The 53822-nt window shown below is 62.2% G+C and carries 54 protein-coding genes, 1 tRNA gene and 3 pseudogenes (1 of these 58 running past the window's edge); 29 read left to right on the forward strand and 29 right to left on the reverse strand.

Going from position 1 to position 53822, the window contains the following annotated elements; genetic code table 11:
- Positions 1 to 164: 164 nt before the first annotated feature.
- The 3 genes and pseudogenes from OIU19_RS24040 (at position 165) to OIU19_RS24050 (ending at position 3620) form a co-directional block, all read left to right on the forward strand.
- Positions 165 to 1562 (forward strand): PLP-dependent aminotransferase family protein, encoded by a 1398-nt coding sequence (locus tag OIU19_RS24040; protein WP_264237102.1) that lies wholly within the window; start codon positions 165 to 167, stop codon positions 1560 to 1562.
- A gap of 972 nt (positions 1563 to 2534) precedes the next feature.
- Positions 2535 to 2759 (forward strand): annotated as a pseudogene (locus tag OIU19_RS24045) (HAMP domain-containing protein); the annotation flags it as partial.
- An 18-nt stretch (positions 2760 to 2777) separates the two neighbouring features.
- A complete protein-coding gene (locus tag OIU19_RS24050) occupies positions 2778 to 3620 on the forward strand; it encodes a methyl-accepting chemotaxis protein (protein ID WP_372353346.1) in 843 nt (280 codons plus the stop codon).
- 95 nt (positions 3621 to 3715) lie between these two features.
- Here OIU19_RS24050 and OIU19_RS24055 read toward each other — a convergent pair whose 3' ends face one another.
- Positions 3716 to 4906 carry a benzoate/H(+) symporter BenE family transporter gene (locus tag OIU19_RS24055; RefSeq protein ID WP_264237104.1) on the reverse strand — a complete coding sequence of 397 codons (1191 nt, stop codon included), beginning with the start codon at positions 4904 to 4906 and terminating at the stop codon, positions 3716 to 3718.
- A 141-nt stretch (positions 4907 to 5047) separates the two neighbouring features.
- Between OIU19_RS24055 and OIU19_RS24060 the strand changes: the two genes are divergently transcribed.
- Positions 5048 to 5650, forward strand: a complete 603-nt coding sequence (locus OIU19_RS24060; protein WP_264237105.1) for a glutathione S-transferase family protein — start codon at positions 5048 to 5050, stop codon at positions 5648 to 5650.
- A gap of 119 nt (positions 5651 to 5769) precedes the next feature.
- Here OIU19_RS24060 and OIU19_RS24065 read toward each other — a convergent pair whose 3' ends face one another.
- The 5 genes from OIU19_RS24065 to OIU19_RS24085 form a co-directional block, all read right to left on the reverse strand.
- Positions 5770 to 6141 carry a glutaredoxin gene (locus tag OIU19_RS24065; RefSeq protein ID WP_264237106.1) on the reverse strand — a complete coding sequence of 124 codons (372 nt, stop codon included), beginning with the start codon at positions 6139 to 6141 and terminating at the stop codon, positions 5770 to 5772.
- Positions 6142 to 6201: 60 nt separating this feature from the next.
- A complete protein-coding gene (folE, locus tag OIU19_RS24070; protein WP_186554792.1) occupies positions 6202 to 6747 on the reverse strand; it encodes a GTP cyclohydrolase I FolE in 546 nt (181 codons plus the stop codon).
- Between the two features lie 70 nt (positions 6748 to 6817).
- On the reverse strand, positions 6818 to 7378 hold the full coding sequence (locus OIU19_RS24075) for a Smr/MutS family protein (protein WP_186554793.1): 561 nt from the start codon (positions 7376 to 7378) through the stop codon (positions 6818 to 6820).
- A gap of 242 nt (positions 7379 to 7620) precedes the next feature.
- Positions 7621 to 7941: a hypothetical protein gene (locus OIU19_RS24080; protein ID WP_264237107.1), complete on the reverse strand. Its 321-nt coding sequence runs from the start codon at positions 7939 to 7941 to the stop codon at positions 7621 to 7623.
- A gap of 80 nt (positions 7942 to 8021) precedes the next feature.
- Positions 8022 to 8612, reverse strand: a complete 591-nt coding sequence (locus OIU19_RS24085; RefSeq protein ID WP_264237109.1) for a cysteine hydrolase family protein — start codon at positions 8610 to 8612, stop codon at positions 8022 to 8024.
- Between the two features lie 178 nt (positions 8613 to 8790).
- On the opposite strand from OIU19_RS24085, the gene prmB reads away from it, so the two are divergent.
- A complete protein-coding gene (gene prmB / locus OIU19_RS24090; RefSeq protein WP_264237111.1) occupies positions 8791 to 9699 on the forward strand; it encodes a 50S ribosomal protein L3 N(5)-glutamine methyltransferase in 909 nt (302 codons plus the stop codon).
- A 139-nt stretch (positions 9700 to 9838) separates the two neighbouring features.
- Here prmB and OIU19_RS24095 read toward each other — a convergent pair whose 3' ends face one another.
- Together OIU19_RS24095 and OIU19_RS24100 are read right to left on the reverse strand one after the other, a co-directional pair.
- Complete coding sequence (locus tag OIU19_RS24095) at positions 9839 to 10624, reverse strand: hypothetical protein (protein WP_264237113.1); 786 nt, start codon at positions 10622 to 10624, stop codon at positions 9839 to 9841.
- A gap of 108 nt (positions 10625 to 10732) precedes the next feature.
- Positions 10733 to 11695, reverse strand: a complete 963-nt coding sequence (locus tag OIU19_RS24100; protein WP_186554798.1) for an alpha/beta fold hydrolase — start codon at positions 11693 to 11695, stop codon at positions 10733 to 10735.
- 235 nt (positions 11696 to 11930) lie between these two features.
- On the opposite strand from OIU19_RS24100, the gene aroC reads away from it, so the two are divergent.
- From aroC to OIU19_RS24115, 3 genes are all read left to right on the forward strand, one after another.
- Entirely contained in the window at positions 11931 to 13022 is a 1092-nt protein-coding gene (gene aroC, locus OIU19_RS24105) for a chorismate synthase (protein WP_264237114.1), read from the forward strand.
- Between the two features lie 127 nt (positions 13023 to 13149).
- Positions 13150 to 14304 carry an MFS transporter gene (locus tag OIU19_RS24110; RefSeq protein ID WP_264237115.1) on the forward strand — a complete coding sequence of 385 codons (1155 nt, stop codon included), beginning with the start codon at positions 13150 to 13152 and terminating at the stop codon, positions 14302 to 14304.
- The gene (locus OIU19_RS24115) at positions 14304 to 14840 is read left to right on the forward strand and encodes an oxidase (RefSeq protein ID WP_264237116.1); all 537 of its coding nucleotides are present in this window, start codon (positions 14304 to 14306) and stop codon (positions 14838 to 14840) included. The genes OIU19_RS24110 and OIU19_RS24115 overlap by 1 nt, the downstream gene beginning before the upstream one ends.
- A 169-nt stretch (positions 14841 to 15009) precedes the next feature.
- Here the strand turns inward: OIU19_RS24115 and OIU19_RS24120 are convergent, their stop codons facing one another.
- The gene (locus OIU19_RS24120; protein WP_186554802.1) at positions 15010 to 15282 is read right to left on the reverse strand and encodes a DUF3509 domain-containing protein; all 273 of its coding nucleotides are present in this window, start codon (positions 15280 to 15282) and stop codon (positions 15010 to 15012) included.
- A 268-nt stretch (positions 15283 to 15550) separates the two neighbouring features.
- Here OIU19_RS24120 and OIU19_RS24125 point away from each other — a divergent pair, with 268 nt between their 5' ends.
- Positions 15551 to 16072 carry an ankyrin repeat domain-containing protein gene (locus tag OIU19_RS24125; protein ID WP_264237117.1) on the forward strand — a complete coding sequence of 174 codons (522 nt, stop codon included), beginning with the start codon at positions 15551 to 15553 and terminating at the stop codon, positions 16070 to 16072.
- Positions 16073 to 16131: 59 nt separating this feature from the next.
- Entirely contained in the window at positions 16132 to 16662 is a 531-nt protein-coding gene (locus tag OIU19_RS24130; protein WP_186554804.1) for a hypothetical protein, read from the forward strand.
- A 70-nt stretch (positions 16663 to 16732) separates the two neighbouring features.
- On the opposite strand, the gene OIU19_RS24135 is transcribed toward OIU19_RS24130, so the two are convergent.
- Entirely contained in the window at positions 16733 to 17671 is a 939-nt protein-coding gene (locus tag OIU19_RS24135) for a ZIP family metal transporter (protein WP_264237119.1), read from the reverse strand.
- Positions 17672 to 17797: 126 nt separating this feature from the next.
- Here OIU19_RS24135 and OIU19_RS24140 point away from each other — a divergent pair, with 126 nt between their 5' ends.
- From OIU19_RS24140 to OIU19_RS24155, 4 genes are all read left to right on the forward strand, one after another.
- Positions 17798 to 17989, forward strand: coding sequence for a PLDc N-terminal domain-containing protein (locus tag OIU19_RS24140; RefSeq protein WP_264237154.1), 192 nt, complete (start codon positions 17798 to 17800; stop codon positions 17987 to 17989).
- A gap of 221 nt (positions 17990 to 18210) precedes the next feature.
- Positions 18211 to 20286: an LTA synthase family protein gene (locus tag OIU19_RS24145; RefSeq protein ID WP_264237120.1), complete on the forward strand. Its 2076-nt coding sequence runs from the start codon at positions 18211 to 18213 to the stop codon at positions 20284 to 20286.
- Between the two features lie 144 nt (positions 20287 to 20430).
- The gene (locus tag OIU19_RS24150) at positions 20431 to 20667 is read left to right on the forward strand and encodes a hypothetical protein (RefSeq protein WP_264237121.1); all 237 of its coding nucleotides are present in this window, start codon (positions 20431 to 20433) and stop codon (positions 20665 to 20667) included.
- A gap of 187 nt (positions 20668 to 20854) precedes the next feature.
- Complete coding sequence (locus OIU19_RS24155) at positions 20855 to 21187, forward strand: ribonuclease E inhibitor RraB (protein ID WP_264237122.1); 333 nt, start codon at positions 20855 to 20857, stop codon at positions 21185 to 21187.
- A 239-nt stretch (positions 21188 to 21426) separates the two neighbouring features.
- Here OIU19_RS24155 and OIU19_RS24160 read toward each other — a convergent pair whose 3' ends face one another.
- Positions 21427 to 22227 (reverse strand): cytochrome c, encoded by an 801-nt coding sequence (locus OIU19_RS24160; RefSeq protein ID WP_264237123.1) that lies wholly within the window; start codon positions 22225 to 22227, stop codon positions 21427 to 21429.
- 527 nt (positions 22228 to 22754) lie between these two features.
- On the opposite strand from OIU19_RS24160, the gene OIU19_RS24165 reads away from it, so the two are divergent.
- A complete protein-coding gene (locus tag OIU19_RS24165; RefSeq protein ID WP_264237124.1) occupies positions 22755 to 23489 on the forward strand; it encodes an amidotransferase in 735 nt (244 codons plus the stop codon).
- Between the two features lie 257 nt (positions 23490 to 23746).
- Here OIU19_RS24165 and OIU19_RS24170 read toward each other — a convergent pair whose 3' ends face one another.
- From OIU19_RS24170 to OIU19_RS24180, 3 genes are all read right to left on the reverse strand, one after another.
- Positions 23747 to 24718 (reverse strand): magnesium and cobalt transport protein CorA, encoded by a 972-nt coding sequence (locus tag OIU19_RS24170; RefSeq protein ID WP_264237125.1) that lies wholly within the window; start codon positions 24716 to 24718, stop codon positions 23747 to 23749.
- A gap of 66 nt (positions 24719 to 24784) precedes the next feature.
- Positions 24785 to 25504, reverse strand: coding sequence for a 1-acyl-sn-glycerol-3-phosphate acyltransferase (locus OIU19_RS24175; protein WP_264237126.1), 720 nt, complete (start codon positions 25502 to 25504; stop codon positions 24785 to 24787).
- Between the two features lie 149 nt (positions 25505 to 25653).
- Complete coding sequence (locus OIU19_RS24180; RefSeq protein ID WP_264237127.1) at positions 25654 to 26343, reverse strand: crotonase/enoyl-CoA hydratase family protein; 690 nt, start codon at positions 26341 to 26343, stop codon at positions 25654 to 25656.
- A 288-nt stretch (positions 26344 to 26631) separates the two neighbouring features.
- Between OIU19_RS24180 and OIU19_RS24185 the strand changes: the two genes are divergently transcribed.
- Positions 26632 to 26721: transfer RNA gene (locus tag OIU19_RS24185), tRNA-Ser, on the forward strand.
- A 228-nt stretch (positions 26722 to 26949) separates the two neighbouring features.
- Here OIU19_RS24185 and OIU19_RS24190 read toward each other — a convergent pair.
- The 3 genes from OIU19_RS24190 to OIU19_RS24200 form a co-directional block, all read right to left on the reverse strand.
- Entirely contained in the window at positions 26950 to 29085 is a 2136-nt protein-coding gene (locus tag OIU19_RS24190) for a TonB-dependent siderophore receptor (RefSeq protein ID WP_264237128.1), read from the reverse strand.
- Positions 29086 to 29242: 157 nt separating this feature from the next.
- Entirely contained in the window at positions 29243 to 29620 is a 378-nt protein-coding gene (locus OIU19_RS24195) for a hypothetical protein (RefSeq protein WP_264237129.1), read from the reverse strand.
- A gap of 123 nt (positions 29621 to 29743) precedes the next feature.
- Positions 29744 to 30931 carry an MFS transporter gene (locus tag OIU19_RS24200; RefSeq protein WP_264237131.1) on the reverse strand — a complete coding sequence of 396 codons (1188 nt, stop codon included), beginning with the start codon at positions 30929 to 30931 and terminating at the stop codon, positions 29744 to 29746.
- 108 nt (positions 30932 to 31039) lie between these two features.
- Here OIU19_RS24200 and OIU19_RS24205 point away from each other — a divergent pair, with 108 nt between their 5' ends.
- Positions 31040 to 31912: a LysR family transcriptional regulator gene (locus OIU19_RS24205; protein ID WP_264237132.1), complete on the forward strand. Its 873-nt coding sequence runs from the start codon at positions 31040 to 31042 to the stop codon at positions 31910 to 31912.
- A gap of 68 nt (positions 31913 to 31980) precedes the next feature.
- Here the strand turns inward: OIU19_RS24205 and OIU19_RS24210 are convergent, their stop codons facing one another.
- Entirely contained in the window at positions 31981 to 32730 is a 750-nt protein-coding gene (locus OIU19_RS24210) for a 3-oxoacyl-ACP reductase family protein (RefSeq protein WP_372353345.1), read from the reverse strand.
- Between the two features lie 117 nt (positions 32731 to 32847).
- On the opposite strand from OIU19_RS24210, the gene OIU19_RS24215 reads away from it, so the two are divergent.
- Positions 32848 to 33786, forward strand: coding sequence for a LysR family transcriptional regulator (locus tag OIU19_RS24215; RefSeq protein WP_264237133.1), 939 nt, complete (start codon positions 32848 to 32850; stop codon positions 33784 to 33786).
- A gap of 51 nt (positions 33787 to 33837) precedes the next feature.
- On the opposite strand, the gene OIU19_RS24220 is transcribed toward OIU19_RS24215, so the two are convergent.
- Together OIU19_RS24220 and OIU19_RS24225 are read right to left on the reverse strand one after the other, a co-directional pair.
- The gene (locus tag OIU19_RS24220; RefSeq protein ID WP_264237134.1) at positions 33838 to 34320 is read right to left on the reverse strand and encodes a GreA/GreB family elongation factor; all 483 of its coding nucleotides are present in this window, start codon (positions 34318 to 34320) and stop codon (positions 33838 to 33840) included.
- Positions 34321 to 34322: 2 nt separating this feature from the next.
- On the reverse strand, positions 34323 to 34715 hold the full coding sequence (locus OIU19_RS24225; protein WP_264237135.1) for a hypothetical protein: 393 nt from the start codon (positions 34713 to 34715) through the stop codon (positions 34323 to 34325).
- A 133-nt stretch (positions 34716 to 34848) separates the two neighbouring features.
- Between OIU19_RS24225 and earP the strand changes: the two genes are divergently transcribed.
- On the forward strand, positions 34849 to 35982 hold the full coding sequence (earP, locus tag OIU19_RS24230; RefSeq protein WP_264237136.1) for an elongation factor P maturation arginine rhamnosyltransferase EarP: 1134 nt from the start codon (positions 34849 to 34851) through the stop codon (positions 35980 to 35982).
- Between the two features lie 48 nt (positions 35983 to 36030).
- Positions 36031 to 36603 (forward strand): elongation factor P, encoded by a 573-nt coding sequence (gene efp / locus OIU19_RS24235; RefSeq protein ID WP_264237137.1) that lies wholly within the window; start codon positions 36031 to 36033, stop codon positions 36601 to 36603.
- Positions 36604 to 36676: 73 nt separating this feature from the next.
- On the opposite strand, the gene OIU19_RS24240 is transcribed toward efp, so the two are convergent.
- From OIU19_RS24240 to OIU19_RS24250, 3 genes are all read right to left on the reverse strand, one after another.
- Positions 36677 to 37105 carry an organic hydroperoxide resistance protein gene (locus tag OIU19_RS24240; protein ID WP_264237138.1) on the reverse strand — a complete coding sequence of 143 codons (429 nt, stop codon included), beginning with the start codon at positions 37103 to 37105 and terminating at the stop codon, positions 36677 to 36679.
- 129 nt (positions 37106 to 37234) lie between these two features.
- Entirely contained in the window at positions 37235 to 37690 is a 456-nt protein-coding gene (locus OIU19_RS24245; protein ID WP_264237139.1) for a MarR family winged helix-turn-helix transcriptional regulator, read from the reverse strand.
- Positions 37691 to 37744: 54 nt separating this feature from the next.
- Complete coding sequence (locus OIU19_RS24250) at positions 37745 to 38701, reverse strand: LysR family transcriptional regulator (RefSeq protein ID WP_264237140.1); 957 nt, start codon at positions 38699 to 38701, stop codon at positions 37745 to 37747.
- A 112-nt stretch (positions 38702 to 38813) separates the two neighbouring features.
- On the opposite strand from OIU19_RS24250, the gene OIU19_RS24255 reads away from it, so the two are divergent.
- Complete coding sequence (locus OIU19_RS24255) at positions 38814 to 39563, forward strand: sulfite exporter TauE/SafE family protein (RefSeq protein ID WP_264237141.1); 750 nt, start codon at positions 38814 to 38816, stop codon at positions 39561 to 39563.
- An 87-nt stretch (positions 39564 to 39650) separates the two neighbouring features.
- On the opposite strand, the gene OIU19_RS24260 is transcribed toward OIU19_RS24255, so the two are convergent.
- On the reverse strand, positions 39651 to 40505 hold the full coding sequence (locus OIU19_RS24260) for a LysR substrate-binding domain-containing protein (protein WP_264237142.1): 855 nt from the start codon (positions 40503 to 40505) through the stop codon (positions 39651 to 39653).
- Positions 40506 to 40601: 96 nt separating this feature from the next.
- Between OIU19_RS24260 and OIU19_RS24265 the strand changes: the two genes are divergently transcribed.
- Complete coding sequence (locus OIU19_RS24265; RefSeq protein ID WP_264237143.1) at positions 40602 to 40820, forward strand: DUF1127 domain-containing protein; 219 nt, start codon at positions 40602 to 40604, stop codon at positions 40818 to 40820.
- Between the two features lie 93 nt (positions 40821 to 40913).
- Here OIU19_RS24265 and OIU19_RS24270 read toward each other — a convergent pair whose 3' ends face one another.
- Positions 40914 to 42260: a class II 3-deoxy-7-phosphoheptulonate synthase gene (locus tag OIU19_RS24270; RefSeq protein WP_264237144.1), complete on the reverse strand. Its 1347-nt coding sequence runs from the start codon at positions 42258 to 42260 to the stop codon at positions 40914 to 40916.
- 121 nt (positions 42261 to 42381) lie between these two features.
- Here OIU19_RS24270 and OIU19_RS24275 point away from each other — a divergent pair, with 121 nt between their 5' ends.
- Both OIU19_RS24275 and OIU19_RS24280 read left to right on the forward strand, forming a co-directional pair.
- Positions 42382 to 43137, forward strand: coding sequence for a spermidine synthase (locus OIU19_RS24275; protein ID WP_264237145.1), 756 nt, complete (start codon positions 42382 to 42384; stop codon positions 43135 to 43137).
- A gap of 345 nt (positions 43138 to 43482) precedes the next feature.
- A pseudogene (locus OIU19_RS24280) lies at positions 43483 to 45205 on the forward strand (DEAD/DEAH box helicase).
- 168 nt (positions 45206 to 45373) lie between these two features.
- Here OIU19_RS24280 and OIU19_RS24285 read toward each other — a convergent pair.
- Positions 45374 to 46141, reverse strand: coding sequence for a class III extradiol ring-cleavage dioxygenase (locus tag OIU19_RS24285; protein ID WP_264237146.1), 768 nt, complete (start codon positions 46139 to 46141; stop codon positions 45374 to 45376).
- 101 nt (positions 46142 to 46242) lie between these two features.
- On the opposite strand from OIU19_RS24285, the gene OIU19_RS24290 reads away from it, so the two are divergent.
- Complete coding sequence (locus OIU19_RS24290; protein ID WP_264237147.1) at positions 46243 to 46893, forward strand: thiopurine S-methyltransferase; 651 nt, start codon at positions 46243 to 46245, stop codon at positions 46891 to 46893.
- A 46-nt stretch (positions 46894 to 46939) separates the two neighbouring features.
- On the opposite strand, the gene htpX is transcribed toward OIU19_RS24290, so the two are convergent.
- On the reverse strand, positions 46940 to 47827 hold the full coding sequence (gene htpX / locus OIU19_RS24295; RefSeq protein WP_186557661.1) for a protease HtpX: 888 nt from the start codon (positions 47825 to 47827) through the stop codon (positions 46940 to 46942).
- A gap of 217 nt (positions 47828 to 48044) precedes the next feature.
- The gene (locus tag OIU19_RS24300) at positions 48045 to 49256 is read right to left on the reverse strand and encodes a pyridoxal phosphate-dependent aminotransferase (protein ID WP_186557662.1); all 1212 of its coding nucleotides are present in this window, start codon (positions 49254 to 49256) and stop codon (positions 48045 to 48047) included.
- Positions 49257 to 49423: 167 nt separating this feature from the next.
- Between OIU19_RS24300 and msrB the strand changes: the two genes are divergently transcribed.
- Positions 49424 to 49819, forward strand: a complete 396-nt coding sequence (gene msrB / locus OIU19_RS24305) for a peptide-methionine (R)-S-oxide reductase MsrB (protein ID WP_186557663.1) — start codon at positions 49424 to 49426, stop codon at positions 49817 to 49819.
- A 13-nt stretch (positions 49820 to 49832) separates the two neighbouring features.
- Entirely contained in the window at positions 49833 to 50321 is a 489-nt protein-coding gene (locus OIU19_RS24310; protein WP_264237148.1) for a glutathione peroxidase, read from the forward strand.
- Here the strand turns inward: OIU19_RS24310 and OIU19_RS24315 are convergent.
- Positions 50311 to 52667: pseudogene (locus tag OIU19_RS24315) on the reverse strand (response regulator). The gene OIU19_RS24310 and the pseudogene OIU19_RS24315 sit on opposite strands and share 11 nt — an antisense overlap.
- Positions 52668 to 52870: 203 nt before the next feature.
- Between OIU19_RS24315 and OIU19_RS24320 the strand changes: the two are divergent.
- Positions 52871 to 53758, forward strand: a complete 888-nt coding sequence (locus OIU19_RS24320; RefSeq protein ID WP_264237150.1) for an ATP-binding protein — start codon at positions 52871 to 52873, stop codon at positions 53756 to 53758.
- Positions 53759 to 53822, forward strand: partial view of a GAF domain-containing protein gene (locus OIU19_RS24325; RefSeq protein ID WP_264237151.1) — the 5' portion only. It continues 419 nt past the right edge of the window; 64 of the gene's 483 nt are visible here — the first part of the coding sequence; its start codon is at positions 53759 to 53761; the stop codon falls past the right edge of the window.

Raw genomic sequence — 53822 nt, forward strand, 5'->3', positions numbered from 1 at the left:
CAAGCCCGCTCCCACGGGCGTCGATGACAGCGGCCTCGTGGGAGCGGGCTTGCCCCGCGATAGAGCCGGCACAGGCCACACTGATGCCCAGCCGCTCCACCAACAAGACACACCCCCAGCCCATTTATGCTTAACTGTTCGCATAAAATCCGCGAACACTTGCCATGAACCTGCAGCTTGATCGCCTCAGCCCCACCCCCCTGGTCCAACAACTCACCGACCAGCTCCAGGCCTGGATCGAGCACCAGCGCCTGCGCCCCGGTGCGCGCTTACCCTCGATTCGCGCCTTGGCACGAACCCATCAGGTCAGCCCGTCGTGCGTGATAGAGGCTTACGATCGGCTGGTCGCCAGTGGCTGGTTAGAAGCGCGCCACGGCACCGGCTTCTTCGTTGCCGAGCGCAAGCCGGGCCTGGAAACAGCCGACGCCGAACACTGGGGAGAGGCGCTGGATGGCAGCTGGCGCCAGTTCCGCGAAGGCCACGACGAGTTGCTCAAGCTCGGCTGCGGCTGGTTGCCCAACGCGTGGCGCGCGGCTGAGGAACTGGCCCAGGCCATTCGCCAGGTCAGCCGTGGCAACCCTGCCGACTTGTTCGACTACAGCCCGCCGTTGGGCCTGAGCAGCCTGCGCCAGCAGTTGCACAAGCGTCTGGCGCGGCTGGATATTGCGGCGGGTGCCGAACGCATCCTCACCACCCAAGGCGCCAGCCATGGCCTCGATCTGCTGGTGCGCACGCTGCTGCGCCCAGGCGATACGGTACTGGTGGAAAACCCCGGTTATTACAACCTGTACAACCTGCTGCGCGCCCATCAAGTACGCATGCTGCCGGTTCCGCGTACCGTCCATGGCCCTGACTTGCAGGCACTGGAGCAGCTGTTGGTCGAGCATCGCCCGCGCTGCCTGTTCATCAACAGCCTGTACCACAATCCGACCGGCACCAGTCTGACGCCGAAGGCCGCCTACCGCCTGCTGGAAGTGGCCCGCGAGCGAGACGTGCGGATCATCGAGGACGATATCTACGCCGATTTCCAGGAAGGTCCGGCCACCCGCCTGGCTACCCTCGACAGCGAGCAGCGGGTGATCTACCTGGCCAGTTTCTCCAAAACCCTCAGCAGTTCGCTGCGAGTCGGCTATCTGGTGGCCGACGAGGACCTGATTGCACGTTTGGCCGAGCTGAAAATGGTCAGTGGTATCGGCAACTCGCGCTTCGCCGAGCAGGTGGTGGCGCAGATGCTCGCCAATGGCAGCTATCGCAAGAGCGTGCAGCGTTTGCGCGTGCGTCTGGGGCAGCACATGGCCAAGTTGCTCGGCCAGCTTGAAGGCTATGGCTGGCAGGTGTTCTGTGAGCCGTATGGTGGGATGTTCGTCTGGGCGCGGGTGCCGGGTCGCGACTTCGCGAGCCTTGAGCGGCTGGCACTGGAACATGCAGTACTGCTCACGCCGGGCAGCGCCTTTGATGTTCAGGGGGCTGCCAGTGATTGGTTGCGGATCAATGTCGCCTACGGGCAGGACCAACGTGCCCAAGCCTTCCTTCAGCATGCAGGGCGACCTTCAGCGGCCTGAAAACGACACACTCATAGCTATTTGACACCATTCTGGCGCCAAGGACTTGTGAGCATCCTCTCCCCATTGTCACTCTTGCCCTTCAGAAAAGCCTGACAGGGCGAGGGGGAATCGGCGATGGCAGTGACCAAGCACGGCGTTCTGGCCAATCTCGGCATGGCTCGCAAGCTCGGCTTGGGCTTTGCTTTAGTCCTGTTGCTGACCCTGGCGGTGGCGGCGATTGGCGTGTTCGCGCTGTACAGCGTCGGTCAGCGCTTTGATGGCTTGCGCCAGATGACCCAGTTCAATACCGACCTGCTGCGCTTGCGCCAGCTCGAACAGGGCTTTGCCTTGCGCTCCGACAGTGAGGACGCCGAGGCTTTGCGCACTGGATTGCAAGGGCTGATCGAGCGTGCCCGTGGGGTCGCGCAATTGAGCGCGAGCGAGGCTGACTTGACCGCCTATGGCCAGGCCTTCGACACCTTCGTTGAAGCTGTGCAGGCCAAGGAGCTGGCGCTGGACATGGCCAGTTGGTCGGTCTCAAGCGTGGCCAATAACCTCGATGTACTGCAGGCGGGGCTGGCTGACGATGGCAGCTACACCCTCAAACAGTCTCAGGGCCAGCAAGGCGGTGAGTTTCTCGAACAGGCCGCGCAGGTGGCCCAGGTGTCGCGACTGATGTTGCAGGCGATGGACGAGGCGCGGGTGCGACTGGAGCAGGGGCGCAAGGGCGAGGAGGCGGTCAACCAGGGGCGGATCGCCCAGACCGTCGAGGCGGCCAGCCTGGTCGAGCAGCTCAAGACCTCGGTCAGCGACAGTGGTTACCAGAGTGTCTTGGGCGAGGTCGCCGGGCATATCGCCAGCTTCTCCGAAAAGCTCAACGAATACACCGACCTACTGGCCAAAGAGCAGGGCCTCAAGGCGCAGTTGCAGGCGCGTGCCGACCAGGTCACCGCCAGGGTCGATCAGGCCTACAGCAGTCAGGAACAGGCCATGCAGAGCGAGCTCAAACGCAACGCCCTGGCGATTTCTCTGGCTACTGCGCTGGCGCTGCTGGCCGGGGTGCTGGCGGCGTGGCTGATCACCCGTGCTGTGGTTGGCCCGCTCAAGCGGGTGATCACCCGTGCCCAACGGATTGCCGCCGGTGACTTAGGCATGCAGGCCGAAGCGCCGCGGGGCGATGAAGTCGGCCAGCTGTTGCAGGCCATGCAGCAGATGGCGGCGGGCCTGTCAGGCATGGTCAGTGGTTTGCAGCAGGGTATCGAGCAGTTGGCTGGCAGCGCTCAGTCGCTGTCGAGCGTGACCGAGCAGACCAACCGCGAGGTCGGCAGCCAGAAAGAAGAAACCGAGCAAGTTGCCACCGCCATGCAGCAGATGACCGCCACCGTGCATGACGTGGCGCGCAATGCCGAAGAAGCCGCCCAGGCCGCGCAGGCTGCCGATGACAAGGTCGAATCCGGCCAGCAGGTGGTGCGCCAGAGCATGCAGCGCATCGAACAGCTGGCGGCGGCGGCAGAGACCGCCAGCGCCGGTATCGAGAGCCTGAGTGCAGAGATTCATACCATTGGCGATGTCCTTGAGGTGATCAAGAGCGTGGCCGAGCAGACCAACCTGCTGGCGCTCAATGCGGCGATCGAAGCAGCGCGGGCCGGGGAGCAAGGGCGCGGTTTTGCCGTGGTCGCCGATGAGGTGCGGGCTCTGGCCAGGAGGACCCGGCAATCGACCGAGGAGATCGAGCGTTTGGTCGCAAGCTTGCGTGGCAACGCCCAGCAGTCGGTGGCGCAGATTCGCGGGAGTACCGAACTGGTGCGCTTGGCGGTGGCGGATGCGCTGCATACCGAAAGCGCACTGGGTAGCATTGCCACGGCGGTGTCATTGATCCAGCAGATGAACCAGCAGATTGCCGCCGCGGCCGAGCAGCAGAGTTCGGTCGCCGAGGAGATCAGCCGCAGTGTCACGCAGATTCGCGGCAGTGCCGATCAGGCTGCGCTGGCGATGCGCGACAATGCCCAGTCGACTGTGCAGCTGGCGCAGTTGGGGGATGAGTTGAAGGGGATGGTCGGGCATTTCAGGCTCTGAGCAGAGCCTGAGTAGCGTGCCGGCAGATCGGGCCTCACCGCAGCCCTGCAGGAGCGGGCTTGTCGAGCGATGAAACCCGCTCAGCCATCGACATTTCAAGCCCTACGTGGATTGAGGATCAGCAAGGTAATCACCCCCGCCACGATCCCCCAGAACGCTGAGCCAATCGAAAACAAGGTAAAGCCCGACGCCGTCACCATGAAGGTAATCAAGGCCGCCTCGCGCTCGCGCGCCTCACTCATGGCCACGCTCAAGCCATTCATGATCGAACCGAACAGCGCCAACGCCGCGATCGACAGCACCAGCTCCTTGGGCAGGGCGGCAAACAGTGCGGCCAAGGTCGCGCCGAACACGCCAGCGATGCCGTAGAAGATCCCGCACCACACCGCTGCGGTGTATCGCTTTTTCGGGTCTTCATGGGCGTGCGGCCCGGTGCAGATCGCCGCGCTGATCGCCGCCAGGTTCACCCCGTGCGAGCCAAAGGGTGCCAGCAGCAACGAAGCAAAACCGGTCGCCGAGATCAGCGGCGAGGCCGGCACTTGGTAACCATCGGCGCGCAACACCGCCACCCCCGGCATGTTCTGCGAGGTCATCGCTACCACGAACAACGGGATGCCAATGCTGATGGTCGCTGCCAGCGAGAAGCTCGGCGTGGTCCACACCGGCTTGGCCACTTCTAGGTTGAAGCTGCTGAAATCCAGCAGGCCCAGCGCGCCAGACAGCGCCGTACCCACTACCAACGCGGCCAGTACGCAATAGCGGGGTGACAGGCGCTTGACCAGCAGGTAACTGAAGAACATGCCCAGGACCAGCAGGGTGCGGTGCTGCGCGGCAACGAAAATCTCACTGCCGATCTTGAACAAGATCCCAGCCAGCAGCGCCGAGGCCAGCGATGCTGGAATCCGTTTGACCAGGCGCTCGAAGCTGCCTGTCAGGCCGCAGATCAGCACCAGTACGGCGCAGGTGATATATGCGCCGATCGCTTCGCCGTAGCTGACGCCGCCTAAGCTGGTGATCAGCAGCGCCGCTCCCGGCGTCGACCAGGCCACGGTGATCGGCGTGCGATAGCGCAGCGACAGGCCAATGCTGCAAATCGCCATGCCGATCGACAGCGCCCAGATCCATGAGGAGATCTGCGCTGTGGTCAATCCGGCCGCCTGGCCGGCCTGGAACATCAACACCAGCGAGCTGGTGTAGCCGGTAAGCATGGCGATGAAGCCGGCGACCACCGCCGACGGGGAGCTGTCTGCCAATGGGCGCAGGCGCGCTGAAGTGGCATCGGTCATGGTGCAGTCCTTGTACTTGTAAGCAGTTTTTTCAGACTAACGCGGCAAGCGTTGATCCTTGCCATACAGCGACCATTGCTTTTAGCCGTACAGTCGCCAACTATGGGGCCTATATCGGCAACTGCATTGAGGGGAGGGGTGATGTACAAGGTCTATGGGGACTACCAGTCGGGCAACTGCTACAAGATCAAACTAATGCTGCATTTGCTCGATCGTCCGTATCAATGGCATCCGGTGGACATTCTCAAGGGTCAGACCGAGACGCCGGAGTTTCTCGCCATGAACCCCAATGGCAAGGTGCCGGTGCTGGAGCTCGAAGATGGCAGCTATCTTTGGGAGTCCAACGCGATTCTCAACTTCCTGGCCGACGGTAGCGAGTTTTTGCCCAGCGAGCCGCGTCTGCGTACCCAGGTGTTGCAGTGGCAGTTTTTCGAGCAGTACAGCCATGAGCCGTACATTGCGGTGGCGCGCTTCATCCAGTTTTATCTGGGCTTGCCGCAGGAGCGGCTCGAGGAATACAAGGGGCTGCACAAGGGCGGCTACAAAGCGCTGCGGGTGATGGAAAAGCAGCTGCAGATGACGCCGTATCTGGTCGGGGAGCAGTATTCGATTGCCGATGTGGCGTTGTATGCCTATACCCATGTGGCGCACCAGGGTGGGTTTGATCTGGGCGCATACCCTGCGGTGCAGGCGTGGTTGGCGCGGGTGGCTGCGCATCCGCGCCATGTGCCGATGGGCGAGTAACGCTATCGCGGGGCAAGCACGCTCCCACGTGTGTAGCTGCATTGGCACAAGTCGGGCGAGAGCTGGCTGCGTGGGAGCGGGCTTGCCCCGCGATGAAGCCGGCACCGCCCCCCAAAAAATCAAACGCCGGCGAAACGTTGGTCCAGGTAGGCAATGATCTCCTTGGACTCATACATCCAGGTCACCTGGCCTTGTTCCTCGATGCGCAAGCACGGCACTTTCACCCGACCGCCACCTTCAAGCAGGGCCTGGCGGTGTTGGGGGTCATTCTTGGCATCACGCAGCGCCACCGGCACATTCAGCCGATGCAGGTTGCGTCGGGTCTTGACGCAGAACGGGCAGGCGTGGAACTGGTACAGCGCCAGGCTCTTGGCCTGTTGCTCGACCAGCGCCTGGGCCGCCGGGTCACGCTTTTGCTTGGCCGGGCGGCTGATCCAGTCGCCGAACACGGTAAGCTGGCCGAGGCCGACCCGCAGGGCTTTGACGATCATGGGCAACTCCTGAACAAATAAAAAGCCGACCCTCAGGGCCGGCTTGGGATCACGCGCCGATCACTTGATCAGGCTGAGGAACTCGCTGCGAGTCGCGGCGTTTTCGCGGAACTGGCCGAGCATCACCGAAGTGATCATGGTCGAGTTCTGCTTCTCGACACCGCGCATCATCATGCACATGTGCTTGGCTTCGATGACCACCGCAACGCCGGCAGCGCCAGTGACCTGCTCGATGGCTTCGGCAACCTGGCGGCTCAGGTTTTCCTGGATCTGCAGGCGGCGGGCGAACATGTCGACGATCCGCGCAACCTTGGACAGGCCCAGTACTTTGCCCTGTGGCAGGTAAGCCACGTGGGCCTTGCCGATGAACGGCAGCATGTGGTGCTCGCACATCGAGTAGAGCTCGATGTCCCGGACCAGCACCATCTCGCTGTTGTCGGAGCTGAACAGCGCGCCGTTGGTGACCTCTTCCAGGGTCTGTTCATATCCGCGGCAAAGGTACTTCATGGCCTTTGCGGCCCGCTTGGGCGTGTCCAGCAAGCCCTCACGGGAGACGTCCTCGCCAAGTTGGCTGAGGATCTCGGTGTAGTTCTGTTCCAGGGACATGTATCTACCTGTAGGGAATAAACGCAAAAAAGAAGGGTACGGCGGCAAGGGCGGCGCTGCAAGCGCGGCGTTATTCGTCGCGCCCGTCGAGCATGGTCCGTTTGAGTATCACGTACACCGCGCCGGTGCCGCCGTGGCGCGCCTGGCAGGAGGTGAAGCCCAGTACTTGCGGGTGCTGGCGCAGCCAGGTGTTGACGTGGCTCTTGATCATCGGCCGCTTGCCGTCCAGCCGCGCTGCCTTGCCATGGGTGACCCGCACGCAACGCACTTCCAGCTTGGTCGCCTCGGCGAGAAACGCCCAGAGGATCTCGCGGGCCTTTTCCACGCTCATGCCGTGCAGGTCGATGCTGCCTTCGAAAGGGATCTGACCGAGCTTGAGCTTGCGGATCTGGCCTTCCTGTACGCCGTCGCGACGCCACATCAGCTCGTCTTCGGCGCCCACGTCGATAACGAACTGATCGGACATGCCATCGACCACCAACGGTTGGTCGCTGCGTACCGTAGCCGACTGGCGCAGGCCGGCCAGCTGCTTGCGGTCAGCCTTGGGTTTGCCGACCTCGGCACGGTCGTGCTTGATCGGCTTGACGCCGCGCACTTCGGCATGGAACAGGGAAAAATCGTCGTCTTGCATGCAGGCCTCCACGTGGGCGGCGTAGTTTACGCGAGTGCGCGCCTGCGTACACCTGTGCTGGCCCATCGCGGGACAAGCCCGCTCCCACGAGTTATCCGCAGAGCTATGGCGCCATTAAGTGGGCGTGCCCTCGCGACGAGGCCAGCACCGACAGCCAGCTCAGCCGTGCTCATTCATCAGATGCGGTGACCATTACGTGGGAGCGGGCTTGCCCCGCGATGACGCCAGCACTGACAACCAACTCAGTCGTGCTTCTTCATCAGATGCGGCGACAGGTTCAACTCTCGCCCTCGACGCAGGCGAATCCGACTACGGCGCCAGAAACGCACGCCCATCCACAGCAACAATAACCCCACCGCCAGCAGGATGCCCGACAGCGGCCGATTGGCATTGAGTTCGGCAAGTGCGGCGTAATTGCCCAACAGACCGGCAAAACCGGCCATCGCCAGAAGTATGCCGAGCGTCGCCAGCAGGGCAGACAGCCCGGCAGCCAGGCGCGCGCCCCAGTTACGCGGTTCGCGCGGGCGCAGGCGCTTGGCGTCGAAACTGCCTTTGAGCTTCATTCCGATTTCCTCTATAGGTATCCGGAGTTCGACCTGCCCGTGGCTATCAGGTTCCACCCGTCTGCCGGGCGGTCATGCGCTCAGACCAGGCTGGCGGTAGGGGCGACGCAGGCGAAGTTGTCGGCCATCACGGCCATTTCGCACTGGTGGATCTGCGCGGCAGGAATCACGCCATCCTTGAACGCCAGGTCGCGGGTTGCCGAAGCATCCTCGACCAGCGTGCAACGATAACCATAGTCCTTGGCGCGGCGCACGGTGGTGCTGACGCTGGAGTGGCTCATAAAGCCGCAGACGATCAGGTCCAGGTGGCCTTTGTCCTGCAGGGTTTCGTGCAGCTTGGTGTTCTTGAAGGCGTTGGGCATGCGCTTTTCGATGATGATTTCATCGCCACGCGGCTCCAGGCCTTCGATGAACTCGCCGCGCGGGCCCTGTGGGTCGAACAGGCCGCCAACGGTACCCAGGTGACGGACGTGGATGATCGGGCGACCGGCTTTACGCGCGGCCTCGAGCAACCTGGCGATGTTGGCCACGGCCTCGTCCATGCCCGACAGCGCCAGGGGACCGCTGAGGTACTCCTTCTGCGCATCGATGATGATCAGGCTGGCGTTGCCCAGCTTGGCCGGCGGGTAGTCGCGGCCACTGAGGCGGAACATCGTGGTTGTAACGGACATCAAGGGCTCCTTCAGTAGGGCTTTTGTGCGCCTATTGTCCCTTGCTTGGCCGCTAATGGGAATGGTTGACATCGTAACCTGCGTGTTTACTGGCCTGTGGCTACTTGTTGGAGATGGGGTGGAACATTTCAGCGGGTGGGCCTGTTAGACTTTTGTCCTGTCTGAAAAGGAGTACCCCGTGATCACATCCCGCCTGCGCACCCTGCGCGACTACATCCGCTGGGCAGTCAGCCGCTTCCACGAGCATGACCTGTTCTTCGGCCACGGTGCCGACAACGCCTGGGACGAGGCCCGCCTGCTGGTGCTGGGGGCCGTGCACCTGCCATGGGAGGTGGCTGACAGCTACCTGGATTGCCAGCTCGAGGATGACGAGCGAGTGCGTCTGCAGCATCTGCTCAAGCGCCGCATCGAAGAGCGCGTGCCCACCGCCTACCTGCTCGGCGAGGCCTGGTTCTGCGGGATGTCGTTCCTGGTCGATGAGCGTGTGCTGGTGCCGCGTTCACCGATTGGCGAGCTGATCGAAAAACGTTTCGAGCCGTGGCTGGCGCAAGAGCCGGCCCGCATTCTTGACCTGTGCACGGGCTCCGGCTGCATCGGTATCGTTGCCGCCGAGGTGTTCCCTGAGGCGCAAGTGGTATTGGCCGATTTGTCGTTCGACGCGCTGGAAGTGGCCAACCAGAACATCGAACGCCATGGTCTGGATGAGCGGGTGTTCACCGTGCAGGGCGATGGCTTCGCCGGGTTGCCGGGGCAGCGCTTCGACTTGATCCTGTCCAACCCGCCGTATGTCGATGACGAAGATTTTGCCGACATGCCGGCCGAGTACCAGCACGAGCCGGAGCTGGGTTTGGCGTGCGGTAACGATGGCCTGGACCTGGTACGACGGATGTTGGCCGAGGCGGCTGACCACCTGACCGAGAAAGGCTTGCTGATCGTCGAGGTGGGCAACAGCCAGGTGCATGTCGAGACGCTGTACCCGGAAGTCGATTTTGCCTGGCTCGAATTCGAGCGTGGCGGCCATGGGGTGTTCATGTTGACGGCTGAGCAGTGCCGCCAGCATCAGGAGCTGTTCGCCTCGCGCGTCTGAAGCCAATGTAAGGGCCTGTGGGAGCGGGCGTGTCCCGCGATAGCGTTAGACCAGGCGACATCAATCGCATTGGCCATCGCTATCGCGGGACTAGCCCGCTCCCACCGCTCTAGTGCAACCGCGAAGAGCCGCCAGGCGCCTAGCGCGTAGCAATCCAGATCAACAGCCCCGCCTGGAACACCGCAAACGCCACCAGGCAGGTAATGGTAAAGCGCAGCCCGCTGTCTTCGCGGCGGTACTTGGCCACCCGCTCATCGCGCTCGCGCAGTTGCGCTTCTTTTTCCTGCAACGTCTGCTCGGCCTGTTGCAGCATGCCGGCCGATTCCAGCGTATCGATCCTTTGGACCTTCTCGGCGTTCCAGCCGCCCTTGAGCTGACCGACCGCCACCTCCACGGTGCGCCCCTTGAGCACCTGGCCGTCGTTGTACTCCACCTCTACACCGATACTGCGCAAGACATGGTCGCGGCGCAGGCGGGTGTCTTCGTTGAGCGCATCCTTGTTCGGCAGAGTCCTGCCTTCAACGCGGTAGTGCGACCAGTTGGCCTGCAACCACTGCACCGCCTGGCCCAGCAGGTAGCGGCCCAGACCACGATTGAGCGGTTCTATTTGCAGCCCGGCTTCAGCGCCAATGCTGACCAGGCGCTGGCCGTGATCGACACGGATATCCAGCTGGTTCTGCTCTTTTCGCACTTTCTGCCCGGGCAAGCGGATTTCCATGCGTAGCAGGCTGTGCTCCTTGTTGTGCCGCTCGACATAGCCGAACTGCACGAAGCGCAGCGGACGGGCGCCACTGTTGCGGTCGGTGGGCAATGGCGCCAGGCGCAGCAGCTGGAAATGTTCAGCGGCCACATCCGCCCAGGGCAGCGGGGCGCTCTCCGGGGCTTGCGGCTCTTCGGTCGCCTCAGCGGCGGGGGCATCGGTCATCACGGGCTTCCTCACATGCACGATGGCCGGATATCGCAGGATTTCCCCCGCAATAACCGGCCGATGCCTGCTTATCGGCAGCAGCGGTCAGTACTGTAGGGGCACGCCCTACGCCTGCGGCAATTGGCGAATGAAAGCGACGATCCGTTGGCCCAGTTCGCGCGCCAGCGGCAGCTCAGGATTCTGATAGCTCTCACGCTGGCCGCTCATGGCTCGCGGACTGATACGCAGCATGTGGTTCATGCCATCGATCAGCGCCAGCTGGGCATCGGGCTTGGCCGCCTGCAAGCGCTCGGCGTCGGCCACGTCCACTTGCACATCGTTGCGCCCCTGAATGATCAGGGCAGGCACTTGGAGCTGGCCGAAGGCGCCGGCCGGGTCCTGGCGCAGCAACGAGATCAGGTAGGGCTGCACCGAAGGGCGGAACACTTCGCGCAGTGCTGGCGGCACATCGAGGCTGGTTTGGCCGGCTTGCAGGCGGTCGATCAAGGCGTTGCCGCGCGCCAGTTGCGCCGCTGGCAGGCGCTGCGCCAGTTGCTCGCGAAGCACCTGCGCCACTGGCCGTCCGCTGCCGGCGACAGTGATGACGGCGCTGGCGCCGGCTTGTTCGGCGGCCAGGGTGGCGATCAGCGCACCTTCGCTGTGGCCGAGCAGAATCAGCGGGCCAAAACGCGGGTCGGCCTGGAGCTTGCGGCTCCAGGCCACGGTGTCTGCAACGTAGCGCTCCACGCTCAGTTCGCGCTCGTCCGGGGTGGCCGGCTGGCTGGCGGCAACCCCGCGTTTGTCGAAGCGCACACTGGCGATGTGCTCGCCGGCCAGTAGCAGGGCCAGTCGCTTGAGGTTGTCGATTCGCCCGCCCGCAGGGTTGTTGCCGTCGCGGTCGGTTGGACCGGAACCGGCGATGATCAATACCACTGGCGGCGGGGTGTCCTGCTGGGGCAATAGCAGGCTGCCGTGCAGCACGCCCTGGCCGGTGTCCAAGTCGATCGGACGTTGCAGGACGGTGGGGGCGGCAGCATTGGCGAAGGTGGTGCAGAACAGCAGCAACAAGGCGGCGAAGCGCAGCATCATGGGGTACTTCATGAGGAGATGAGGGTTGGACCTGGAGGCCTGATGAAGGTTCTGCCAGTGCAATTGATTGTGCGTCATCGTGCAAATCTTGCGGTCCACTCCCTCCCTGTGGGGGTGGGCTAGCCTGCGAAGAGGCCGGAACTGACAACCAAGGGCTTGGATTTCCTTCGCAAATCTGCCGCTTTCCGTATACTGGCCGCCTCATCCAAACTTCAGGCTGATTCGCGGAGCGTCCATGTCCGGCAATACCTACGGCAAGCTGTTCACTGTCACCACCGCTGGCGAAAGCCATGGCCCGGCGTTGGTCGCCATTGTCGATGGGTGTCCGCCAGGCCTGGAGATTTCCCTGGCCGATCTGCAGCACGACCTCGACCGGCGTAAGCCCGGCACCAGCCGGCACACCACCCAGCGTCAGGAACCGGACGAAGTCGAGATCCTTTCCGGGGTGTTCGAAGGCCGAACCACGGGCTGCTCGATTGGCCTGCTGATCCGCAATACCGACCAGAAATCCAAGGACTACTCGGCGATCAAGGACCTGTTCCGCCCAGCCCACGCCGACTACACCTACCACCACAAGTATGGCCTGCGCGACTACCGTGGCGGTGGTCGCAGCTCGGCGCGGGAAACCGCCATGCGCGTCGCTGCCGGTGCCATCGCCAAGAAGTACCTGGCCAGCCAAGGCATCCGCGTACGGGGCTACATGAGCCAGCTGGGCCCCATCGAAATCCCGTTCAAAACGTGGGACTCGGTCGAAGACAATGCCTTCTTCAGCCCGGACCCGGCCAAGGTGCCAGAGCTTGAGGCCTACATGGACCAACTGCGCCGTGACCAGGACTCGGTCGGGGCCAAGATCACTGTGGTGGCCGAGGGCGTCATGCCGGGCCTGGGCGAGCCGATCTTCGATCGCCTGGATGCCGAGCTTGCCCACGCGCTGATGAGCATCAACGCGGTCAAGGGCGTGGAAATCGGCGCCGGTTTCGCCAGTGTCGCCCAGCGTGGCACCGAGCACCGTGATGAGCTGACCCCGCAAGGCTTCCTCAGCAACAATGCGGGCGGCATTCTCGGTGGTATTTCCTCCGGCCAGCCAATCGTTGCCCATCTGGCACTCAAGCCCACGTCGAGCATCACCACCCCGGGTCGTTCGATCGATGTCGATGGCAACCCGGTCGAAGTGATTACCAAGGGCCGCCATGATCCCTGCGTAGGCATCCGCGCCACGCCGATTGCCGAGGCGATGATGGCCATCGTGCTGATGGATCACCTGCTGCGCCATCGTGCACAGAATGCCGATGTGCGAGTCAATACTCCTGTTTTGGGCCAGCTCTAATCAGCGTTGATCGGCGCAGGCCCTATCGCGGGGCAAGCCAGCCCCTACACGGTCTTTGTAGGCGCTGGCTTGCCTGCGAGAGGGCCGCAAAGCGGCCCCCAATGATCACCACAAAGCGCACTGCCCCATGACGCCAATTCCCTACTGGCGCCTGTCCAGTTTCTACCTGTTCTACTTCGCCCTGCTCGGCTCCACCGCGCCGTTCCTGGCGTTGTACTTCGATCACCTCGGCTTCTCCCCGGCGCGCATTGGCGAGCTGGTCGCCATCCCCATGCTGATGCGTTGCGTCGCCCCCAACCTGTGGGGCTGGCTGGGTGATCGCAGCGGCCAGCGCCTGCTGATCGTGCGCCTGGGGGCGTTGTCGACCCTGGCGACGTTCTCGCTGATCTTCTTCGGTAAAAGCTACGTCTGGCTGGCGCTGGTGATGGCCCTGCATGCGTTCTTCTGGCATGCGGTACTGCCGCAATTCGAGGTGATTACCCTGGCCCACCTGCACGGCCAGACCTCACGCTACAGCCAGGTGCGGCTGTGGGGCTCGATCGGCTTCATCCTCACCGTGGTGGGCCTGGGCCGGCTGTTCGAATGGCTGAGCCTGGATATCTACCCGGTGGCGCTGGTCACCATCATGGCCGGTATCTTCCTCGCCAGCCTGTGGGTGCCCAATGCCCAGCCGGTGGAACATGCTGAGCGTAGCGGGGCAGGGGGCTTCCTGCGCCAGCTGCTGGCGCCTGGGGTGATCGCGTTCTACCTGTGCGTGGCGCTGATGCAGCTAAGCCACGGGCCGTACTACACCTTCCTTACCCTGCACCTGGAACACTTGGGCTACAGCCGCGGTAGTATCGGCTTGCTGTGGGCGCTAGGCGTGGTTGCGGAGGTCTTGATGTTCATGGCCATGAGCCGGATCTTCGCGCGTTTTTCGGTGCGCCGGGTGCTGCTGCTCAGCTTTGTCCTGGCGGGGCTGCGCTGGCTGCTGTTGGGTAACCTGGCCGAAGTGCCGGCCGCGCTGATCCTCGCCCAGCTGTTGCATGCCGCAACCTTTGGTTGTTTCCACGCCGCCTCGATCGCCTTCGTCCAAGCCAGCTTCGGCGCACGCCAGCAAGGCCAGGGCCAGGCGCTGTACGCGGCGTTGTCAGGTACAGGCGGCGCGTTAGGCGCGTTGTATTCGGGCTACAGTTGGAAATTGCTGGGCCCACACTTCACCTTTGGTATGGCCAGCGTCGCAGCCTTTGCCGCAGCCGTTATCATTGCGACTCGAATGACCGATAGCAGGAACAGCCCCTGATGAGCATCCTCAGCGTTTTTCACCCGTCAAGCCCGGGCCTTCCCAACAAGTTGCTGACCCACCATGACGACATTGTCACGACCCTCGCCGAGCAGGGCGTGCGTTTCATGCATCAACCGCATGAGCTGCGGGTTCGCCCTGGGACGGCTCAGGACGAAGTGCTCGACGCCTGTCGTGAGCCATTGGACCGGCTGATGACCGAGCATGGCTGTGCGGCCTATGCGTTGCTCAACCGTGATGGCGTGGATGCGGCGCAGGTCGATCTGCGTAACGAGCATGTGCATGGCGGCGATGAGGTGTTCGCGATGATCAGCGGACGGGCTCAGGTCACCCTGCGGGTGGGCGAGTATGTGTATGCCGTGCTGTGCGAGAAGGGCGATGTGCTCATTGTGCCGGCCCAGGTTAGGCGTTGGATTGACCTGGGGGATACGCCGTTTTGTCTGGCGCTGCGGTTATTCCGCGATGAGCAGGCGATGGCGCCGCGCTTTACCGGTGATGCGGCTGCGCTGGCGTTTGCGGGTATCGCCGAATTCTGAGGTTTAGCACTCCGGCCCTATCGCGGGGCAAGCCCGCTCCCACGTAATCAGATTCAGCAGCGAACTACGTGGGAGCCCTTCGCGGGACAAGCCCGCTCCCACGTAATTTAGCTTCAGCAGGAAACTACGTGGGAGCGGGCTTGCCCCGCGATAGCAGTGGTACTGACACTCAGCGATAAGTCGGCAGCGCAAACCGCTGCTGGCTCTGCAGCATCGAGATCACCGGCAGCTCACTGGCCTGTTCCGCGAGGTCGCGGCGAATCGCGCTGATCGCCCACGACAGCTGCTCGGCACTGTGCAGTTGGCCGTAAGTCAGTACTCGGCGGGTGACCACGCCATCAGCGGCACGCAGGGTCAGCAGGATACCGCCGTCCGGGCGGGCCTGGGTAGCGACCTGGTAGGCGGAAAACACCGAGGCGAACTTTTGCTGAATGAGGTCCATATCAACTCCTGACTGTTGTGTTGGCAGACGTGAGTTGATCGTTGCAGTGACCGTGCCAGTCTTTTGCTCTGATTAAATCCCTTTAAAATCAGTTAGTTACATGATTTTCACGAGAAGGTCTTCGTGCATAGTGCATGGTCGTGCATTTTGCACAGTGCATTTTGCATGGCCATAGAGCCAGCCTCTGGGCTCAATAGAATCTGAACCTTTGACCGATCAGGGGGGCCTGACAAAGACTTGGGCTCTAAATTTTGCCAGGAGGTTCAGAATGTCCGACCAACAGCCCGCCACCATGAACGACGACGAAGCCGCAGCCTTTGCCGAAGAGGTGTTCGAGCGCGCTCGCCGCGGTGATGCCCAGATGCTCGGGCGTTTGCTTGCCAGCGGCCTGCCGGCCAACCTGCGCAACCACAAGGGCGATACCCTGCTGATGCTTGCCAGCTACCATGGCCATCATGATGCCGTGCAGGTGCTGTTGAGCCATGGCGCCGATCCATTGATCGCCAACGACAACGGCCAATTGCCCATCGCTGGCGCCGCGTTCAAGGGCGATCTGGCGATGATTCGCCTGCTGCTCGAGCACGGCGTACCGGTGGATGCCGCCGCCGCCGACGGGCGCACGGCGTTGATGCTGGCGGCGATGTTCAATCGCAGCGAAATTGTCGACTACCTGCTGGCCCAGGGCGCCGACCCTGCGCGCCAGGATGCCCGGGGCGCCAATGCCCTTGCCGCTGCCCAAACCATGGGCGCGGTCGACACCGCTGCGCGCTTGCAGGCGCTGGCCGGCTAACCCTCAGGGGGCGTTTGCAGCTATCCTTGGTGACTTTTTCACCATTGCAGAGCCCCCTCATGAAAGACCAATTGCGCGAATTCATCAGCCTCGTCGGCGCCGGTTGCATGCCCGATGACGAGATCGAGCGCATTGCCGACGAGGCCGCTCAGGCCTACGCCGACCCCGCCGCGTTTCTGGCCGCCAACCCGGATATCAACTACGACGACACCTTCCCGATCCCGCTGGGTGAGTGGATTGTGCTCGGTAGCCTGCCGGATACCGTGCTGTTCCAGGCCGACAGCTATCAGGAGCTGTTCCAGAACATCACGGATTCGTTCGACAAGAGCGTACCGTTCAACCTCAAGCCCAAGCAGCTGGCGAAAACCGAGCCATTGACCGCACTCAACCGCATCCAGGTGCAGATGGGTGCGCTGAACAAGGAAGCCGGCGGCTATGTGCTGCTCAACTTCAGCCAGTTACTCGATGACGAGTTGCAGATGGTGATGGTCGGTCAGAATGACCTGGCGCGGGTGCTGGAGTTGGGCGCTGAGGTGGGGATCGCCGTGGAGCCAGCGTTGGAGGCCTTGAAGGTCGCTGTGCACAACTGACAGCGGTTGTCGCCAGTGCCGGCCTCATCGCGGGGCGAGCCACAGCGATGAGGCCGGCACTGGCAACCCATCAGCCCAACGCGGTATCCAGAAACATCATCACCCCAAAGCCGCCCATCAACCCCAGCGTCGCCGCCGTCTGATGGCCATTACGGTGGGTTTCGGGGATCACCTCATGCGACACCACAAAGATCATCGCCCCTGCAGCCAGGCCCATGCTGATCGGGTAGGCGAGGGCAAAGCCGGTGGAGATCCCCAGGCCGATCACGGCCCCCAAAGGCTCCATCAGCCCTGAGCCAATTGCCACCAGCGCCGCTTTGAGGTTCGACAGCCCCGTAGCCCGCAGGGCCAGGGCCACTGCCAAGCCCTCAGGAATGTCCTGAATCGCGATGGCGCTGGTCAACGGCAAGCCAATGTTCATGTCGCCATTGGTAAAGCTCACGCCAATGGCCATGCCTTCGGGCAGGTTGTGCAAGGTGATCGCCAGCACGAACAGCCACACCCGGCTGATCCGCTCCGCTTCGGGGCCACAAGGGCCGGTGCTTTCATGTTCGTGTGGGGTAAAACGGTCCAGGCCCAGCATCAACAGCACGCCCAGGCCCATCCCCAGGACCACGGTGAACGCCGCCGCCGGGCCGTTGCCGGTAATCTCACGGGCCGCATCGAGACCGGGCAGAATCAGCGAAAACGAGCTCGCCGCGAGCATCATCCCAGCCGCAAAGCCAAGCATCACGTCCTGGCTGCGCGCGCTGACATCACGTAGTACCACCGCCAGCACTGCGCCCAACGCGGTAGCGCCAAAACCTGCCAGCCCGCCGAGCAGCGCCAGGTGCAGGTTTTGCGAGTGATCGCCGTTGACTGCATTCCACATGCTGGCCAGCAGCAGGATAACAATCGCGAGCAGACTCACACCCAGGCCGGCACTGAGCCAGGGGGCATTCAGGGCTTGTTGCCGCCAGGCGCTCAGCATCGAGGCTGGGGCGGCGCTTTGAGTGTTGGCAGGTGGCATGCGGACCTCATGACAATGAATGAAATCAGTCTAACCAGTGACCTGCGCCGCTGCCCAAGGATTCCCTTCTATCGGCGTAATAGACGCTATGCTCTGCCGCACACGGATTTTTTCAGGAGCGAAGGTATGGGCTCGACATTCAATGGCCTGGTAGGCCTGATCATATTGGCATTGGACATTTGGGCGATTGCGAATGTTCTGAAAAGTGGTGCCGAAGTGGGCATCAAGGTGCTGTGGACTTTGCTGATTCTGTTGCTGCCGGTCATTGGCCTGATCATCTGGGCGATTGCTGGCCCAAGAGGCAACATCCGCCTCTGAGCCCCCCGCTAGCAGGGGCATTGCGGATTGGCGTGGAGGCGGAATAACCCTGCGAGGGGCAATCCCTCGCCGTCTGTCGGCGTTCGTGACAAAATTTTCACACTGGATTAACCAGAATCCGCGCCGCACAATGCTGCGTTAGTCCAACGCCACGATTGATGGCAGGGCTCTGTGGCGATGTCGCCTTCCCGCAAACCCGCAATCCTAGGATCTCCCCATTCATGGCTAACACGGATGCCTTGAAACAACGGGCCGTGCCGGTCCCGTTCGCGCCGACCCTCAAATCGCACTTGGCTTATACCTTGCTGTGCGGCCTGGTGATCATGCTGATGCTCAGCCTGGTGCGCCTGGGGCTGCTGGTCTACAACAGCGACATGATCGGCGACACCCCTTACTCCACCGTGGCCGAGGGCTTCCTCAACGGCTTGCGCTTCGACCTGCGGGTGGTGGTGTACATCAGCATTCCGCTGCTGCTGGCAGTGCTTAGCCCTTGGGCGATGGCCCGGCGCGGCTTCTTCCGCCTGTGGCTGACCCTGGCCGCCAGTACGGTGATGTTCCTCGGCCTGATGGAGATGGACTTCTACCGCGAGTTCCATCAGCGCTTGAACGGCCTGGTGTTCCAGTACATCAAGGAAGACCCCAAGACCGTCATGAGCATGCTCTGGTACGGCTTCCCGGTGGTCCGCTACATACTGGCCTGGCTGGTCGGCACCTGGTTGCTGAGCCTGCTGTTCAAGGGCATCGATCGCCTGACCCGTGGCAGCGGCGCAAACGCAAGCGTCAGCCCACGTGCGCCGGTTGCCTGGTATGGCCGCCTGGCGGTGTTCATGGTCATCCTGCTGGTGGCGGTGATCGCCGCGCGTGGCACCCTGCGCCAGGGCCCGCCAATGCGCTGGGGTGATGCCTTCACCACCGACTCCAACTTCGTCAACCAGCTGGGCCTGAACGGCACCTTGACCCTGATCGACGCTGCCCACAGCCGCTTTGGCGAAGACCGCAGCAATATCTGGAAGGCCACCCTCGATCCAGTGGTCGCTCAGGAGGCGGTACGCAACCTGCTGCTGACCCCTAACGATACCCTGGTCGATACCGATGAAGCGGCCGTACGCCGTGACTTCGTGCCACCTGCCGAGCGCACCCTGCCGGTCAAGAACGTGGTGGTGATCCTCATGGAGAGCTTCGCCGGTCACTCGGTGGGCGCCCTGGGTAGCCCGAACAACATCACTCCGTACTTCGACAAGCTGGCCAAGGAGGGTCTGCTGTTCGACCGCTTCTTCTCCAACGGCACCCATACCCACCAGGGCATGTTCGCCACCATGGCGTGCTTCCCGAACCTGCCAGGCTTCGAGTACCTGATGCAAACGCCAGAGGGCGGCCACAAGCTGTCCGGCCTGCCAGCGCTGCTCAGTGCCCGTGACTACGACGACGTCTATGTCTATAACGGCGACTTTGCCTGGGACAACCAGTCTGGTTTCTTCGGCAACCAGGGCATGACCACCTTCATCGGCCGCAATGACTTCGTCAACCCGGTGTTCTCCGACCCGACCTGGGGCGTGTCCGATCAGGATATGTTCGACCGCGGCGCCGAAGAGCTGGCCAAGAACTACGGCAAGAAACCGTTCTACGCGCTGCTGCAGACGCTTTCCAACCACACCCCGTACGCGCTGCCTAAAGACCTGCCGGTGGAACCGGTGACCGGCCAGGGCCGTCTGGATGAGCACTTGACCGCCATGCGCTACTCCGACTGGGCCCTGGGCCAGTTCTTCGAGAAGGCGCGCAAGGAGCCGTACTTCAAGGAGACCCTGTTCGTCATCGTTGGCGACCACGGCTTTGGCAACAGCCAACAGGTCACCGAATTGGACCTGGGCCGCTTCAACGTGCCGCTGCTGCTGATCGCGCCGGGGATCCAGGAGAAATTCGGCGCCGTTGACCACACCGTGGGCACCCAGGTCGACATCGTGCCGACCATCATGGGCCGTCTCGGTGGCCAGACCCGTCACCAGTGCTGGGGCCGCGACCTGCTCAACCTGCCTGAAGGTGATCCGGGGGTGGGCATCATCAAGCCATCGGGCAGCGAGCAGATCGTCGGACTAATCAAGGGTGATCACATCCTGATCGAGTCCAAGGACATGAGCCCGCGCCTGTACCGCTACCAACTGGGCCGCGAGTTCAAGGCCGAGCTGGTTGAAAGCGAGGATCAGCCGCACATGCTGAAAAACCTCGAGGCTTACATCCAGACTGCGACCAAGAGCCTGCTGGATAACACGGCAGGTGTAATCCACGGCACGCCGAAGTAATTCGGGTCGTGCTGTAAACGAGGCTCGCCGGGTGACCGGCGGGCCTTTTTCATGCTCGCTCGGCAGCCATGCTGAACAATGTCCTTATGCAGGGGTCAAGCTAGAACGGATGTCACTCATTGCTGTATCGAGGAGGGCTATTCAATGAAAGAGTGGGAAGTCATCTTTGCCGACCAGAAAGGCGAAACCTCCACGCTGCTGCTGACTGCCGAGCAGCGTCCCAGTGACGAGGATGCGGCGCGGGCCATCCGCTCGCACCTGTTTCCAGTGATGGACGAACTGGACCTCAACGACTTCCAAGACCGCAGCCAATCCCCCACCGCACGCTGGCTCAAGGAGCAAAGCGGCGTGTCGATCACCGATATCCGCGAATTGCCGTAAAACGGCGCCGCTCTGGCGTAGTGCTCTGAGAGGCACTACGCTAGGTGAACACCTCGGTCTTTTCTGCGGGCCGGGGTGGGTTTCATTCGCGTCTTGCATCAGCTCGATCTGTCCGGCATCGCCAACCCGCCGGCAGGTGCGTAGTGCACGGAAAGTCTATCCATTGCTTTATTCAGGAGGACGATTCATGAGCAGCCAGAACGACGATATCAGCAGCAGTGTCCTGCGCCAGATGAAAGCTGGCGGTTTCGACTTCACCCAGATCCACCCCATCGAGTTCTACGCGGTATTTCCCAATGAAGACGGCGCGCGCCAGGCCGCCGGACAGTTTCGTGGCGAGTCACTCAATGCTCAGGTGCGTGAACGTGACGATGGTGGTTGGAATCTTGAATTGAGCAAGATCATGTATGCCACCTACCGGGGCATCGGTGCTTTCGAGGAGGCCTTCGAGGGGGTTGTCGTGCCCCTTGGCGGTGAGGTCGAAGGGTGGGGCGTCAAGCATGAACGACAGACTGCCTGAGGTTTGAGCAGGGGGCTGCTGTGCAGCCCATCGCAGGCTTTGCCATTCAAGTCGATCACAAGAGTTATTGAATAATGCCTGCACTGAAGCGTTCTCCAAACGATGCTCACAGCCCTGTGTGGTGGTGGCAACTCGGGCCTCTTCGCGGGCAAGCCCGCTGCTACAGGTACCCCGTTGAGTTCGAAGCCAGCGTGGTACCTGTGGGAGCGGGCTTGCCCGCGAAAGGGCCAACGGGTGCTTCAAGGCTTGCGCTTGGCCATATGCCGCAGATACGCCAGTAACGCATCCAGCTCTTGCTCACTCAGGACACCTTGCGCAAACCCGGGCATCTTCGCCTGCGGCCAATGCCGCAAGCTTTGCGGGTCGCGAATGTATTGACGCAAAAACTCGGGCTGGAAGTATTCCGTTGGATTATGCGGCAGGTTCAAATCCGGGCCGAACTGGGCGTCGCCTGCGCCATTGAGGCGGTGGCAGGCCAGGCAGTTTTGCTGGAACAGGGCAAAGCCTTGTCGCACCGGATCGCCACTGGGCAATTTGGCATCGGGTAGCAGGGCTGGAAAACGTTGCTCGACAGACTCCAACTTGCGGATCGTGGCAATCTGGAACGGCCACTGTTCCGGGCGAATGCCGCTGGCCTGTGGCTCGGTCCATACCAGATAGAACGGCCCCGCACTTGGCTTACCCGGCGTCAGCGCCGGCCACGGCTGGGCGGGGTCTTCAATGGCGAGCCAGGCGCGGGCCGGACCCTGTTGCAATAAGGGCGCGGCTGGCATTTCGGCGGCAAAGCCATCCAAGGCTACGGCCTGCAGGTGGTCGGTTGGCTGGATGCCTTCAAGCAATACCGCCAGGGGCACAGCGCGATAATGCATGGCGCGTTTATAGGCCACGTCCTGGGCGATATCGAGGCTACGCGCTTGGGGATGGCTGAGCAGCTCGGCGCTGTCCCATCGGTGCGTGCCATCACCCAGCTCCAGGTTCAATTGCGCTGCCGCCAAGGGCAGGCTGAACATCAAGACGAGCAGGGCAAGGCATCGGCGCATAGGTAGTCTCCAACCATCAAGGTCGGCAGGTTACCTGTGCTCGGCCAGAAAACTCCACAGATGCTGTCAGCCAAATAGCCGAGTGAGGTTCGGCAGGATCAGCAGCAGTGTAGTGGCGAACAATATGAGTCCGGCTTGGCGTACTTTGGATTGTCTGAACATGGCGGACCGCCTTCTTGTTGTTATTCCTGAATAGCCTTTGGCTTCCCTGTCTTCGCGTCGGGTCGATCGCAGTGGCGTAGTTGCACGCCTACTCCTGCATGCCTCTTGTTTTGTGGATATAAACCAACAGTAGGGCGAACGTTATCCATGTTTCAGAACCCTTTGTTCTAAATCAATGATGATCAAGTTCCTTTGGTTTTAAGGCCACTGGCTAGCACGCTGGCATGGCGGGGCTAGACCGCTGCGCGAGGGTGGTTACCAAGGGTTACAGGGCTTACCGTTCGTCAGTGCAACCCCTTGCTTGTACGTCCCTTTCGCGTCAGTCTCTAGCACAATTTCCACACATGTCGTTCAGGACTATCGCTATGTCGTTACGCATCTGCATCCTTGAAACCGATGTTCTGCGACCGGAGTTGACGGCGCAGTATCAGGGCTACGGAAGGATGTTCGAGCAGTTGTTCTCGCGTCAGCCGGTTGCGGCCGAATTTCAGGTGTACAACGTGATGAATGGCGACTATCCCCCTGACGGCGAAAAGTTCGATGCCTATCTGGTTACGGGGAGCAAGGCTGACTCGTTTGGCACGGATCCGTGGATCCAGACGCTGAAGGCGTACTTGCTCAAACTGTATGAGCGTGGCGAGAAGTTGCTCGGCGTGTGTTTCGGTCATCAAGTGCTGGCGCTGGTGCTAGGTGGCAAAGCCGAGCGCGCCGATCGCGGCTGGGGCGTTGGCATTCATCGCTATAGCCTGGCGGCGCATGCGCCGTGGATGGATCCTGAGGTTTCTGAGCTGACCTTGCTGATCAGCCATCAAGATCAAGTCACTGAACTGCCAGAAGGCGCTACGGTGATTGCGTCCAGTGATTTCTGCCCGAATGCGGCGTATCACATTCGCGACCAGGTGCTGTGCTTCCAGGGACACCCGGAGTTCGTCCATGACTACTCGCGGGCGTTGCTCGATGCGCGTCAGGAGTATTTGGGCGATGAGGTGTACCAGCGGGCGATTGCCAGCCTGGCGACCGAGCACCAGGGAGATCTGGTTGGAAAGTGGATGCTCAAGTTCATTGGGCATTCGACGAAAGGCAACGAGAGCGCTGCCTGATTAGAGATTGTTAGTGCTTTTGCCGACGCTATCGCGGGGCAAGCCCGCTCCCACGCCGGTATGTGGATCTGGCGTGGGAGCGGGCTTGCCCAGCTATAACCACTCTGAGCGCCCCCCACGCCAGGGCGACTTACCCGCGTGGGAGCGGGCTTGTCTCGCGATAGCGTTGAACAGGCTATAACCCCTCTGAGCGCCCCCACGCCAGGGCGACTTACCCGCGTGGGAGCGGGCTTGCCCCGCGATAGCGTTGCTACAAGCTACAACCACCCCGAGCGCTTGAAGCTGGCATACAACCCGGCGCAGCCCAAGCCAATCACCCCCAGCACCGCAAAATACCCATAGTGCCACTCCAGCTCCGGCATATTCTGAAAGTTCATCCCATAGATCCCGGCAATCGCCGTGGGAAACGCCAAGATCGCCGCCCAGGCGGCAAACTTGCGCTGGGTTATGCTTTGCCGTGACGACTCCAGCAGCATGCCAATCTCGATGGTCTGGCTGGCGATATCGCGAATGCTCACCAGATCTTCCATTTGCCGAGTAACGTGGATCTGCACGTCCCTGAAGTACGGGCGCATGTTCTTGTCGATGAATGGGAAGCTCAAGCGCTGTAGCTCTTCACTGATCTCCACCATCGGCGCGACGTAGCGACGCAGCCTTAAAATGTCGCGACGCAGGCTGTGCAGGCGCTGGATGTCTTCTTCCTTGAGCGAATTGCTCAGCACACTTTGCTCCAGCTCCTCGATCTCACCGTGGATTGCCTCGCTGACCGGCTGGTAGTTCTCGGTGACGAAATCGAGTAACGCATACAGCACGAAGTCTTCGCCGTGCTCGAGCAGCAGCGGCCGTGCCTCGCAGCGCTGGCGCACCAGGGCATAGGATTTGGAGTGGCCATTGCGGCAGGTGATGATGTAGCCGTTGCCGGCAAAGATGTGGGTCTCGATGAACTCCAGCTTGCCTTCGTGGCGAACCGGCGAATAGGTGACGATGAACAGTGCGTCGCCGAAGGTCTCCAACTTGGGCCTGCTGTGCTTTTCCAGCGCGTCTTCGATGGCCAACTCGTGCAGGTTGAACTGGCACTGCAGGTTGGCCAGCTCTTCGGCGTTGGGTTCTTCCAGGCCGATCCAGACGAAGTGGCCGGGCTTTTTCGCCCACTCGCTGCCTTCGTCGATGCTGATATTGGTGACCTTTCTCCCGGCGCTGTACACCGCCGCTGCGACGACTCGACCCATGGTTGCCCGCTTATTCGGTTGAACACGTGACACAGCTTGGGCTGTGTCAGGCCAGAGAGCAACCGATCAGGCGTGCGGTAGCTCGGTTTCCATGCGGTCCAGGCATTGCTGCATCTGCGTGCGGCACTGCTCGATCAGCGCCGGCACATCCTGCTTGCTCAAGCCTGCTGTGTCGATCGGAGGCAGCGAGCGGATGATCACTGTGCGCTGGCGCCAGCTGTTGAGGCCCAGGCGCTTGGCATAGCGGCTGACGCACACCGGCACGATCGGCACGCCAGCGTCGATGGCCATGTGGAAGGCACCTTTCTTGAACGGGGCCAACTGCTCGGCAGGGTTGCGGGTGCCTTCAGGGAAAATCCAGATCGAGGTGTCGTCACGCAAGATGCCGGTGGTTAGCTGCATCGCCTTGCGCGCCTGGTAGGCATTGTTGCGGTCGACCAGTACATTGCCGCCCAGCCAGAACAGCTGGCCGAACAGCGGGATCCAGCCCAGGCTCTTCTTGCCAATGGCCACGGTGCGTTGCGGCACTACCTGGCCGATGATGAACAGGTCGAAGTTCGATTGATGGTTGGCGACGATCACGCAGCCTGGCGGCTGGTCATGCAGCGGGCCGACCTCGGCCTTGACCTTGATGCGCATCAGCCAGGCGGCTGGCACGCTGTACAGGCGGGCATAGAGGCGGCTGTTGTCGGGGTTGAACGGACGGCACAGGCCAATCACCAGGCCGACTATGCCGACCAGCAGAAAGTGCAGCCCCAGCAGGAGCATGCGAAGCAGATAAAGCATGGTATGACTCACACCAGACAGTCGCGGGCAGTGTACGACTGTGCACTGGTGGGGGCAAACCTTCTGCTGTCAGTGTTGGCTTCATCGTAGGGCAAGCCCGCACCTACACGATGTGTGGGTGGGCGCGCCCCGCGATGAGGCCGGGAGGATCAGCCCATATGTTCCTGATCACGAATAATCGCGTCATCCAGCAGCTCCAGCAGTGCTTTGCGCACTTTGAGCTTGGTGTTCTTGTGCGCCAGCATGTTGAGCTTCTTCAAGTCGCGCGCCACGTGCAGTGCTGTCTCGTGCAACTGCTCGGCCGGCACCACCTTGTCGAGGAAGCCGGCATCCAGCGCGTCCTTAGGGTCGAACATCTCGGCATTGATCACCGAGCGGTGGAACGCCGAGCGGCGCAGGCGATCGCGGGCCAGCTCGATACCGGCGTAGTGCATGGTCATACCGATCTGCACTTCGTTCAGGCCGATCTTGTACGGCCCTTCGACACCGATACGATAGTCGCCTGACAGCAGCAGGAAGGCGCCTTTGGCGACTGCATGGCCTGGGCAGGCAACGATTACCGGGAAGGGGTGCGAGAGCAGGCGACGGGCCAGGGTGGAGCCCGCGGTGACTAGGCCAACGGCTTGTTGGGGGCCAGAGGTCATGACTTTCAGGTCGTAGCCGCCGGAAAGGATGCCTGGCTGGCCGGTGATGATCACCACTGCACGGTCGGCTACTGCCTGGTCCAGGGCGGCGTTGAAGGCGGTGATGACATCCGGCGAAATGGCGTTGACCTTGCCGTTGTTCAGGGTCAGGGTGGCGATGCCGTCTTCGGCATGGTAGGTAATCAGCTCGCTCATGGCAGAGTCCTTTGGATGGCGTGGCAATGACGTTACCCAGCACGGGGGAGCAGGTAAAGCAGTAAGGCTGACTGATCAGTCAGACATTGGCCGCTATGCCTTGCCGCTTGGGTGCGCAGTCCAGGCCACAGGTAAAAGTGCTGGGTACAATGGCAGCATTGCCCTGGCCGGCCGATTTTTCGCTCGATATGCTTAAGCGCATGAAAATTCTGAAAAAAACGCTTGCCAAGATTACAGCCTTCAACTAAATTAGCGCGCCTCGACAGGCTGAATAGCTTGAAGAGAAACGGTGAAGTGTCCGAGTGGTCGAAGGAGCACGCCTGGAAAGTGTGTATACGAGAAATCGTATCAAGGGTTCAAATCCCTTCTTCACCGCCACATTCTACGAGAAGCCCCCGAACTGAAAGGTTCGGGGGCTTTTTGTTTTGCGGTGCGTTTTAGAGGGTATTCAGGGCTGGTTAAATGCAGCGCAGCTGCTGGCGCTATCGCGGGGCAAGCCCGCTCCCACGCTAGATCGACCTCGAACCTGCGTGGGAGATCAACCCCAAACCTGCGTGGGAGCGGGCTTGCCCCGCGATAGCGCCAGCACTGGCACCACTCAACCCATCAAAAACTCACTGTCGCTGACAAGCGTGCGGTACGCGGCGCGCCCTGGAACAGGTAGTTGTCGCCCAGGTAATCCCCCACATCCCGCCAGTAACGCTTGTCAAAGACGTTATCCACGGTCAGGCGCAGCACCGTGTCGTACCCGCCAACCACGGTGCGGTAGCGGCTACCGACATCGAACACGGTATAACCACCCACCTCGACGTTGCCCGCCTGACTTGCGTACTTGCTGGCGCTGTAGCGCGCTCCGCCGAGCAGCGCGAAACCCGCGACCGGCAGGCTGTATTCGGCCTGCAACGCGGCGCGCAGCTTGGGCACGTTGATCGCCTGATGGCCTTCGTAGGCATCGGTGCCGCTGTTCTGCACGCGGGCGCGGATCGCTGCGGCACTGGCCTGGATCTGCAAGCGCGAAGTGACCCAGCCGCTGGCGCCGAGCTCAAGGCCGGTGTTCTTTTGTTGGCCCTGTTGCACGTAGGTGAAACCAGTGGCGTCGGGGCGGGCGTACTGGTAGGCCTGGCGGATCTGGAACAGCGCGGCACTCAAGCTCATGCCCTGCCAGTCGCGCTTGATGCCCACTTCCACTTGCCGTGACAGGGTCGGGGCGAGGATCTCGAATCTATTGTCCGCGAACCAAGGCGCGGTGCCGCCAGCGGATAGCCCTTTGGAATAGCTGGCATACAGCGTGGTGTCTGGCTGCGGCTTGTAGATCAACGCCGCGTTGGGCAGCAATTGATACTGCTGGGTATGCCGGCCGGCCAGGCCAGTTTCATCCCAGGTCTTCTCATCCAGGCGGACTTCACGCGCGCCGAGCACGGTTTGCCAGTGTTCGTTGAAGGTGATGCGGTCGCTGAAAAATACCCCGTACTGGCGGCTGTCCAGGCGGCGTTCACTGGAGCCGATGGGGCGTTCAGAAGGGGCCACGGCAGGTGCGCCGGAGTAGATGTTGCCGCTGCCAACTAGCTCGTTGTAATACGTGCGCTGATCGAGGGTACGACGCTGGGCGCTGGTGCCAACGGTTAGCTCATGGCCCAGGCCCAATCCATCGAAACGGCCGTTCAGCATAGCCTGTGCCTCGTCGATACGGCGGGTATCATCGGGGCTGCGGAAGTCATAGATGTCGTAGTCACCCTCCGGGCTGAAGTGGGACTTCATGCCACCTTCGCTGCCCCAGGCGAACGAGCTGTAGTCATCGATCACCACCTTGCTGCGCGAAGCGCTCAAGGTGCCGGTCCAGTCGTCATTGAAACGGTACTCGAAGCGCCCGCCGAGGTTCAGCGAGTCGTTCTGTACTGGCTTGGCCCAGTGCTGATAAGCCAGCCGGTCATCCGGGTCAATGCCGTGCGGCAGCTCGCTGCCACCCAGCAACTGATAGCCCGGTACTGATCGCTGTTCGCGGTGCTGATATTCAGCGTCCAGTTGCAGGGTGGCATTGGCGCTGATCTGCCAGTCGAACGCTAGCGAGGCGAAGTCGCGCTTGCCATCGGCATGATCGACGTAGGAGCGGATGTCCTCATGGGCCAGGTTGGCGCGCAGGCCAAATTGCCGCTCACTGCCAAACCAGCCGCCCAGGTCGGTGGCCAGGTAGCGCTCGCCTTGCTCGTTGGTCGAGACCGTGACGCTGCGTACGTCTTCTGCGCGCTTGGTCACGTAATTGATCAGCCCGCCGGGTTCGGCCACGCCGCTCTGCAACCCCGACAGCCCCTTGAGCAGCTCGACCTGCTGCTTGTTCTCCAGCGCCACGTTCTGCTCGCCGACCACGGTCTGGCCGTTGATCTTGTAGCTGCTGGCGGCGTTGAGCTCAAAGCCGCGCACGTTGAAGTTCTCGTAGTAGCCGATCGGCGCATAGCTTTCGCCAACCGAGGCATCGCTTTGCAGCACCTCGCTGAGCTTGCGCACCTGGCGGTCTTGCAGCAACTGTTGGCTGAACACGCTGATCGACGCCGGGGTGTCGAGCAGCGGCGCTGGCTGAAAGCCGCCCACCAGGGCCTCGCGCGGTTGGTAGCCGCCGTCGCCATACAGCTCCGAGATACGCACTGGGGCCAGGGTCACGCTGTCGTCGGCAAGGCCATGGCCGCTGTGCAGGGCAAGGCCCAGGCTGAGCAGGCTCAGGGGCAGACGAGGGCGAAGCGAGGTCATGCGGGCTCCTTGATGGGCATACGCGCCGTTGTCGGTCGGCTGTTATTGGGGTAGGGCGGGGCAGATAAAAAGGGCGCCATGTTAGCAGGCACAGATGCGCTGAGCGCCCCTATTTCAGGAGCGCTCAGGCAAATAGACGTTCAGGGTCTGGTGTGATTCAGGCGGCCGGGCGACGTTGGTGCTGACGCCAATTGTCGTCGATTTTCGACCAGGTCTTGCCATCAGTGATGGCCATCAGCTTGCGACCATCCTTGAAGGTGGCGAGGAAGGTCGCTTCTTCTTCCTTGCCACCCAGCCAGAGGCCGGCGATCAGCCCGACTGGGCCGGCCACCAACGCGCCGGCAACGCCCCAGCCAAGGGCGGTGCCCAGGCTGCGGTTGGTTTCCAGGCTGGCCAGCTTGAGTTCCTTGATCCGCGCCAGCGAGATCCGCTCGCCAGGCGAAGGGCTGCGTGGGGTCTTGAGTGTGAGCGATCCATTGCGATACTCGCCTTCACCTAGCAAGAAATCGCCGGATTGCACCGTGAGTCTTGTCATTGGGTCGTCCTGTCAGTGGGAGGGCTGTTGACCACCACCTATGCAGCTCTTTGCCTGTGAGCAAGTCAACGGCAAGGCGACGGAGGGTCGTGCGGTCGCTTGTCGCGTCAGCCGCTGGCCTGTTCAAACCGCTTGAATCAGCACCTTGCGCTTGCGCTCTGCCAGCCCCCAAACCACCAGGGCCAAGCTGCCGATCAGCAGCCCGGCGACGACGATCCCCAACCATCCCTGACGTTCGAACAGTTGCGTGCCCAGCAGCGAACCTAATGCGCCACCGATGAAGTAGCAGGTGATATAGCCGGCATTGAGCCGCGTGCGTGCCTCTGGCCGCAAACCGATCACCGCATTCTGATTACTCACGTGCACCAGCTGCACGGCCAGGTCCAGCACCAGCACGCCGACCAACAGCGCCAGCAGCGAATGCTCGGCAAAGCCCAGTGGTATCCACGACAGCAGCAAGGCGATCAGTCCGACCGTGGTGCCCAGCGAGCCCTTGCCGCGATCAGCCAGGCGCCCAGCCCAGTTGGCCGACAGCGCGCCCGCAGCGCCGGCCAAACCGAACAGACCGATCACCGCGTCGGAGTAGTGATACGGCTCGCGCGCCAGCAGAAACGCCAGTGGCGTCCAGAACAGCCCGAACAGGCTGAACGCCAGCAGCCCCAGCAGTGAGCGCAAGCGCAGCACCGGCTGTTCGATGAACAGACGAAATACCGAGCCGATCAACGCCGGGTATTTCAGCCCGGCATGGCTGTTGTGTTGTGGCAGGCTGCGGTACAGGGCGATGGCGCTGACGGCCATCAGTACTGCCGCCAGCACATAGATACTGCGCCAGCCACCCAGCTCGGCCATGAAGCCTGCGGCGGTACGCGCCAGCAGGATACCCAGCAACAGCCCGCTCATCAGCGTGCCCACCGCGCGCCCACGATGCTCTGGGGCGGTCAGGCTGGCGGCCATGGGCACCAGGATCTGCGCCACGACCGAGAACAACCCGGTCAAGGCGGTGCCGAACAGCAGCCACGGCAGGCTGGGGGCACAGGCGCTGATGATCAGGCCAAGGGTAGAAATGCCGATCATGATCACGATCAAACGGCGTTGTTCGAACAGATCGCCCAGCGGCGCCAGCAGCAACAGGCCGGCGCCATAGCTGAGCTGCGCGGCGATGACGATGGTGCCGGCACTGGCGGTGCTCAGGCCGAACTGCTCGGCGATGCTGTGTAGCAGTGGCTGGGCGTAGTAGTTGCTGGCCACGGCCAGGCCGGTGGCAGTCGCCATCAGCAGGATCAGGGCACGACTGAGGGTCGGGGCGTTCATGGTGGTTCTCATTGCGGGCAGTAGGAAAGTGCGCTCAGTATCGGTAAGTATCTGGGATGACACCAATGTATAGTTTTCACATTATCTATCTCGATTACAGATCAATCCATGAATCTCAAGCAGCTCGAATATGCCTTGGCCGTAGCCGATACCGGCAGTTTCACCCGCGCCGCCGAGCGCTGCCATGTGGTGCAGTCGGCGCTTAGTCATCAGGTGGCACGGCTGGAGGCGCAGTTGGGCGTCAGTCTGTTCGAGCGTACCTCGCGGCGGGTGCGCCTGACCCCGGCTGGCGAAGCCTTCGTGCTCAGCGCGCGGCCAGCGCTGGAGGCTGCCCAGCGCATTGCCGATGACGTGGCGGCTGCCTGTGGGCAGGTGCGCGGGCGGCTGTCGATCGGTGAGATCAGTTCGTTGACGGCGCTCGACCTGGTCGATCTGCTGGCGCTGTTTCATGCGCGTTATCCGGCGGTGGACGTGCGCTGGCTGACCGCCAAGAGTGAGTTGCTGGTGGCCGATGTCTGTGAGCGGCGCCTGGATGTAGGTTTTATCGGCTTGTGGCAGGGCGAAGTGTTGCAGGGCGTGCACCATCGTTTGTTGGGCCGGGAAGAACTGGTCGCAGTGCTGCCGCCTGGGCATACCTTGGCAAGACGTGAGCGGCTGGCCTTGGCCGATATTGCCGATCAGGTGTTGGTCGACTTTCCCGAAGGCACTGGTGCCCGGCGCCAGACCGATGAGGCCTTCCAGGCGGCAGGATTGGTGCATCGGGTTCAGTTCGAGATCGGCCATATTCGCCTGGTGGAAAAGTTTGTCCAGCGTGGCCTGGCGATCGGGCTGGTGCCGGAACGGATTGCCAATGAGTTTGCTGGGGTCGGTGTGGCTCGCTTGGATGATGCCCCTGTGCGGCATTTGTATGCGGTGTGGTCGAGCAGTCCGACCCCAGCAGCGCGCGCATTCCTTGAGGTGTTGGAACAAAGCCTGACCTAGTACCCACTCTCACCCCCTCTCTTTGTAGGCACGGCGCACCGCCGCGGCTACAAAGAGAGGGGCATCCCTCAGGCAGAGAAACCACCATCAGCGGTCAAGCTCGCGCCAGTGATGTATCCAGCCTCAGGCCCAGCGAGATAGGCGACGAAGCTGGCGATCTCTTCGACATGGCCATAGCGCCCAATCGCCATTAGCGGAATCAAGCTCTCGGCAAAATCCCCCGCGGCCGGGTTCATGTCGGTGTCGACGGGCCCAGGCTGTACGTTGTTGACGGTAATCCCCTGCGGCCCAAGGTCACGCGCCAGGCCCTTGGTCAGGCCAACCAGCGCCGACTTGCTCATCGCATACGGCGCGCCACCGGCAAACGGCATGCGCTCGGCATTAGTGCTGCCGATATTGATGATCCGGCCACCTTGGCCCATGTGCCGGGCAGCGGCTTGGCTGGCAACGAACACACTGCGCACGTTGACGGCGAGGATCCGGTCGAAGTCGGCCAGGTCGAACTCGGCCACTGGCGCCACCGCCAGCACACCTGCGTTGTTGACCAGGATGTCGAGCCTACCGAATGCCTTAACGGTCGCCTCCACGGCCTGCTGCACAGCGCTGGCATCGGCACTGTCGGCGCGCAGGGCCAAGGCTTTGCCGCCAGCATCGTTGATTTCTGCTGCCAGGGCTTCGGCGGGGCCTGCCGAGCTGACATAGGTAAAGGCCACCTGCGCCCCTTCCTTGGCCAGGCGGCGCACGATCGCCGCACCGATGCCGCGCGAACCGCCCTGGACCAGGGCTACCTTGGTGTCGAGAGTAAGTGACTGGGACATGCTGATCTCCTGCAAGTGAAAGGCTGGATGCCTTGGGATGGGAGAAGTATCGGCTGTGGATTACCTGCTGATAAGATGGCAATCGCGATCAGCAGAGTAAACCTGAGGTTGGTAATCATGGCCATGGAGTCGTTCAGCACGCTGGAGTGCTTTATTCGCAGCGCCGAGGTCGGCAGCTTCGCCGAGGCTGCCCGACGCCTGAGTCTGACCCCGGCAGCGGTGGGCAAGAACGTCGCCCAGCTGGAGGCGCGGCTGGGTGTGCGACTGTTCCAGCGTAGTACGCGCAAGCTGACCCTGACCGAAGCGGGGCAGCGATTTCTCGCCGAGGTGAGCGACAGCTTTCGCACCATTCAATACGCCATGGCCAACCTGGCCAGCGCCGAAGGCCAGCCGGCCGGGCTGTTGCGGGTGAGCATGGGAACGGTTTTCGGGCGTTTGTACGTGCTGCCGCTACTGGCTGAATTTCTTCAGCGCTACCCGGCGATCACTCCCGACTGGCACTTCGACAACCGGCAGGTCGACCTGATTGGCCAAGGCTTCGATGCGGCGATCGGCGGCGGTTTCGATCTGCCGCCGGGGGTGGTAGCGCGCAGGCTGACCCCGGCACACCGAGTGCTGGTCGCATCGCCGGCTTATCGCCAGCAGTATGGGCCTATCGAGCAGCCAGAAGACTTGCCCCGCCACGCTGGGATTTTGATCCGCTCGCCGCAAACCGGCCGCGTGCGCTCCTGGCCGCTGACCAGTCGCTGGCAGGAGCAACGGCCCTTGCAGCTGCGTCAGGCCATGACCATGAGTGACTCCGACGCCGCCTGCGCGGTGGCTGAACAGGGTTTGGGCATCGCCCTGGTCAGCCTGCCGTTTGCCGTGCCTTACCTGACCTCAGGCAGGCTGCAGCGCGTGTTGCCGGACTGGTATGTGGATGATGGCAACATCAGTCTCTATTACGCCGAGCACAAGCTGTTGCCGGGCAAGACCCGGGCGTTCATCGATTTCGTGGTGGAGCGGTTTGCGCGGCAGGGGCTGGCGAAGCGCTTTGATGCGCTGGAGGTGCTATAGAAGGCACCAGTGCCGATCTTGTGGCAGCGGGCTTGCCCCGATGAGGCCAGGTCAGACGACATCGATCACAATCGACACCTGTGCCACCCCAGCCACCTGCATACTCACCTCATCATCAACCCGCTTGCCGATCAACAACTGCCCCAGCGGAGAACGTGGCGTAATCACGGTGACCATCTGCTGGCCCTCGCCAATCTTCAGCCCAGCCCCTTGCGGCCCGAGAAACAGCATCCTCTGGTTACCCTGCTCATCTTCCAAAGTCACCAGGTTACTGATCTGAATGCCCTGCGCCGGATCATAGTCACGCATGATCAACCGCTGATACGTCAGCAACGCCTGGCGAATCTCGGCGGTGCGCCGCGCTTGCCCGGTGGCCAGGTACGAAGCCTCAAGGCCGAGCGTGTCGTACTTGTTTTCGGCGATGTTCTCTTCGGCCGTGGCTGTTTCATAGGCGGTCTGGGCGGCGCGGCGCAGCACTTCGACGTCGTCTTCCAGGGTTTGCACGATGCGCGCGAGCAGGGTGGTCTTGTTCATGGTCAGTAGCAAAACTCCAGCACGTTGGCCTGGCTCTTGTCGGTTGGGGCGGTGCGGTTTTGTTGCAGCCAGAACTGACACTTGGGATTGTTCAGGTTGCGCGGGTTGCCTTGGGCGGCATCAGCGGCCTGTTGCGCCTCTTGCTGGTGGAGGATGTCCTTGTACCGCTCGAACATTTGCGCCTGGGCATCGGCGGGCGGTGCCGGTGGCGGGGCAGGTGCGACGATTGCTGGCGCCACTGCGTGGGCGACTGGCGTCACCTGTTCAGGCCACCAGCGCAGTGCCAGCCACAGGCTCAGGCCAATGGCGACGGCGCCCAGCCACAGGCCCAAGGCCACGCAGAGGATCAATTGTACGGGCTTGAGGGTAATCTTCAGTTCGCGGCGGCGGTACATGGCGGCCTCCTGGCAGGGCGGGTCATGCCGGCATTGTCGCATGGGGGGCGAGAAATATTCAGCGCCAGTGCTTTTGTCAGCCAGCATTTATCCGCACAATCGGCGGTTTTTCCGCGCGGCGAGGGAAGTGGGCATGAAAACCACGTGGGACATTTTCTGCGCGGTCGTCGACAACTACGGCGATATTGGCGTGACCTGGCGCCTGGCCCGCCAGTTGGTGGCCGAGCATGACCTGGCGGTGCGCCTGTGGGTCGATGACCTGAACGCCTTCGTCCGCCTGTGCCCAGAGGCCGACGCCAGCGCCGAGCAGCAATGCCAGCAGGGTGTTGACGTGCGCCATTGGCCGGCTGACTGGCAGGGCGCTGCCCCGGCGCAGGTGGTGGTTGGGGCCTTCGCCTGCGTATTGCCGGCGGCCTATGTCGAGGCGATGCGCGCGCAAGCCACGCCGCCGCTATGGCTTAACCTTGACTATCTGAGCGCTGAAGATTGGGTGGAGGGCTGCCATGGCCTGCCGTCGCCTCAGGCCAACGGCCTGCGCAAGATGTTCTTCTTCCCAGGGTTTACCGCAAACACCGGGGGGCTGCTGCGCGAAGCCTCGCTGCTGGCGCGCCGCGATGCTTTCCAGCAAACGCCTGGCGAGCGGACGAGGTTTCTTCAGGGGCTTGGCGTGCAGGTTGAACCGTCGGCGCGGTTGATCTCCCTGTTCGCCTATGAAAACCCGCAGTTGGCCAATTGGCTCGATGTGCTAGCGGCAGATCTGCAGCCCAGCCATTTGCTGGTGCCGCAAGGGCGGGTGCTGGCTGATCTCGCTTGCTGGTTGGGCGAGGCGCACTTGCCGGTTGGGGCAATCCACCAGCGTGGCGCCCTGACGGTGCAGGTGCTGCCTTTCGTCAGCCAGGACGACTACGACAAGTTGCTCTGGGCGTGCGACTTCAACGCCGTGCGCGGCGAGGATTCATTCGTCCGCGCGCAGTGGGCGGGGGCGCCGATGCTCTGGCACATCTATGTGCAGGAAGAAAACGCCCACTGGGAAAAACTCGAAGCGTTTCTTGGCCATTATCGTCGCGGCTTGTCGGACGCTGCCGCAGGGGCTCTGAGCGATTTGTGGCGCGCCTGGAACATGGATCAAGACATGGCCCAGGCCTGGCAAGCGCTGCAACCGCACTGGCCGCAGTTGCGCCAGCATGCCCGTGACTGGGCCGCAGAACAGGCCACTCGGCCGGACCTTGCCACGGCGCTAGTACACTTTTACCGAAATTCGCTATGATACGCGGCCTCGATTTTTATAAATCCATCCAGATTCGGATACTTCGCAATGAAAACTGGTAAAGAAATCAAACCTGGTACCGTTCTGCGCATCGATAACGATCCGTGGTTGGTTCAGAAAGCTGAATTCACCAAATCGGGCCGTAACAGCGCGATCATGAAGACCAAGCTGAAGAACCTGCTGACCGGCTACAAGACCGAAACCGTCTACGGTGCCGACGACAAGCTGGACGACGTGATCCTGGATCGCAAAGAAGCCACCCTGTCGTTCATCAACGGTGACCAGTACACCTTCATGGACACCACCGACTACACCATGTACGAACTGAACGCCGAAGACATCGAGGCCGTTCTGCCGTACATCGAAGAAGGCATGGAAGACGTCTGTGAAGCTGTGTTCTTCGAAGAGCGCCTGGTTTCGGTTGAGCTGCCGACCACCATCAGCCGTCAGGTTGTCTACACCGAGAACGCTGCACGTGGCGATACCTCGGGTAAGGTCATGAAGCCTGCCAAGCTGAAGAACGGTACCGAGATTCAGGTTGCCGACTTCATCCAGATCGACGAGTGGATCGACATCGACACCCGCGACAACAGCTTCAAGGGCCGTTCCAAGAAGGCCTAACTTCTTGCGACCCGCAAAAAACCCGGCCTTGGCCGGGTTTTTTTGTGCCTGAAACAGTGTGAGGGCGGCTATTTCACACGGTCACATGCAGCCGCACATCTACATTGCCACGGGTGGCGTTGGAGTACGGGCAAACCTTGTGCGCCTTCTCTACCAGGCCTTCGGCTTCAGCCTGTTGCAGGCCAGGCAGGTTGATCTCCAGATCGATATCCAAGCCAAAGCCACCTGGGATCTGACCAATGCCAACCTTGGCAGTGATCGAGGCATCGGCCGGCAGTTGTTTCTTCTCTTGCCCGGCCACGAACTTCAGTGCGCCGATGAAGCAGGCCGAATAGCCAGCGGCGAACATTTGCTCGGGGTTGGTGCCTTCACCGCCTGCGCCACCCAGCTCTTTGGGGGTGCTCAGCTTGACTTGCAGCTTGCCGTCGCTGGAACGGGAAGTGCCATCGCGACCACCGGTGGAGGTTGCCTGGGCGATGTACAGGGGAGTGACCTTTTGCATCTTGAGCCTCGCTTGTGTGCTGTGCGCCGTGGCGCTGGGTGGGTGTGGGATTAAATTAGCGCGCAATTATTTAGTGCGCAAGATAAATCTTCCACCGTTCATCCGAACGGCCATTTCACAGCATAGTCCTCAGAGGCTCTTTTGCAGGCTGGCGCGCAGCTCCAGTAGGTCGGCTTGCAGCTGTTGCAGGCGCTCCAGGTCCAGTCCGCTGGCTTGCACAATGCACTGCGGTACGCGCTGGGCCTCGTCCTGTAGGGTGCGGCCTTTATCGGTGAGTTGCACCAGCACCACCCGTTCATCCTCGCGGCTGCGGGTGCGCTTGAGCAGACCCTCGCTCTCCAGGCGCTTGAGCAGCGGGGTCAGTGAGCCGGGGTCGGTGAGCAGGCGCTGGCTGATTTCACCCACGGTCAGGCCGTCCTGCTCCCACAACACGAGCATCGCCAAATACTGCGGGTAGGTCAGGCCCAGGGCCTGCAACAAGGGTTTGTAGACCTTGGTCATCAGCAACGAGGTGGAGTGCAGGGCGAAGCAGACCTGGTTGTCCAGCAGCAGCTCGGTGCAAGGGGCTTTATTGTCGGCGTTCATGCAGGTCCTTGAATTAATTCTGGTGAAAATTTAGCACGCTGATGGTTAGCGCGCTCATGACCAGCGTAATCCACTGCGCAACGCCTGATCCCAAGGTGGAACCGGGCTGAAGCGGCTCTTGAGAAATTCGAGCAGCAATCGACTGCGAGAGTTCGTTTCATGTTCCAGGCGTAGTGCATAGACGCCACTGGTTTCCGGCTGTGGCAAGCCGTTTTGGCAGAACAGCGGCAGCAATTCTCCGCGCAGCAGGTAGTCGCTGATCAGCCAGGTGGGCAGGTGCGCGATGCCTAAGCCGGCGAGCGCGCCGAACAGCAGGGTTTCGGCGTTGTTGGCCGACATGCGCATGCGTGCCGGGCGATACAGGCGGGTCTGGCCGTCCACGGCGAAGCGCCAGGCGAACGGTGGCGCCAGGCCGTCCCAGTCCAAGCCATCGTGTTCTGGCAGTTCGCTGGGGCAGGCCGGTACGCCGCGGCTGGCCAGATACCCCGGGCTGGCGCAGGCAATGCGCACCATGTAGGCCAACGGCGTGGCGACCAGGCGCGTATCGGCCAGTGGGCCTGCCCGCAGCACCAGGTCGACTTCGCCTAAGTGGCTGCCATGCAGGTCGACGAAGCTGTCGATCAGCCGCAGTTGCACGTCCAGGCCCGGGTAGGCCACGAGGAAGTCGGCGATCGCTGGGGCCAGGTGGCGCCGGCCAAAGGCTGCTGGGGCATCGATACGGATCAAACCTTCCGGGGCGTTGCTCAGTGACACCGCCTCGGCGCGTGCCAGGCGTAATTCTTCAACGATGCGCCGGGCGCGTTCGGCGAAAGCCTTGCCAGCCGGGGTCGCGCGCACCGCGTGGGTACTGCGTACGAACAGCCGGCTGCCTACGGCGCTTTCCAGGTTGTCGATGCGTCGCGCCACTGCTGAGGGGGTCAGCGGATGGCGGCGGGCGGCCGCGGAAAAGCTGCCTGACTCCAGCACATCGAGGAACAGGTTCAATTGTTCGGTAAGGGTATCGGGGCTCATGCTTGGTCTGCTTATGCGAGTTACGCATAGCCATTGTGCGTTGCTGTGCGTTTCCCCGCTAGCCTAGTGTGGGTAGCATGCGCGCATCGTGTAACCGGCGGATGAGGCCCTGATGATCGAGTGGTTGATGTATATCGTGTTGGGCGCCGCACTAGGCACCCTGGGTGGTTTGTTCGGGATTGGCGGCGGCTTGATCGCCATTCCGGCCCTCGGCGTGTTGTTTGGCCTGGATCAGCAACTGGCCCAAGGCACGGCGCTGGTGATGGTGGTGCCGAATGTGTTGTTGGCGCTGTGGCGCTACAACCAACGCAACCGCATCGAACTGCGCCATGCGCTGCCGTTATCGTTGTGCAGCTTGCTGTTTGCCTGGTTGGGCTCGATCTGGGCGGTGGGGATCGACGCTCACTCGATGCGCCTGGGCTTTGTCGGCTTCCTGGTGGCGTTGGCGGTGTGGAACGTTGCGCGGATGTTCATGCGCGTTACCCCGCCGAGCAGTGAGTTGCGCTATGCCTGGCCATGGCTTGGGGTGCTGGGCAGCTTTGCCGGAACCATGGGCGGGCTGTTCGGCGTAGGTGGGGCCGTGGTGGCGACGCCGATTCTGACCAGTGTGTTCGGTACTACCCAGGTGGTCGCGCAAGGGCTGTCGCTGGCACTGGCGGCGCCCAGCACGATGGTCACGCTGCTGACCTATGGGCTGCACCAGAGTGTGGTCTGGCAGGTGGGCGTTCCGCTGGCGGTCGGCGGGTTGCTCAGCATCAGCTGGGGGGTGAAGTTGGCGCATGCCCTGCCGGAAAAAGTCCTGCGCACGATGTTCTGCGTGTTCTTGGTGGTGTGCGCGGTGATGCTGGCTTACGAGCTCTAGAATTGATTGTGCTGTCAGTGCTGGCCCTATCGCGGGGCAAGCCCGCTCCCACGCGAGAAATGAACTGCGCCCCGCGATAGGGCAGTACTACACCGCAAACCCTTCGGTGATGTAGTCAGCCATGCAGTCAGTGATCGGCGACTGAGTCTGCGCATTGCGCAGCAACATCACATTGGCCAGCGGCAGCTGGGGTAGGCCGTCGGCTTCACCGAGAATGCGGATGTTGCCGCCGACCAGGCTCTGCAACTGCGCCGTCACCGCCAGGCCGGCCGTGACAATGGCAAAAATTGCCGCAAGGCTGGGGCTGGTATAGGCGATGCGATAATCGATGCCCTGGCTCTCCAGCGCATTGCAGGTCCAGGCCCGGCAGAAACAATCGGTGTTGAACAGCGCCAACGGCATCGGCCGCTGCTCCTGCGGACAAAAGCCCTGTGCCGCGGCCCAGACCAAGCGCTCCTGGCGCAGCAGCTGGCCTATCTCATTACCCGGCTCGCGGGTGACGATGGTCAGGTCCAGGTCCTGGCGCAGCATCAGCTGTTTCGACGAGTCGCAATGCACCTCGACCTGAATCAACGGATAGGCCTGGGCGAAGCTGGAAAGGATGCTCGGCAGAAAGCGCATGGCGTAGTCGTCAGGCGTGCCGATGCGCACCACCCCGACCATGTGCGGCATGCGCAAGGTGTTGAATACTTCGCCATGCAACTTGAGGATGCGCCGGGCATAGCCAAGCAGCACCTGGCCTTCGGCGGTCAGGCGCACCTGGCGGCCGTCGCGCTCGAACAGCTGGCGCTGGAGGATGTCTTCCTCAAGGCGCTTCATCTGCATGCTGACCGCCGACTGGGTGCGGTTGACCACTTCGCCTGCACGGGTGAAGCCGCCTTGCTCGGCGATGGCGACGAAGGTGCGTAGGACGTCCGAATCGAGGCTGTGGTACTGGGACATTGCATCAATCTCCGAGATGCATGGCATCAGAAACATTCGTTGGATTGATCGTATGCCTGGCGCGAGACTGAAGCCATCCACACGGAGGGCTTCACGATGAAAGGTCATGTCAGCATTACCCAGCAACCTGTCTTTTCTGTCGGCCACCTGCTGCATGAGGTGGGGCACCGGTTGGCGCGCTGGCATCAGCTGTATCGTCAGCGCCAGGAGCTGGCCGGGCTAAGTGATGCGACGCTTGCCGATCTGGGGTTGAGCCGGGCGGATATCCAGCGCGAGGCCGAGCGGCCGTTCTGGGATGATCCGCTGCGTAAGTAAGTGTCAGTACCGGCCTCGTCGCGGGGCAAGCCCGCGCCTGCACCCGCGATGAGGGCCGAACAATCGCTACAAAGATGATTGCCAGGCCTTAGCTCAGCGGCGCACCTGCTTCAGCGTCTCGGCAATCAAGAACGCCAGCTCCAGCGACTGATCAGCATTGAGCCGCGGATCGCAATGGGTGTGGTAGCGATCCGACAGCCCATCCTCGGTAATCGGCCGCGCCCCACCAATGCACTCGGTGACGTTCTGCCCGGTCATCTCGATGTGAATCCCGCCCGCATAAGAGCCTTCGGCCTGATGCACCTGGAAGAACTGCTTGACCTCATCGAGGATCTGGGCGAAGTCGCGGGTCTTGTAGCCACTGCTGGCCTTGATGGTATTGCCATGCATCGGGTCGGAGCTCCACAGCACCTTGCGCCCCTCGCGCTCGACGTTGCGAATGAGCCTTGGCAGGTGATCGCCGACCTTGCCCGCGCCCATCCGCACGATCAGGTTCAGGCGCCCTGGGTCGTTGTCCGGGTTGAGCGTATCGATCAGGCGGATCAACTCCTCAGGCTTCATGCTCGGCCCAACCTTGACGCCAATCGGGTTATGCACCCCGCGCAGAAACTCCACATGGGCGCCGTCGAGCTGGCGCGTGCGGTCGCCGATCCACAGCATGTGCGCCGAGCAATCGTAGAAATCGCCGGTCAGGCTGTCGCGTCGCACGAAAGCTTCTTCGTAATTGAGCAGCAGTGCTTCGTGGGCGGTGAAGAAGCTGGTTTCACGCAGTTGCGGCGCGCTGTCCAGGCCACAGGCGCGCATGAACGCCAGGGTCTCGTCGATACGGTCGGCCAGCTGGTGGTACTTCTCGGCCAGGGCGGAGTTGGCGATGAAATCCAGGTTCCACTTGTGTACCTGGTGCAAGTCGGCGAAACCACCCTGGGCGAAGGCGCGCAGCAAGTTGAGGCTGGCGGTGGCCTGGTGGTAGGCCTGCAGCAGGCGCTCAGGGTCGGGGATGCGGCTGGGCTCGTCGAAACCAATACCGTTGACGATATCGCCGCGATAGGCCGGCAGGGTCACTTGGCCGATGGTTTCGTCGCCCGCCGAGCGAGGCTTGGCGAATTGACCGGCCATGCGTCCGACTTTCACCACCGGGCAACCGGCGGCGAAAGTCATGACGATGGCCATCTGCAGCAACACCTTGAAGGTGTCGCGGATTTTTGCCGCGGAGAACTCGGCGAAGCTCTCGGCGCAATCACCGCCCTGGAGCAGGAATGCGCGGCCCTGGGTGACCTCGGCAAACTGCCGGCGCAACTCCCGCGCCTCGCCCGCGAAAACCAAGGGTGGGTAGCTGGCCAGGGTCTGCTCGACCTTGAGCAGGTGCGCAGCGTCTGGGTAGGTCGGTTGCTGCTGGATCGGCAGGGCGCGCCAGCTTTCAGGGCTCCACGGTTGCTTCATCACGGGCTCGGTATGGTCTGTTATGGGCTGTCTGTCATGGTATCAGCTGGCGAGCCGCTTGTTGCACCGGGGGCATTGACGGACAATGGCGGTTTTGTGCGCAGGTCAGGCGGGAGTGGCAATGTCCAACGAGCGGGAAGAGCGGCTGCTGGCGCGGGTCGAGGATGCCTTTGGCGTTGTCAGCGTCTACGAAGTCGAGGACTACCGTTTTCTTGAGTTCGGCGATGCCATCGAGCAGAGCTGCGTGTTCACTGCCGACCCCAGCTGGCTGGAGTATGACTACACCCGCGCGATGCTGCTGGGCGCGTTGTGCCATCCGCAGCCGGAGAGTGCGCTGTTTCTTGGGCTGGGTGCCGGCACCCTGACCCAGGCCTGCCTGAAGTTCCTGCCGTTGGAAGATGTCGAGGCCATCGAACTGCGCCCGGATGTGCCGCGCCTGGCCATGGAGTACCTGGGGCTGGATGACGATCCGCGCCTGTACGTGCGGGTGGGCGATGCGCTCGAACTGCTGGCGAGTGCAGAAAAGGCCGACCTGATCTTCGTTGACCTGTATACCGACCATGGTCCGGGTGTCGGGCATCTGGCCTGGGGTTTTCTGGAAAACTGCCAGAAGCAGCTTAACGCCGGCGGTTGGCTGGTGATCAACCAATGGGCCGGCGATGACGGCAAGCCGCTGGGTGCGGCGCTGTTGCGTGGATTGTATCACCGCCATTACTGGGAGCTGCCGGTCAAGGAGGGCAACGTGATCCTGTTCGTGCCGGCCGAGCTTGAGCAGCAGCTGGATATCGATCAACTGCGCGGGCGGGCCGAGGCGTTGGCGCCGCAGCTGGGATACAGCCTTGAGTACCTGATCAAAGAGGTGCGGCCGGCGACCTGATGCTGGCTTCGAAACCCCACGATCACTGGGGCAGCGGGCTTGCCCGCGAAGAAAGCACCACAACCTGAAGGGGAAACGATTCAGCCAGTATCCGATGATGGCTGCATACTGGCCGCTATTCCCGAAAAAAATCTAACCGCCCGAAACGATTTCAGGTATAGTACGCGCCGGTCTTTTAGCGGGCCGCAAAATCAGGTGGTGCAAATCCTCCGAGTCCAGCTTCGGCTGCACGTCCGCTAGGCGGACCTTCCCAAGTTTTTCTTTTTCAATCGTTTTCGCAAATCCCCGCCGCCAAAGCTGCCTGGGTGACCCTCGGGTCTTTCAAGGCATGTGCAGCTTTGGAGCATGGGTCTTTGCGGATGCACATAGAGGCAGACCCATGACCCAGGAAACCGGCGGATTCGCCGCTCTCGGACTTAACCCGAACATTGTTGCTGCCGTACTGGCCACCGGCTACGAAGAGCCGTCCGCCATTCAGCAACAATCGATTCCGATCATCCTCGACGGTCATGACATGATCGGCCAGGCGCAGACCGGCACCGGTAAAACCGCTGCCTTCGCTCTGCCGATCCTCAATCGTATCGATGTGAGCAAGCGCGAACCGCAAGCCCTGATCCTGGCGCCAACCCGTGAGTTGGCGCTGCAAGTTGCAACCGCTTTCGAAACCTACGCCAAGCAAACGCCAGGCGTTAACGTCGTAGCTGTCTACGGTGGTGCCCCAATGGGCCCACAGCTGCGTGCCATTCGCAACGGCGCGCAAATCGTCGTAGCTACTCCAGGCCGTCTGTGCGACCACCTGCGTCGTGACGAGAAAGTCCTGTCGACGGTTCAGTACCTGGTGCTGGACGAAGCCGACGAGATGCTCAAGCTGGGCTTCATGGATGACCTCGAAGTGATCTTCGACGCCATTCCGGCCACGCGCCAGACCGTGCTGTTCTCGGCGACCCTGCCGTCGTCGATCCGCAGCATCGCCGAGCGTCACCTGCGCGAGCCGAAGCACGTCAAGATCCAGAGCAAGACCCAGACCGTTACCGCGATCGACCAGGCGCACCTGATGGTCCACGCCGACCAGAAGATCCCGGCTGTGCTGCGTCTGCTGGAAGTCGAAGAGTTCGATGCCTTGATCGCCTTCGTGCGTACCAAGCAAGCCACCCTGGACCTGGCCGCTGCCCTGGAAGCCAAAGGCTACAAGGCTGCCGCGCTGAACGGCGACATCGCCCAGAACCAGCGTGAGCGCGTGATCGACTCGCTCAAGGATGGTCGCCTGGACATCGTCGTCGCCACCGACGTCGCTGCTCGTGGTCTGGACGTACCGCGTATCACCCACGTGTTCAACGTCGACATGCCGTACGATCCAGAGTCCTACGTGCACCGTATCGGCCGTACTGGCCGTGCGGGTCGCGAAGGCCGTGCACTGCTGCTGGTCACTCCGCGTGAGCGCCGCATGCTGCAGGTCATCGAGCGTGTAACCGGTCAGAAGGTTGCTGAAGCCCGCCTGCCTGGCCCACAAGCTGTACTGGATGCGCGGATCAAGAAATTGACCGCAAGCCTGGCGCCGCTGGTGGCCGAAGCAGAAGCCAGCCATGGCGACCTGTTCGACCGTCTGACCGCTTCGCTGGAATGCACGCCACGTGCCCTGGCCTCGGCCCTGCTGCGCAAGGCCACCAATGGCCAGCCGCTGGACCTGGCTTCGGTCGAGCGCGAGCAGCCACTGGTGCCGACTAGCGGCCCACGTGGTGAGCGTGCCGAGCGCGGTGAGCGCAGCGATCGTGGCGAGCGTAGCGACCGTGGTGACCGCGAACGTCGCGCGCCAATGCCACTGGCTGAAGGCCGTGTGCGTTGCCGTACCGCCCTGGGTGCCCGTGACGGTATCGCCGCCAAGAACCTGTTGGGTGCGATCCTCAACGAAGGCGGCCTGGCCCGCGACGCTATCGGCCGCATCCAGGTGCGCGACAGCTTCAGCCTGGTCGAGCTGCCGGAGGATGGTCTGGAGCGTCTGCTGACCAAACTCAAGGACACCCGCGTAGCCGGTAAGCAGCTCAAGCTGCGCCGCTATCGCGAGGATTGATCCTGGCGCAATGAAAAAATCCCCGGCCTAGGTCGGGGATTTTTTTGTCTGTCGGGCTAAGCGTTGTCGGATGCGCTGGCCTCTTCGCGGGCAAGCCCACAGGGTTCGATGCGATCGCTGTGGGAGCGGGCTTGCCCGCGAAGAGGCCGCTGATATCAGCACAAGGCCTCAGTCAAACCGATAGATATCCATCCCCAGCGCACCGAGGGTGAACCCCTGGTGCACCACGCCAAACTTGTCACCCGCGCCCAGGGCAAAGAACAGCGGCAGCAAATGCTCATCACTGGGATGATTGCGCAGCGCATGCGGCGCCTGCTGGCGGTAGTCGAGCAGGGCAGGGCGGTCATCTTCCTTGAGTCTGTCGACTATCCAATCACGAAACGCCAGTGCCCAAGGCTCGATCGCATCGGGCCCGGCGTGCCAGTCCAACTCGCCCAGGTTGTGCGTGATGCTGCCCGAGCCGATCAGCAGAATATCTTCGTGGCGCAGCGGCTCCAGGGCCTGGCCCACCTCCAGTTGCAGGCGAGGCCCGCCCTGGCTGGGCAGAGAAACCTGCACGACCGGGATGCCTGCATTGCGGTACATCAGCGACAACGGCACCCAGGCACCATGATCGAATGGGCGCTGCTCATCCAGACGCGCCGGCAGGCCCGCAGCGATCAATTGCGCGCTGATCTTGCGAGCCAGCTCAGGTTCGCCTGGCGCTGGGTATTGCACTGCGTACAGCGCCGGGGGGAAACCGTGGAAGTCATGCCAGGTGTGCGGCTGCGGGTTACTCATCACCAGCAGCTCACGGCTCTCCCAGTGCGCCGAGACCACCACGATGGCTTTCGGCCGGGGTAAGGCGTTGGCCAATGCCGCCAAGGCCGGCCCACTGGCGCCAGGTTGCAGGGCGAGCATGGGCGATCCATGAGAAATGAACAGGCTGGGCAGCATGGCAGGGTCCTGACAGTTAAGATGCAGCCATCTTCGATCAGTTGAAGATCGAGATCCAATATAAGTTTTCACCGCGAACTATCGAAAAATCGGGAGCGAACATGCAGCCGGCGTTCTGGCACAAAAAGTGGGCAGACAACCAGATTGGCTTTCACCAGGCCGAGGTCAACCCCTATCTGCAAGCGCACTGGCCGCTCGCTGAGCTAGCGCCGGGCAGTCGGGTACTGGTGCCGTTGTGTGGCAAGAGTCTGGATATGATCTGGCTTGCGGCCCAAGGCTATCGGGTGTTGGGCGTGGAATTGTCGAGGCGCGCGGTAGAGGACTTCTTTGCTGAGCATGGCTTGCAGGCGCAGGTGTCGCAGCAGGGCGCCTTCGAAGTCTGGCGCAGTGCTGAGGTGGAACTATGGTGTGGCGATTTCTTTGCCTTGCAGCCTGACGATGTTGTCGATTGCGCAGGCCTTTATGACCGCGCTGCGCTGATCGCCTTGCCCCGGGACATGCGCCATCGCTACATGGCGCTGCTGTCCGAACTGCTACCAGCAGGCTGCCGGGGCGTGCTGGTGACACTCGACTACGAGCAGGCCCGTGTGGACGGGCCGCCGTTTTCGGTGGCCGATAGAGAGGTGCGCGCTGGCCTGCGCGGCTGGCAGGTCGAGCAGGTGCAGCAAGAGCAGATTATCGGGCAGAGCCCGAAGTTTCAGCAGGCTGGGGTGACGAGCCTGTTCGAGCGGGTTTATCGGCTACACCACTGAGCCACAAAAAAGGGCGACCGAAGTCGCCCTTTCTGCTGGTGGGGGATCAGCCGCGGCGACGCAGCGCCTCGATCCGCTCTTCCAGCGGCGGGTGGCTCATCAGCAGGCCCGCCAGGCCTTGCTTGAGGCCGCCATTGATGCCGAACGCCTTGAGGGTGTCGGGCATGTGCACCGGCATGCCTTGCTCTACGCGCAGGCGCTGCAGGGCGCCGATCATTGCGGCGGTGCCGGCCAGCTGGGCGCCGGCTTCGTCGGCACGGTACTCGCGGCGACGCGAGAACCACATGACGATCATGCTGGCCAGGATGCCCAGAATCAGCTCGGCGACGATGGTCGCTACGTAGTAGGCGATGCCTTGGCCTTCTTCGTTCTTGAAGATCACCTTGTCGACGAAGTTGCCGATGATGCGCGCGAAGAACATCACGAAGGTGTTCACCACGCCTTGCACCAGTGCCAGGGTGACCATGTCGCCGTTGGCTACGTGGCCAATTTCGTGAGCCAGGACCGCGCGCACTTCATCGGGCGAGAAACGCTCCAGCAGGCCTTGGGACACTGCCACCAGCGCGTCGTTACGGTTCCAGCCGGTGGCGAAGGCGTTGGCCTCGTAAGCCGGGAAGATACCCACTTCGGGCATCTTGATGCCGGCTTCGCGCGACAGCTCCTCGACCGTTTGCAGCAGCCACTGTTCGTGGCGGGTGCGCGGCTGGGTGATGATTTGCGTGCCGGTGCTCATCTTCGCCATCCACTTGGAGATGAACAGCGAGATCAGCGAGCCAGCGAAGCCGAACACGGCGCAGAACACCAGCAGCTGGCTGAGGTCGAGATCAACCCCGTTGGCCGCCATGAACCCATTGAAGCCAAACAGGCTCAGGGTAATGCTTGCAACCAGCACCACCGCAAGGTTGGTGGCTACAAACAACAAGATGCGCATCATGGTTGTTACGTTCTCCTGACGGATAAAAATGTTGCGTACTGCGGGGTATATAAGGGGGAGGTGACGCCGATTCAACCGGTCGACTATTTCAAACTGTGTAGCGCGGAGTATGGCAGAGGAAACTGGCCGGCTTGTGGGATAGAGCGTTGCAGGATGTAAGAAGATTCTCAGCGTTAGACAAGCATTGAATGGGGCCGCAAGGCGGCCCCAAGCTCAATTACTGCTGATAGGTACGCAAGAAGTTGCCAATCCGCCCGATCGCCTGCTCCAGGTCATCTACCCGCGGCAAGGTCACCACGCGGAAGTGGTCCGGCCACGGCCAGTTGAACGCGGTGCCTTGAACGATCAGCAGCTTCTCCGACAGCAGCAAATCCAGCGCGAACTTTTCGTCATTGAGGATCGGGCACACCTTCGGATCGATCCGTGGGAAGGCGTACAGCGCGCCCATCGGCTTGACGCAGCTCACCCCGGGGATGGCATTGAGCAGTTCATAAGTGCGGTTACGCTGCTCCAGCAGGCGGCCAGGCGGCAGGACCAGGTCATTGATGCTCTGGTAGCCGCCCAGGGCGGTCTGGATCGCGTGCTGGGCCGGGACGTTGGCGCACAGGCGCATGTTGGCCAGCATGTCGATGCCTTCGATGTAGCTCTGGGCGTGATGCTTGGGCCCGGAGATGATCAGCCAGCCGGAGCGGAAGCCCGCCACCCGGTACGACTTGGACAAGCCGTTGAAGGTCAGGCAGAGCAGGTCAGGCGCCAGCGAGGCGGTGCTGATGTGCACGGCTTCGTCGTAGAGGATCTTGTCGTAGATCTCGTCGGAGAACACCACCAGGTTGTGCTGGCGAGCCAGCTCGAGCATGCCCAGCAGCAGCTCCTTGGAGTACACCGCGCCCGTTGGGTTGTTCGGGTTGATGATTACCAGCGCCTTGGTGTTGGGGGTGATCTTGGCCTTGATGTCTTCGAGGTCAGGGAACCAGTCGGCCTGCTCGTCGCACAGGTAGTGCACCGGCTTGCCGCCCGCCAGGCTCACCGCAGCGGTCCACAGTGGGTAGTCAGGCGCCGGGATCAACACCTCGTCGCCATTGTTGAGCAGGGCCTGCATCGACATCACGATCAGCTCGGAGACGCCGTTGCCGAGGTAGATGTCCTCGATGGTCACGCCTTCGATTTCTTTTTGCTGGCAGTACTGCATGACGGCCTTGCGTGCGCTGAACAGGCCTTTGGAGTCGCTGTAGCCCTGGGCGGTCGGCAGGTTGCGGATTACGTCCTGGAGGATCTCGTCCGGCGCCTCGAAGCCAAACGGCGCCGGGTTGCCGATGTTCAGCTTGAGGATGCGGTGGCCTTCCTCTTCCAGGCGTTTGGCGTGCTTGAGCACTGGGCCGCGAATGTCGTAGCAGACATTGGCGAGCTTGTTCGATTTACTGAACTGCATGATGTGATCCCGATTGAGAAGTCGCAGGCGCCGCCGTCGAAAGGTTTGAAAGGGCGTGGCGCGGGTGCCAGACTTGAGGCCTGGCACACGAAGCCAACTAATATACGTGCCACCCGCGCCCTGGAAAAGACGGCGTGGCGTGAAATTCAGCCTGCCGAGGTTCCTACATGCAAAAGATCGACAAAACCCTGGAAGAATGGCGCGAGATGCTCGACCCTGCGCAGTATCAGGTCTGTCGTCTGAAGGGCACCGAGCGGCCCTTCAGTGGCAAGTACAACAGCGAGAAGCGCGCTGGCGTCTACCATTGCATCTGCTGCGACCTGGCGCTGTTCGATGCGCAGGCCAAGTTCGATTCCGGCTGTGGCTGGCCAAGCTTCTATGAGCCGATCGCGCAGAGCGCGATGATCGAGATTCGCGATACCTCCCACGGCATGATTCGCACCGAGGTCACCTGCGCCCAGTGCGATGCCCACCTGGGGCATGTTTTCCCTGATGGCCCGCCACCGACCGGGCTGCGCTATTGCATCAACTCGGTGTGCCTGGATTTCAAACCGCGTGACTGACCGGAGAGCGCCAATGGCTGACTCGTTGCTGGATATTCCCTGCGTTACCCTGACCGGCGAGCACACGCTGCTGGGCGATTTCCAGGGCAAGGCTGTGCTGGTGGTGAACACTGCCAGCCAATGCGGCTTCACCCCGCAGTACAAAGGCCTGGAGCAGCTGTGGCAGGACTACCGCGAGCGTGGCCTGGTGATCGTCGGGTTCCCCTGCAACCAGTTCGGCAAGCAGGAACCCGGCGATGCGCGCGAGATCGCCACGTTCTGCGAAACGCGCTTTGGTGTGAGCTTCCCGTTGATGCGCAAGATCGAGGTCAACGGCCCCGGCGCCCACCCGCTGTTCGTCGAGCTGAAAAAACGCGCCCCTGGCCTGCTGGGCACGCAGAAGATCAAGTGGAATTTCACCAAGTTCCTGCTCGACCCGGTCAGTGGCAAGGTCACTCGCTTTGCTCCAGCGACCAAGCCTGAAGCGCTCAAGGCCGCCATCGAACCGCTGCTCAACCGCTGACCGGCACCCAGTGCTCGATCAGTGCCAGTAGTTCTTCACGGCGAAACGGTTTGGCCAGGTAGTCATCCATGCCCGCCGCGCGGCAGCGTTCGCGCTCCTCGGGCATGGCATTGGCGGTCAGGGCGACGATTGGCAACTGCGGCCAACGACCGCTCTGGCGAATTCGCCGGCTGGCTTCATAGCCGTCCATGATCGGCATGTTGCAGTCCATCAGCACCATGTCGACATCTTCCTGCTCCAGCACCTCCAAGGCTTGCGCGCCTTGGGTGGCGAGCAGTACATCGCAACCGAGCTTGCCCAGCATGCCCTTGGCCACCAGCTGGTTGACCGGGTTGTCCTCTACCAGCAGGATGCGCGCCCGGCGCTCGTGCAGCTTGGGGAATTCGTGTGGCAGTGGGGCATCTGGCGCGCCCCCTTGAAGCATTCGCCGCAGCGTCTGATACAGCGCATTGCGCGCCAACGGCCGCGCCAGTTGCACCAACGGTGCCAAGCGCTGAGCCTCTTCGCCGGGAAGGAAATTGCCGTAGGCAGTTACCAGCAGAATCGGCATTGTGACCGCAGGGCGCAGATCCAGCAGATGCTCCACGTCATCGGTGATCAGCAGATCCAAGGCGCTGTGATGCAGCTCAGCGGCATCGTCCAGCCGGGTGAAAGCCAGGCCCCAGCCAGGCAGCAGCCCGGACAAAAGCTCCGACAAGCCGCTGCCAGGCTTGCTCAGCGCCACCACCTGGCCGCGCAGCGGCGCCGGCGCAATCGCCTCGGTGTGGGTCGGTAGCGGCAGGTCGGCACTGAAGCGGCTGCCAAAGCCGGTTTGCGAATGAATGTGCAAGTGACCCTGCATGGCCTTGCACAGGTTGCGTGTCAGCGCCAGGCCAAGGCCCGTGCCGCCGTATTGGCGGGTGATGCCAGCGCCGGCCTGGGTGAAGGGCTGGAAAATGCGCACTTGGGCTTCTTCGGGGATGCCGATGCCGGTATCGCTGACTTCCAGGCGTACGCCACCGACGATAGGCATCAGGCGCACATCGACCCGGCCAAAGCGGGTGAACTTGAGCGCGTTGGACAGCAGGTTACTGACGATCTGCCGTACCCGGGTCGGATCGCCCAGCACCGTGCTGGGGAAGTCTGGAGCGATCAGGCAAGTCAGCTCGACACTGCTCGCGGCGTTCTGCGACAGCAGGTTGGCGGTGTCTTCGACCATCGCTCCCATATCGAAGGCAATTCGCTCCAGCTCCAGCTGGCCTGCGTCGAACTTGGACAGATCGAGGATATCGTTGAGCAGTTCCACCAGCACCTTGCCCGAGTCGTGGGCTATCGACAGCTGTTGGCGCTGCTCGGCCGCCAGCGGGCTGTCCAGGGCCAGCGCGATCATGCCCAGCATGCCGTTGAGCGGGGTGCGGATCTCGTGGCTCATGTTGGCCAGGAACGCCGCCCGTGCCTGGGCCATTTCCAGGGCGCGGCGGCGCGCCTCTTCCAGGTCCTGATTGGTCTGGCTGAGCCGGTCGTTGCTGGACTTGAGTTCGTTGGTGCGCGCCGAAACGATGTTTTCCAGCTCGTTGAGGTACTGCGTCAGGCGGTTTTCCGCAGCGCGCCGTTGCTGGATTTCAGTGGCCATGCTGACGAACTGTTGGTTGGCCACTTTGACCAGCACGCCAATTTCGTCGAGCTCATGGCCGTGCGGGCAGTCCAGGCGGGTCTGCTGTGGCTGGCGCGGGTCGCTGTTGCTCAGCGCAGCGATCACCGTGACCAGCGGTTTGGTCAGCATCATGTAGAACAGTGCCAGCAGGATCCCGGTCAGCACCAGGCTGCGGGCAAAGCCATTGAACAGGGTGACCCCGGCGCGGTCGAGGAAGCGGCTGCCGAAGGTATAGGTGTCGACATCCAGGTACAAGGTACCGAGGTATTCGTGGGGCATGTGCGCCAGGTACAGGCGATCCTGGAACTGGCGAAACTCGCCGAAGAGAAAGTCGCTCAGTGGCCGGTAGCGGTCTTCCAGGCGCGGGCGCTGAACGTCTGCCAGCACCGTGTCGTTGTTGTCGATCAGGCGCGCGCGGATCACCGCTGGCGACTGCAGCAGCCCGCCCGTCAGTTCCTGGGCAAGCTCAGCATCGATGTTATAGGCGATGCGCGAGGCCGGATTGTGGCTGATTTGCAGCAATGCCTGCACTTCGCGGTTGATGGACGCGTCTTCGCTGGCATAATCGATGCCGATCTGGATGAGACTGAGCAATGTTCCCAGGATGAAGCCGACCAGGACTGTCAACCGGGCTTGCTTGTATGACAGGCGATTGGTGAACTTGATATCCATGTGTCCCGAGCCGGTTCCTCGCTCCTGCGCTGCGCAAGCATAGCCGATCAACCTCGGCTGCTGGCGGGTCTGTCGAACATTCAGCTGGAAGATTGCTGTTGGCACTGCCAGCCCTATCGCGGGGCAAGCCCGCTCCCACGCCTGCGCCCTGTTGAAGATAGGCCGGCGTGGGAGCGGGCTTGCCCCGCGATAGGGCCGGTACTGCCAACCAAAACCTCAAAGCCTCGCCTTGCCAGGAGTCACCATGGACCCCCGCTTGAACGCCTTCCTCGAACGTGCCGAATCCGTCCTCGCCCGTCTCGAGCCGCTGCTGCCGGTGCCGCGCCCGCAGATCGACTGGAATACTACCCTGGCCGCGCGCTGGCAGCGCGATGGCCGCAGCGGCTACTTGATGCCGCTGCACGTCAGCCTGGATATCCGCCTGAGCGACCTGATCGGCGTCGACAAGCAACGCGATCAGCTAGGCCGCAACACCCATCAGTTCATCAACGGCCTGCCGGCCAACCACGCGTTGCTGTGGGGTTCGCGTGGCACAGGCAAGTCATCGCTGGTGCGCGCCTTGCTGGCCGAGCACGCCGGTGCCGGGCTGCGCCTGATCGAGATCGAACGCGATCACCTGGCCGACTTGCCGCGGGTAGTCGAGCAGCTGCAAAAGCTTGAGCAGCGCTTCATTCTGTTCTGCGATGACCTCTCGTTCGAAGCCGGGGAGGGCGACTACCGGGTACTCAAGAGCGTGCTCGATGGCTCGCTGGAGCAGGCGCCGGACAACGTCTTGCTGTACGCCACCTCCAACCGTCGCCACCTGGTGCCGGAGAAGCAGAGCGACAACGAAAACTGGAAGATGGTCGACGGTGAGCTGCATCCCAATGAAGCGGTAGAAGACAAGATCGCGTTGTCCGACCGCTTCGGCCTGTGGCTGTCGTTCTACCCCTTCTCCCAAGAACACTTCCTCAACGTGGTCGAACACTGGATCGGCCAGTTGGCCAGCGCCGCCGGGCTCGACTGGCAGCGTGACGAGGCCCTGGAAATACTCGCCGTGCGCTGGGCAACCGGGCGCGGTAACCGAAATGGCCGTTGTGCCTATCAGTTCGCCCGCTACTGGGTCGGGCTGCAATTGCTGGAGCAGAAATAAATGATCGACCTCAATGCCAGTGGCGCAGGCCTAAACGGCTATGACTTGCTGGCTGCGCAAGTGC

The organism is Pseudomonas sp. BT-42-2, assembly GCF_025847435.2.
Classification (GTDB): domain Bacteria; phylum Pseudomonadota; class Gammaproteobacteria; order Pseudomonadales; family Pseudomonadaceae; genus Aquipseudomonas; species Aquipseudomonas urmiensis.

What these genes read in the sequence shown, in the direction of transcription:
- OIU19_RS24135 (WP_264237119.1), bottom strand. Translation starts at nt 17,671, where the DNA reads ATGCCACCTGCCAACACTCAAAGCGCCGCCCCAGCCTCGATGCTGAGC.
- OIU19_RS24265 (WP_264237143.1), top strand. Translation starts at nt 40,602, where the DNA reads ATGAAAGGTCATGTCAGCATTACCCAGCAACCTGTCTTTTCTGTCGGC.
- OIU19_RS24165 (WP_264237124.1), top strand. Translation starts at nt 22,755, where the DNA reads ATGTCGTTACGCATCTGCATCCTTGAAACCGATGTTCTGCGACCGGAG.
- folE (WP_186554792.1), bottom strand. Translation starts at nt 6,747, where the DNA reads ATGTCCCTGGAACAGAACTACACCGAGATCCTCAGCCAACTTGGCGAG.
- OIU19_RS24075 (WP_186554793.1), bottom strand. Translation starts at nt 7,378, where the DNA reads ATGCAAGACGACGATTTTTCCCTGTTCCATGCCGAAGTGCGCGGCGTC.
- OIU19_RS24215 (WP_264237133.1), top strand. Translation starts at nt 32,848, where the DNA reads ATGGCCATGGAGTCGTTCAGCACGCTGGAGTGCTTTATTCGCAGCGCC.
- OIU19_RS24065 (WP_264237106.1), bottom strand. Translation starts at nt 6,141, where the DNA reads ATGATCGTCAAAGCCCTGCGGGTCGGCCTCGGCCAGCTTACCGTGTTC.
- OIU19_RS24120 (WP_186554802.1), bottom strand. Translation starts at nt 15,282, where the DNA reads ATGGACCTCATTCAGCAAAAGTTCGCCTCGGTGTTTTCCGCCTACCAG.
- OIU19_RS24140 (WP_264237154.1), top strand. Translation starts at nt 17,798, where the DNA reads ATGGGCTCGACATTCAATGGCCTGGTAGGCCTGATCATATTGGCATTG.
- OIU19_RS24130 (WP_186554804.1), top strand. Translation starts at nt 16,132, where the DNA reads ATGAAAGACCAATTGCGCGAATTCATCAGCCTCGTCGGCGCCGGTTGC.
- OIU19_RS24050 (WP_372353346.1), top strand. Translation starts at nt 2,778, where the DNA reads ATGGTCAGTGGTTTGCAGCAGGGTATCGAGCAGTTGGCTGGCAGCGCT.
- OIU19_RS24040 (WP_264237102.1), top strand. Translation starts at nt 165, where the DNA reads ATGAACCTGCAGCTTGATCGCCTCAGCCCCACCCCCCTGGTCCAACAA.
- OIU19_RS24175 (WP_264237126.1), bottom strand. Translation starts at nt 25,504, where the DNA reads ATGCTTTATCTGCTTCGCATGCTCCTGCTGGGGCTGCACTTTCTGCTG.
- OIU19_RS24260 (WP_264237142.1), bottom strand. Translation starts at nt 40,505, where the DNA reads ATGTCCCAGTACCACAGCCTCGATTCGGACGTCCTACGCACCTTCGTC.
- OIU19_RS24245 (WP_264237139.1), bottom strand. Translation starts at nt 37,690, where the DNA reads ATGAACGCCGACAATAAAGCCCCTTGCACCGAGCTGCTGCTGGACAAC.
- OIU19_RS24145 (WP_264237120.1), top strand. Translation starts at nt 18,211, where the DNA reads ATGGCTAACACGGATGCCTTGAAACAACGGGCCGTGCCGGTCCCGTTC.
- OIU19_RS24180 (WP_264237127.1), bottom strand. Translation starts at nt 26,343, where the DNA reads ATGAGCGAGCTGATTACCTACCATGCCGAAGACGGCATCGCCACCCTG.
- OIU19_RS24110 (WP_264237115.1), top strand. Translation starts at nt 13,150, where the DNA reads ATGACGCCAATTCCCTACTGGCGCCTGTCCAGTTTCTACCTGTTCTAC.
- OIU19_RS24150 (WP_264237121.1), top strand. Translation starts at nt 20,431, where the DNA reads ATGAAAGAGTGGGAAGTCATCTTTGCCGACCAGAAAGGCGAAACCTCC.
- OIU19_RS24155 (WP_264237122.1), top strand. Translation starts at nt 20,855, where the DNA reads ATGAGCAGCCAGAACGACGATATCAGCAGCAGTGTCCTGCGCCAGATG.
- OIU19_RS24240 (WP_264237138.1), bottom strand. Translation starts at nt 37,105, where the DNA reads ATGCAAAAGGTCACTCCCCTGTACATCGCCCAGGCAACCTCCACCGGT.
- OIU19_RS24270 (WP_264237144.1), bottom strand. Translation starts at nt 42,260, where the DNA reads ATGAAGCAACCGTGGAGCCCTGAAAGCTGGCGCGCCCTGCCGATCCAG.
- OIU19_RS24060 (WP_264237105.1), top strand. Translation starts at nt 5,048, where the DNA reads ATGTACAAGGTCTATGGGGACTACCAGTCGGGCAACTGCTACAAGATC.
- OIU19_RS24320 (WP_264237150.1), top strand. Translation starts at nt 52,871, where the DNA reads ATGGACCCCCGCTTGAACGCCTTCCTCGAACGTGCCGAATCCGTCCTC.
- OIU19_RS24225 (WP_264237135.1), bottom strand. Translation starts at nt 34,715, where the DNA reads ATGTACCGCCGCCGCGAACTGAAGATTACCCTCAAGCCCGTACAATTG.
- OIU19_RS24285 (WP_264237146.1), bottom strand. Translation starts at nt 46,141, where the DNA reads ATGCTGCCCAGCCTGTTCATTTCTCATGGATCGCCCATGCTCGCCCTG.
- aroC (WP_264237114.1), top strand. Translation starts at nt 11,931, where the DNA reads ATGTCCGGCAATACCTACGGCAAGCTGTTCACTGTCACCACCGCTGGC.
- OIU19_RS24125 (WP_264237117.1), top strand. Translation starts at nt 15,551, where the DNA reads ATGTCCGACCAACAGCCCGCCACCATGAACGACGACGAAGCCGCAGCC.
- efp (WP_264237137.1), top strand. Translation starts at nt 36,031, where the DNA reads ATGAAAACTGGTAAAGAAATCAAACCTGGTACCGTTCTGCGCATCGAT.
- OIU19_RS24095 (WP_264237113.1), bottom strand. Translation starts at nt 10,624, where the DNA reads ATGACCGATGCCCCCGCCGCTGAGGCGACCGAAGAGCCGCAAGCCCCG.
- OIU19_RS24055 (WP_264237104.1), bottom strand. Translation starts at nt 4,906, where the DNA reads ATGACCGATGCCACTTCAGCGCGCCTGCGCCCATTGGCAGACAGCTCC.
- OIU19_RS24275 (WP_264237145.1), top strand. Translation starts at nt 42,382, where the DNA reads ATGTCCAACGAGCGGGAAGAGCGGCTGCTGGCGCGGGTCGAGGATGCC.
- OIU19_RS24170 (WP_264237125.1), bottom strand. Translation starts at nt 24,718, where the DNA reads ATGGGTCGAGTCGTCGCAGCGGCGGTGTACAGCGCCGGGAGAAAGGTC.
- OIU19_RS24210 (WP_372353345.1), bottom strand. Translation starts at nt 32,730, where the DNA reads ATGTCCCAGTCACTTACTCTCGACACCAAGGTAGCCCTGGTCCAGGGC.
- msrB (WP_186557663.1), top strand. Translation starts at nt 49,424, where the DNA reads ATGCAAAAGATCGACAAAACCCTGGAAGAATGGCGCGAGATGCTCGAC.
- OIU19_RS24195 (WP_264237129.1), bottom strand. Translation starts at nt 29,620, where the DNA reads ATGACAAGACTCACGGTGCAATCCGGCGATTTCTTGCTAGGTGAAGGC.
- OIU19_RS24205 (WP_264237132.1), top strand. Translation starts at nt 31,040, where the DNA reads ATGAATCTCAAGCAGCTCGAATATGCCTTGGCCGTAGCCGATACCGGC.
- OIU19_RS24255 (WP_264237141.1), top strand. Translation starts at nt 38,814, where the DNA reads ATGATCGAGTGGTTGATGTATATCGTGTTGGGCGCCGCACTAGGCACC.
- OIU19_RS24080 (WP_264237107.1), bottom strand. Translation starts at nt 7,941, where the DNA reads ATGAAGCTCAAAGGCAGTTTCGACGCCAAGCGCCTGCGCCCGCGCGAA.
- OIU19_RS24290 (WP_264237147.1), top strand. Translation starts at nt 46,243, where the DNA reads ATGCAGCCGGCGTTCTGGCACAAAAAGTGGGCAGACAACCAGATTGGC.
- OIU19_RS24160 (WP_264237123.1), bottom strand. Translation starts at nt 22,227, where the DNA reads ATGCGCCGATGCCTTGCCCTGCTCGTCTTGATGTTCAGCCTGCCCTTG.
- OIU19_RS24250 (WP_264237140.1), bottom strand. Translation starts at nt 38,701, where the DNA reads ATGAGCCCCGATACCCTTACCGAACAATTGAACCTGTTCCTCGATGTG.
- OIU19_RS24310 (WP_264237148.1), top strand. Translation starts at nt 49,833, where the DNA reads ATGGCTGACTCGTTGCTGGATATTCCCTGCGTTACCCTGACCGGCGAG.
- OIU19_RS24300 (WP_186557662.1), bottom strand. Translation starts at nt 49,256, where the DNA reads ATGCAGTTCAGTAAATCGAACAAGCTCGCCAATGTCTGCTACGACATT.
- htpX (WP_186557661.1), bottom strand. Translation starts at nt 47,827, where the DNA reads ATGATGCGCATCTTGTTGTTTGTAGCCACCAACCTTGCGGTGGTGCTG.
- OIU19_RS24100 (WP_186554798.1), bottom strand. Translation starts at nt 11,695, where the DNA reads ATGATGCTGCGCTTCGCCGCCTTGTTGCTGCTGTTCTGCACCACCTTC.
- OIU19_RS24220 (WP_264237134.1), bottom strand. Translation starts at nt 34,320, where the DNA reads ATGAACAAGACCACCCTGCTCGCGCGCATCGTGCAAACCCTGGAAGAC.
- OIU19_RS24085 (WP_264237109.1), bottom strand. Translation starts at nt 8,612, where the DNA reads ATGTCCGTTACAACCACGATGTTCCGCCTCAGTGGCCGCGACTACCCG.
- OIU19_RS24115 (WP_264237116.1), top strand. Translation starts at nt 14,304, where the DNA reads ATGAGCATCCTCAGCGTTTTTCACCCGTCAAGCCCGGGCCTTCCCAAC.
- OIU19_RS24190 (WP_264237128.1), bottom strand. Translation starts at nt 29,085, where the DNA reads ATGACCTCGCTTCGCCCTCGTCTGCCCCTGAGCCTGCTCAGCCTGGGC.
- earP (WP_264237136.1), top strand. Translation starts at nt 34,849, where the DNA reads ATGAAAACCACGTGGGACATTTTCTGCGCGGTCGTCGACAACTACGGC.
- OIU19_RS24200 (WP_264237131.1), bottom strand. Translation starts at nt 30,931, where the DNA reads ATGAACGCCCCGACCCTCAGTCGTGCCCTGATCCTGCTGATGGCGACT.